Below are 57,671 nucleotides of genomic sequence, written 5' to 3'. Positions count from 1 at the left end.
GGAATTGAGCGGCCAAATGCTTTAGATTGAATTTCATTTTTAACGGTTGGGTTACGTTCAAGACGAGAAATCGATACCAAGTTTGAATAGTACATGGTCAGCTCAGCCAATGCGGGTAGTGATGACTGCAAACAAATCGTGGTTAAGTTGGGATCGATACCGACTGCGAGGTAATCGGCTACCACGTTTAAAATATTAGAAGCAACTTTCTGTGGGTTATGCCCATTATCAGTAAGCCCCTGCATATCTGCGACAAGAATGGTTTGTTGGTACTGATGTTGTAGTTGAATACGTTGTTGCAGGGAACCCACATAGTGACCAAGGTGAAGTGGACCTGTTGCGCGATCGCCAGTAAGAATAACGTTAGTGCTTTGTGCTGATGTTGTCATAGTATTCTCCAGAAAATAATTGTTGCTACCGGAGAGGACTAAACAAGATCGTAACTGTTCATGGCAAACCTTCCGGCAGCGTATGAACATAAAAAATAAGGTGTGTTAGTTCAGCGCCGCTCTAGTAAGAGCGCCACCAACAAAATGAGGAGTGAGGTGTACTTAATCGTAATTTCATAGAGGAACAATATTCCCTTAATATTTTTATATCAAGCATTTTATGCTTTGTTTTGTTTACTAAAATTGAAAACTAACCACTGATTTTTTGAACATACGATAATTACTAAAAGGTATAAAATGCAGCATATTAAGATTGCGAAGAGGTCTAAATTATGTCATTTAAGTCTACTTATTTCTTTTTTTTAATTTTTGCATCCGTACTTTGGATCGGTATTCCGCTACTTGCTGTTTCAGTTTAATAAGTTGATTTTTGTTTTATTTTAGGCTGATCATTCTATTTTTAAAGGAGATTAGCCGTTAATATGAAGAATATTATTTCATGGTAAAAACTCGCTCCAGCAAGGCTATCTAGGTTATTTTATTGTTTTTCTATTCGCTAATATTGATTTTTTATTCTTTATTTTATGCTGTTACTCTTTTCTTTATCCGATATTCATCTCATTTATACAGATAAAAATACTAATCTGTGTAAGATATTCCCCATAATTCGCGCTTTTTTTTGTAAGAGATATGCGATTTATATAATTCTTATTCTCATCTGCTTGTTGAATTCCCATTCTTAAAATAGCGTCATTGCCTGCCTTTTTGTTTTTATCCTATTGTTTTTAATTGGTTTCTATATTTACAGTCCTTTGTTGATAAGTAAGTTGATTGTTGTTTTTGTGATATGAAACGCTTGTTTCATACTTTTATGATAGGGGCTTTATTCAAATTTAGGATGTTGCTATGTTAAAAGTGTAAACACAATGTAAAAACTATAAATATGAATGTTGAACATTCAAACAAGGATGTTGTATGAATAAAATTTTAATGACAGCTGCCATGCTTGGCGCATCAGGTAGCACCTTTGCTAGCTCTCTCGATGAGAAGATTAATGAAGTTGTTGCCCCTATTGTTAACCCTTTTGTTGGAATGATTTTCTCCTCTATTCCTCTTCCTTTTACTGATGTTCAAGCGCCGTGGATTGTACTTTGGCTTGTAATAGCTGCTGTATTTTTTACCGCTTACATGGGTTTTATTAATATTCGTGGTTTTAAACATGCCGTTAAAATTGTTAAAGGGGACTATGCCGATCCTAAAGACAGTGGTGATGTCACGCCATTTCAGGCTTTATCGACAGCGCTTTCTGGTACTGTTGGTCTAGGTAATATCGCAGGTGTTGCTGTTGCTGTGACAATTGGTGGCGCAGGTGCAACGTTTTGGATGATCCTTGCTGGCTTACTGGGCATGTCGACTAAATTTGTTGAGTGTTCACTTGCAGTTAAATACCGTACTTATAATCCAGATGGCACTGTCTCTGGTGGTCCTATGTACTACCTAAGCCAAGGTTTAGAAAAACGTGGTAATGCAGCATTAGGTCGTACGCTTGCGGTTCTCTTTTCAATCTTTGCGATTGGTGGCGCGTTAGGCGGCGGTAACATGTTCCAAGCCAACCAAGCGTATAAGCAAGTTGTTGGTGTAACGGGTGGCGACTTATCTTTCTTTGCTGATAAAGGTTGGTTGTTTGGTTTGCTCCTAGCGCTATTGGTGGCTTTCGTTATCATTGGTGGTATTAAGTCGATTGCAAAAGTAACAGCGAAAGTTGTTCCATTCATGGCGATTACTTATGTTGGTGCAGCGTTAGTTATCCTCGTGATGAACTACAATCTGATTGATGATGCATTTGCTCAAATTATTAATGGTGCATTTACTGGTGAAGGTATTACTGGTGGTGTGATTGGTGTGCTAATCCAAGGCTTTAAACGTGCGGCGTTCTCGAATGAAGCGGGTGTGGGTTCGGCGGCGATTGCTCACTCAGCAGTAAAAACCCAAGAGCCAATTTCAGAAGGTTATGTATCACTGTTAGAACCGTTTATCGATACGGTTGTGATTTGTACCATGACTGCACTGGTTATCATTATTACGGGTCAATTAGGTTCAGGCCTTGCAGGTGTAGAACTAACTTCAGCAGCATTTGGTAGCTCAATCTCTTGGTTCCCATTGGTACTTGCTGTCGCGGTTGTTCTATTTGCCTTCTCTACCATGATTTCTTGGTCTTACTACGGTCTAAAAGCGTGGACTTACCTATTCGGTGAGAGCAAAAAAGCAGAGATGGCGTTTAAACTGATGTTCTGTACTTTCGTTGTTATCGGTGCATCAATGAACTTGGGTCCTGTTATCGACTTCTCTGATGCAATGATCTTCTCAATGGCACTGGTCAACATTGTTGGTCTATACATCATGGCACCAGAAGTAAAACGTGATTTGAAAGATTACCTACTACGTTTGAAAAACGGTGAAATTAAAGAACAAGGTAAAGATGCAGCGAAACTTGCTAAGCAATAAGGTATAGCTATTAAATAGAAAAATGCCGAGCAATATGCTCGGCATTTTTATGTTTGGACTATTTGCAAGGAGTAAACGTTAGCTTATAACCTGATGCTGTTGATGATGCAGGAGTATAGGTTAGGTAACAGTTATCACGATTCATTTTATAACCGATGAAGTGACCTTCATCATTCTTTGCTTGTTCAGCAAATTGTTTAAAGGTGATTCTGTTTTCTCCTGCATGATTGGTAATACGCCAGTCAGTATTAAAATTATCAATTAAGTTCTTTAATGTCCCGCTATCATTTAGTGGATAGCCATAAGCAAATACACAGTCATGACCAGGTTTACTCGAACAGCCGGGAATTTTTAGATCTGCTGCATAAACCCCCGCACCGTCATAGCTACCTTTGTTTCGTGTTGCAACATAAGGCTCATTTTCTAGTCCTGCAACGGCTAGTTTAGAATATGTTGTTCCAAATACGGATTTTAATGAGCCTTCAAGCCCTCTTAATGAAGCATCTCTGGCATCATTTTGTAGGTTCATAAACTTAGGAGCAGCTACCACTGCTAAAATACCAAGGATAACAATAACAACGACAAGTTCTATTAAAGTAAAACCATTCTTTTTCATCGGGGATAACTCATACATCATTCAATTGAGTGGTGTTTTTTGTGGATTGTATTCTTAATGAGTATTTTGACAATATATTTATTGATTATAAGGGTTTTATTTTGATTTGTTATTCATTTTAAGCGCTATTTGTTGAATTCTAGCGAATACGTATTGCTTAACGTTTTAAAAGATAACGTTGATATGACGAAAGTTTGATTTTGGTCGGTCAATGAAAAGAGATATTAGCGCGTTGCTAGTTAAACAAATGGGTTGATCCTGTTGAAGTAGATTGTCAGCATGCCCATTAGCTGTTAGTGTCGCACCCCTTACGCATGCTTGCTAAATCAACATGCTGATATTCTAAAAACACGCTATGGTGTGTTAGTTGTATACAGGAAATAATTTTGAGCCAGACTGCTTTTTCTACGTTAAACCTTAATCCTGATTTGCTCAGTAACTTAACGTCATTAGGTTACGACGCAATGACGCCGATCCAAGCGCAAAGCCTACCTTTAATTCTTGAGGGAAAAGATGTTATTGCTCAAGGTAAAACAGGTTCAGGTAAAACAGCAGCATTTGGCTTGGGATTACTACAGAATCTAAAAGTAAAACGCTTTCGTGTGCAGACGCTAGTCTTATGCCCAACGCGTGAGCTTGCTGATCAAGTCGCAAAAGAAATTCGTCGCTTAGCTCGTGCTATTCACAATATTAAAGTTTTAACATTATGTGGCGGCACACCTTTTGGGCCACAGATTGGTTCATTAGAGCATGGTGCACATATTATTGTGGGCACGCCGGGTCGTGTAGAAGAACACGTTCGTAAAGGCTTTCTATGTTTAGATGAACTAAATACGTTAGTGCTTGATGAAGCTGACCGAATGTTAGAGATGGGTTTTCAAGACTCATTAGATGCAATCACTGATGTTGCGCCAAGCGATCGTCAAACATTGCTGTTCAGTGCAACATATCCAACTCAAATTGCTTCTATTGCAAAACGTATTATGCGTAACCCTGTTGAAGTAAAAGTTGAATCTAACCACGATAATAGCAGTATCTCTCAGCACTTTTATAAAGTAGAGAGTAATGATGACCGTTTACGCGCTGTACGTTTGTTACTTAGCCAGCACCGTCCTGAATCATGTGTGATTTTTTGTAATACCAAGCGTGAAGCACAAGAGATTTCTGATGATCTTGAAGATTACGGCTTTAGCTCAATTGCATTACACGGTGATTTAGAGCAGCGTGAACGTGATCGTACTTTAGTTTTGTTTGCTAATAAGAGCCGTTCAATTCTAGTGGCAACCGATGTGGCTGCACGTGGCCTTGATATTGATAATCTTGATGCGGTGATTAACTATCACTTAGCACGTGATACTGAAGTGCATGTTCACCGTATTGGTCGTACAGGCCGTGCAGGTAGTAAAGGTATTGCTTGTTCCTTATTTAGCGATAAAGAGCATTATAAAGTCGCATTACTTGAAGATTACCTTGATCGCCCAATCTCAGGTGAAGCGTTACCGGCCGAGCACCTATTAGATCAACCAACGTTCCGCCCTGAAATGGTAACGTTAATGATTGATGGCGGTAAAAAACAGAAAGTGCGTCCGGGTGATATTTTAGGCGCATTGACGGGTGAAAATGGTATCGCTGGTAGTGATGTGGGTAAAATTAATGTCTTTGACTTCTGTGCTTATGTAGCAGTGAAGCGTGAAGTTGCACGTGCTGCATTGAAGAAGTTAGAAAACGGTCGAATTAAAGGTCGTAACTTCCGCTCTCGTCAATTACGCTAAGTACTCATTCAATCGAATAAAAAGTCAAAAGAAAAGCCGATAGTAATATCGGCTTTTTTGCTATTAAAGAGTTATAAATCACGATATATCAAAGTGGTTTATAAGAAATAGTGTTGGTATTGAGAGTAAATTAACTCACTAAGATAGTAAGTCAGTTGGAATGAGTGTTCATCAATACACAAGGTACAGTCTCGCTCATCCTCATCAATTGAGTTGAGAGCTATCGCAATTGTTTTCCATAATTGTAATTCGCGATTTAGTGGTATATCAGCGATGAGTTTTTCATCACTATTGAGATTTATTGTTAAAATAGCCATAAAGAATAGTTTAATAGTAAAAGTGAAGCGAGAATATGCATATGTATTCTTCTTAACAATAATAAATGATTATTTATGGTATCAGTGTCCCATTTTTAATCCCTTTCTTGTATGTGTTGTGAATTATTATTACTTTTTATTAGCATAATTATTAAGTTGTATGCTGGTTTTCTCTAAATATGAGCAACAAAATTATAAGGTTGAACTCAAAAACTATTTATTAGTCAGATAGTGGTAAGTAATGGCTTTTAATTATATTGGGCAGATAAGAATATAGGGAGCTATATTCGTTATATTTTAAAATCACATAAATAATGTGATGTGTATTAAGCTATAGAGTATGACCTCATGCATGAAGAAATGATTGGCCTAACTATCGCAGGACTGGGTGTTTTAGGCCTTAGCTGTCAATGGTTAGCATGGCGAATGAAATTGCCTGCGATTTTATTATTATTGATGGCTGGATTAATAATAGGCCCTGTGACTGGGGTATTTAATCCCAATATTTTATTTGGAGATTTACTGTTTCCATTAATTTCATTATCAGTTGCTGTGATTCTATTTGAAGGTAGTTTGACCTTAAATTTTGATGAAATTAAAAATGTAAGACGTAATGTAAAATCCATTGTTACTGTTGGGGCGATCATTACCTGGATGATCACCAGTGTCGCTACCTATTACTTATTAGATTTTAGTTGGCCATTAGCGTTGTTATTTGGCTCTATGACAGTCGTAACTGGTCCGACAGTGATTGTGCCGCTATTACGTACCGTTAGGCCACAAGCCAAACTTGCCAATATTTTACGTTGGGAAGGGATTTTAATTGATCCCATTGGTGCAATTTTCGTTGTTATTGTTTATGAATTTATTGTTTCTAGTAGCACTATCCATAGCGTTGAAGTCTTTGGTCTTATGGTGCTGGTGGGCTTGGTGCTCGGTGGGGTAGCAGGTTGGCTATTAGCACATGTGTTACGCCGTCATTTATTACCAGAATATCTCCAACCTTTTGCTGTTTTAGCATTAGTACTTGGGGTCTTTGCAGGCGCTAATGCATTAGAGCCAGAAGCAGGATTGTTGGCTGTTACAGTGATGGGTATGTGGTTGGCGAATGCGAAAGACGTCAATATTCAGCATATTTTGCATTTTAAGGAAAACTTAACAATCTTACTGATTTCTGGTTTGTTCTTGATCCTAGCATCGCGTATTCAAATGTCTGACTTCCATGCATTAGGTTGGGGAGCCATCTCTGTATTTGTGGTGATTCAACTCGTGTCACGCCCAGTATCGATTTTCGTTTCAACTATGTTTAGTCAGTTAGCTTTTAAAGAAAAACTGTTTTTAGCGTGGGTAGCGCCGAGAGGTATTGTTGCGGCAGCTATTTCAGCATTGTTTGCATTAAAGCTTTCAAACGACGGGGTGGCAGGTGCTGAACTATTAGTGCCATTAACCTTTATGGTGATTATCGGCACTGTGGTCTTGCAAAGTTTAACTGCGCGACCAATGGCTAAATTACTGGGAGTTGCGGAGCCCTCACCTAAAGGCTTTATTATTGTTGGTGCGAATGATGTTGCACGTACGATTGCGTTAGCATTAAAAAAATATGATTGCCGTGTCGTGGTGACAGATTCTAACTGGGACTATATTCGTACTGCACGTATGGCAGGGCTTGAAACCTATTACGGTAATGCCGTATCGAGCCATGCGGATGAGTATTTAGATGTGATTGGTATTGGGCACTTATTAGCGTTAACACCTGATAAGCATTTTAATGCGGTAGCAGCAATGCACTTTGAAAGTGATTTTGGTAGCCGTAATGTGTTCCGTTTGAATGGGCGTCGCCATAATAGCGGTTTAGAGAAGCACTCAGCATCTCAAGCGCATAACGGTGCAACTTTATTTGGTGAAGATATTAGCTATAAGAAATTAGCGAGTTTGATTAACCAAGGTGGTGAGATTAAACATACTAAGTTGAGTGATAACTTTACGTTAGAAGATTATTACGCGAAGTATAAAGCAAGCCAACTTATTCCAATGTTTGCGATTGATCCTAAAGGCTACATTTACACATATACAATTAACGATGAATTTGTTGTGAAGGCGGGTTGGACGATAGTTTCTTTAATTAAAGAATTAAAAGTCTCGGAAGAAGTAAAAGATATAAAAACAGAGGCTTAGCTCTTCTAGCTATCATCATAATAACCAAGGCACGTTAAACGTGCCTTTTTCTTTTTTTTATATGTTAATATCTGCCACTTCGTTTTTAGAATATCGTGGCTTACCGTGAAACAAAAAATAAGAATGCTTATAAAAAATAAGCATTTTCTCTTTGATCTTATAATATCATTTTTTCTTGTTGTATTATCGACCACTGCAATGGGATCAAACCACCATAATTATTTGTTAACATTATTGGTTTATTGTGTTGGCGTTATGATCCTTGCTGGATATAAGCGAGTTAAATACTACTTGTTATTGCCACTATTTATTATCAGTTGGCTTTATTTACCAGTAGGTATGATTTATGGTTCACCTAATATTGGCTCTGTTGCATCATTATTAGATACGAATAAGCAAGAAGCATTAGAATTTATTTCTAACATTCCATCGGATATTATTCCGTGGTCTGTCAGTTTATTTATTTTAATTCTTGTTTTTGCATTTAAGAAAACATCTTATCAACTTAAACATGATATTCCGTTAATTATTGGTCTAGTATTTCTCTATTTTTCACCTTATAACCATCTTTTTGTACGCGGCTATCAATCTGTTACTGATTACTTTGTACAAGAAAAGGCACTTGAGGATGCTTTCTCGCATAAAGTGAATTTGGATATTCAGCAGGTAGCGCCGAAATATAAAAACTATATTGTTGTTATCGGTGAAAGTATGCGTCGTGACTATATGTCATTATATGGCTATCAAACGAAGACAACACCGTACTTAGATACTGCCAGTGGTTTGTTTTTAAATGGTTATATTTCAACAGCACCAAATACTACTACTTCATTACCTCGTACGCTTTCCTTGAGCCAAGGACTAACGTTTAAACCTAATATTAACTTTATTAATCTTGCCAATAGCGCAGGGTTCAAAACATATTGGTTATCTAATCAAGGGAAAATTGGACGCTATGATACGCCCATTTCAAAATTTGCAATTTTAAGTAATGAAATGCATTTTTTAAAAAATGGCAGTTTTAATGGCTCAATAAATTATCAAGATTCCGACTTGTTACCTTTATTTAAACAGGCTTTATTGGAACCAACAAAACAGCATAAGCTGATTGTTGTTCACTTAATGGGATCGCACGCAAAATTCTGTCGCCGAATAAAGCATGATGACTATCATTTAAAAGATAAACAACTATCTTGTTATTTATCAACATATCGTGAATTTGATGAGCTAATGAAAAGTATGGTAGGAATATTAAAAAGTAGCCAACAATCATATTCATTAATGTATTTTTCTGATCATGGTTTAAGTGATAAAAATAGTAAAGGAAAAGATGTATATTTAGTACACGGAGCTGATCATAAATCAAATTATGAAGTGCCATTCTTTATTCTATCAAGTGATAGTAAGCAACATGAGATGTTGAAAAAGCAAGTTAGTGCGTATCACTTTTTATCATTGTTTTCTGATTGGACCGGGATCACTTCGAAAAAGGTGGCACCTCTATCCATCGATCAAATTAACGATAAAAATATTAAAGTATTTAACTATACCAAGATGGTTGATTATAGCGATTTAGCGCCTGATCCTGCGGTGAAAATATCACAATAGTCTAGTGCGATAAATGATAAAAATAGCAGAGTAAAATTAATCTTTCGAGTTGAAAGAATATAAGTAAATATAAATTGGGTGAGTTACTTTATTTATCAAAAGTTTAGTGATTCACTCTTTTATATATAAAAAACCATAAAGGAAAAATATTCTAAAGCTTAATCAATCGTTCAGTAACTTCGTAGTTAGACAAACAACTCATAAGATTATGATGCGTAGTATAGAGCAAGCCCACATTATTCTAATGTTTATTATTGATTCTAAAAGCAAAATTTATGCATATACGATTAATGATGAATTTTAATGAAGGCGGATTGGCGACAGTTTATTCAATCCAATAAATAAAACAACCAGAATAGACATATGGCTCTATAGTAATTGCATATTATCGTGTCTTTTTTTTAATTATTGATATGTTAGCATCGTCGGCCTAATTTTAGAAAATCATGTTATATGTTGAAGAAGAAATTAAAAATTACATTTAAAAATAAGCGCTTAACTATTGATCTTGTGATTTATTTTTTACTTGTTATAGTGTCTACCGCAGCAATGGGACGTCATCACAATAACTATATATTAAGTGTTGCCGTATACTTTTTTGCTGTTTATACCATTTCTGGTTACAGATATTTTAAGAGTTTTGTGTTATTGCCATTATTCATAATTACCTGGATTTATTTACCTATCGGTATGGTTTATGGTTCACCTAACATTGGAATGATTGCTTCATTATTTGATACTACTAAGGAAGAAACTCTGGAGTTTCTTTCAAATATACCGTCGGATATTTATCCTTTTTCAGTAGCTTTATTTTTTCTGATTGGTATTTTTGCATGTAGAAAGACATCATATCAATTTAAAAGTCATGTTCCATTAGTTATAGGATTGATATGTTTATGCCTTTCACCTTATAAAAATCTACTTTACGGCGGTTATGATTCAGTTACTGATTACTTTGTGCAAGAAAAAGCACTTGAAGATGCTTTCTCGCATAAAGTGAATTTGGAAGTTCAGCATGTTAAGCCTAAATATCAAAATTATATTGTTGTAATAGGTGAGAGTATGCGTCGTGATTACATGTCGTTATATGGTTATCCGACGAAGACTACACCATATTTAGATACCGCCAATGGATTGTTTTTAAACGGTTATATTTCAACTGCGCCGAATACGATAACATCATTATCACGAACACTTTCATTAAGCAAAGGCTTAACGTATGAGCCAAGTATAAATTTTATCAATTTGGCTAATAGTGCAGGGTTTAAATCATACTGGATTTCGAATCAAGGCAAAATGGGAGTGTGGGATACGCCAATTACAAAATTTGCAATTTTAAGTGATGAAGAGCATTTTTTAAAAAATGGTGCATATGATGGCTCTATTAATTACCAAGATTCAAAGTTGTTACCTTTATTCAATCAGGCTTTAGCGGAATCTACACAGCAACATAAATTGATTGTTGTACACCTAATGGGATCGCACCCTGAATTTTGCCAACGAATAAAACATGATGTCTATGGTTTGGAAGATAAACAGCTTTCATGTTATTTATCGTCGTATCGTGAATTCGATCAATTGATGAAAAAGATGGTTGAATCATTAAAGATGACTAAACAATCATATTCATTAATGTACTTTTCCGATCATGGTTTAAGTAACGAACATCAAAAAGACCAATTTGTTTATATGACACATGGTTCATATCATAAATCTAACTATGAGGTGCCATTCTTTATGCTTTCGAGTGATAGTCATCAACATCAGTTAGTAAAGAAGCCTGTTAGTGCTTATCACTTCTTATCGCTATTTTCAGATTGGACAGGAATCACTTCTGAAAAGGTAGCGCCTTTGTCTATCGAGCAAATTAACGATAAAAATATCAAAGTATTTAACTTTACCAATATGGTTAACTTTAGTGATTTAGCTCCTGATCCTGCGGTAAAAATATCACGCTAGTCTAGTGAGATAAGTGATAACAAAAAAGGCAGAGTATTTATTGTGCTCTGCCTTTTTTATTGAATTTATGTCATTGAAATACTGAGTAGAACGCTTATAGCGAGACAAAAAACAAGATCAGCACAGGGACTAATAAACTTAAAATAAAGCCACTAACAATGGCGACAGGTACACAACGAATGCCCCCTGAGCTTTGAATAACGGGTAGGGTGAAGTCCATTGCTGTCGCGCCAGCATAACCTATTGCAGTGTTAGGGTAGCGTTTCCACTTTACGGTTTAACAACTAAAGTGAGGAATTATAATGAAAAATAAATCTAATAAATCAAGATCTTACTCTGTATCCTACACCACAAGTAAGCGCTGTGGTTGCCATTATTTACGTGCTTTATAGCGGAGATTCTTATGTCTGACTCCAAACGTAATACCATAGGTAAATTCGGCTTATTGTCGATGACCTTTGCTGCGGTCTATAGCTTTAATAACGTCATCAATAACAATATTGAAATCGGTTCATCTTCATCACCCATGTTCTTTATTGCGACTTTGCTCTATTTTGTGCCTTTCTGTTTGATCATCGCCGAATTTGTCTCTCTTAATAAAAACTCTGAAGCTGGAGTTTATGCGTGGGTGAAAAGTTCACTGGGGGGACGCTGGGCATTTATGGCTGCGTACACATACTGGTTTGTAAATTTATTCTTTTTTACCTCTTTATTACCACGTGTTATTGCCTAGGCTTCTTATGCTTTCTTAGGTTATGAGTATATATTCACCCCCACAACAACGACGATTTTAAGTATTGGCCTGTTTGCATTTGCCACTTACGTTTTGACGAACGGCGCGAAGATGTTAGGTCCAATTACATCGGTTACATCATCGTTCATGTTGTTCTTAACCTTATCTTACATGTGTCTTACATGTGTCTTGCTGGTGCTGCTGTAATGGGCGGTATTCAACCTGCCGATCCAATCACGGTAGAAGCATTAACACCACAAATTAACTGGGCATTCTTTGGTGAACAGCTTGGATCTTTATGGCTGCAGGCGGTGCAGAATCAGTGTCGGTGTATGTTAATGACGTCAAAGGCGGTCATAAGTCGTTCGTGAAAGTGATTATCTTCGCAGGTCTCTTTATTGGTGTGCTTTACTCAGTATCATCAATTTTGATCAACGTGTTCGTTGAGCGAGAAGCATTGAAGTTTACTGGTGGTTCAGTACAAGTATTTGAAGGCATGGCAACCTACTTTGGCTTACCTGAAATGTGGGTTAACCGTTTTGTTGGTGCCGTATCATTTACTGCCATGTTCGGTTCATTACTGATGTGGACAGCAACACCCGTGAAAATCTTTTTCTCTGAAATTCCAAAAGGTATTTTCGGTGAGAAAACCGTCGAGCTGAATGAAAACGTGCTGCATGGGCGCAGTTCTTCATCGTCATTCCACTCCTTATCGTGCCTATGCTGGGTTCTGATACCGTACAAGATCTGATGAGTACCGTGATCAACATGACTGCAGCTGCTTCAATGTTACCACCACTGTTTATCATGCTAGCTTACCTAAACCTACGTTTGAAATTAGATCACCTTGAGCGTGACTTTAAGTTTGGCTCACGTATGACAGGCATTGCGATGGTGTCAGTGCTCATTGCTATTTTCACTGTGGGCTTCTTAGCGTCAACTTTCCCAACCGGTGCAGATACTATGACGATTATCTTCTACAACGTGGGGGGGATTGTAATTTTCCTTGGCTACGCATGGTGGAAATACAGTAAGTATGAAAAATCATTAACGTCGGATGAGCGTCAATTAGAAGCGAAAGCGGCAGTACAACAAGCGTAAAATAACCAACAATAATAAGCTTTAAATACAGCCACTGATGTTTGTCAGTGGCTGTTTTTTTAGAATAATCACAGTCTTTTAAATGTCACAAAGGCAACAAATAAAGTGTGATCAAACAGTGTAATAGCAGCATAATTGATTGTTTGTGTAAGCGTTTTCATTGCACTATTTCTATTAATTTATAATCTGTTATATAAGAGAAAAATGAATGGAAACAGTTTCATACGGTGACTTCGCAAAATTAGATATTCGTGTCGGTAAGATTATTGAAGTGGCGCGTCATAGCAATGCTGATAAGCTATACATCGTGCAAATTGATGTCGGTGAGAAAACGCTTCAGACTGTGACTAGCCTAGTGTCTTACTACACAGAAGAGGAGCTAATGGAGAAACAAGTGGTGGTGCTATGTAATTTAGCAAAAGCGAAAATGCGTGGTGAAACTTCAGAATGTATGCTGCTATGTGCTGAAACAGACGATGAATCGGAAAGCGTACTGTTAACGCCTGAACGTTTAATGCCTGCTGGTGTGAAGATTGTTTAGCGCTTGATTGGCTACAAAGAATGTAAATGACTATCTGTAACCACTTTATGTATCAACACATAGAAATATCGCTAATGCTTGTAAATTTATTGCGTAGTAACGGTTCACACGGTTAAATAAGCACAGTTTAAAAAAGAGAGCAATTATGGCAACCATCAAGGATGTCGCTCGTGAAGCTGGGGTGTCGATTGCCACTGTCTCGCGGGTGATCAACAAGTCCCCAAAAGCAAGTAAACAGTCTATTGAATCGGTGACTAACGCGATGAAACAGTTAGGTTATCGTCCCAATGCGGCTGCCAAAGCGTTAGTGCGAAAAAATACCGATACCATTGGTGTATTAGTGGGGGATGTCTCTGACCCTTTCTTTGGCACTTTAGTTAAAGCTGTCGATGTTGTAGCTCATCAACATGGTAAGCATATTCTGATTGGTAATGGTTATCACAATGCAGACGATGAACGACGTGCGATTGAACATTTGATCAATAGTCGTTGTGATGCGTTAGTGATTTACGCAAAAGCACTGACTGACGAGGAGCTGATTAACTATGCCAACGAAGTGAAAGGCTTAGTGATCATTAACCGCCATATCTCTACTATTGCTGAGCGTTGTATTTCACTTGATAACCATAAAGGTGCGTATTTAGCGACCGAATATTTGATCCGTCATGGTCATAGCCATATTGCGTGTATCGCCTCTAACCATGATATTGAAGATGCCAGTGAACGTGTACAAGGCTATTTGGATGCGTTAGCGGATAATAATATTAGTTTATCAGCAAGCTATATTGAAAAAGCGACTCCAGATAGTGAGGGTGGCGAAACAGCGATGATAAATCTGATCACCAAATCCTTGCCGATGACAGCGTTGGTGGCTTATAACGATTATATGGCAGCGGGCGCATTAGCGGTGCTACAAGAAAATGGCATTCAATCTCCGCAGAAGATGTCGCTGGTGGGGTTTGATGATGGCTTAATTGCCCGTTATACCACTCCAGGGCTAACAACGGTTCGTTATCCGATTCAGATGATGGCAGAAAAGGCTGCTAATCTCGCATTAACTTTGGCTGATGAGCAACATGTTGATAGTGAGGCTATGCGTTTCTCTCCAACCTTAGTGCGTCGAGGTTCGGTTGAACGATTAAGTGACAAATAATGACTAGATAAAATACTAAGTTGGCAATCATATGTGTGCCAGCTTTAACTTTGAATATAAACAGAAAAGCCAATCATAATTGGCTTTTCTGTCATTGCTTTGAAGGCTCAGTATTTCTTCTATTTTTAACAATGCTCAGATTTATTGCTTCACTGTATATTAAGCATCAAGTACTAAATTACTGATAGGGATAGCTTGGCAGGTTAAAGATATGTTGTTTTCTTCAGGTTCCTTTCCATTTAAATGGATAACATTTCCTGAAATAATATTAATTGCACAGCTTTCACATTGTCCAACGCGACATCCACTAGGCATCTTAATATTATTTTTTTCTGCAAATTCCAATAATGTTCCAGAGTTTGATGTCCAAATTAAATGTTCTTTTGAGCGTATAAATTCAACATTGAATTCTTGGTTGTCTTTAATTTTTACCATTGTTTTGGGCTTAAATATTTCACTAAAAATATTAAAATGCGGTACAGCTCTCGTGATTAACTGCTGCGTAATATTTTCCATCATGCTTGTTGGGCCACATAGGTAAAATCTAGCTTGCTGTTTTATCAATGTATCTGGAATAACCTTTGCAGAGAGCAGCTCTGTTGTATCATAGTCTTTCCCCTTTATATCAGACGCGAGTGGTTCGTTATAAGAGTTAAATATATGTAGTTTTGGTAACTTTTTAGCTAGATCGTTTAGTCGTTTCTTAAATGCATGAGTATGACTATTCTTATTTCCATAAAACAACCAAATATTAGGCATTAAATCAAGATCATTAATTGACTCTATTAAACTTATAAAAGGAGTTATGCCTATACCTGCGGCAAATATGACAATAGGAGTTGATATTGCCGTTGGGATAGTGAATTTACCATTGGGAGCTGAAACATGAATGATCTCACCAACTGATAATTGGTTATGGATATAGCTTGAAGCTGCACCTTCATAAAGGTTGCCTTTTTGATCATAACTTCGCTGATAACGAACGACTATTTTATAACTATTTCGATCTTCTTTATAACTTGCGTCTGTTAATGAGTATGCTCGAGTCAACTCGTTATCGCGATCTTGATTTAGACAAACTGTTATATGTTGACCTGGCAAATAATCTGGCAGTAAACGTGGAATTTGTGGGGTAAGTTCAAGCTCCATTGCGTCTGAGGCGATCAGTGTTTTTTGTTTTACGACAAAAGCGATGGCATCTTTCCAAGCACGTTTTTCGATATTTTGTTTTTCAGAGACATTAATTTTGCAACTGCAGCCTCTCATTGGTACTGAGCCACTGATTTCATCTGCCTCTTGTGCTGAAATAAGCTGGTTATAATTACTATTTAGTGGACCAGTTATGGGGTAGCTATCTAAACCTAGTGCTTCACATCCTTGCCACCAACCAAACTCAGCGACAACGACCTTTGATGCTAAGGTGGGTAATATTGAACAGTAAAAATTTGCCTTTCCATGAGGGGTTTGAATGGTGACCCAGTCGCCTTCAGCAATATTGTTACTTTTTGCGAGTTCTTCGTTTACATAAGCCATTGGTAATGGAGAACGTTTACGTAATGAAGTGATGGAACGGTGTTGACTATGACAAAAATAGCCGCTTTTTACTGAGGTCAGGATATAAGGGTAATTGTTATCGTGATTATGTGTAATCGCTTGAGGCAAAGGAGAGTATCCAGCTTTTAACAACGTCTCAGAATAAATTTCAACACGCTTAGTTGGGGTTGCAAATCCTTTAACTTTCCCTTGTTTGAGTTGACGGTATGTTTGCGTTTGTTGAGGTAAAGAATAAGCAATCCCTTCGGGATATTTACGTAATTTTTTAATGTTAAGCTGTAGCGGTTTAAGCATCTTATTCCATGCAGTTTCAAGATCGCTGCTAAAGACTTCATTTTTTAACTTTAATGCTTTTGCAAGTAGGAAAACGATCTCAGTATCGGATTTAGACTCACCGAGTGACGGGATCATTTGTTGGCGTAATTGAACGTGACTAACAGCTTGCTCGTTGATTTCAAACCCAGCTTTAAGTGCTTCTCGCTCCCAAGGAGTATTTATAGGTAACAAAATATCGGCATAGCGAGATGATGGTGTCTCAAATAGGTCGCAATGTACATGAAATTCAACTTGTTTTAAGGCTTCAATACCAAGCTCTACATCTCCCTGACTTAGTAAAGGATTAGATCCAAATGCAAATAACCCTCTAATTTTATAAGGTTTCGCTTCGGTAATAGCTTTATAGACATGACGAGAGCTAACCCAACCTTGGCTTGCGGGACCAAGCGGTCTTTCTTTTAAACCTAAGGCTTTATTTTTTTGGTCTAAAGAGAGTAATGTTTTACTGTCTATTTTATTTAATGGAAGTTGAATATACTGGCGATTACCTCCTTGTTTATCAAAGCTACCTAATAACGCATAAAGAATAGCAATTGCACGTTCAGTTTGGGTTGCGTTTTTTTGTTGAGCAATGCCTGTCCATGCGTGATAGGCAATTGCTTTACTATTTGAGAGTAGTAGAGCAGCTTGTTGTAACTCTTTAGCTTTAATCCCTGAGATTTTTTCCACTGTTTCGGGTCGATACTCTTTGCAAGCTTGCTTCAAAATTTCAAATACAGGAGAGCATGTAATATAGCGGCCATCTTTTAATTGGATTGTATATTGTCCTGATAGTGCGAAACTTGCGCCTTGTGTTTTAGATATTGTTGCTTTGTGATTATAAGTGGCAAGTTGGTTTTCATCTTGATCCCAAATAACAAAGTATTCTGAATCCTTAACATCTAATGCTACGCAGTCTCGAGCTCTTAATAATTCCTTCGTATCATTTCGAATCAAAAATGGTGAGTTTGTCCAACAGCGAATGAAGTCGCTATCAAAGAACTTGTGCTCTAATATTTGGTTGATAAGTCCCATGGCGACAACATCATCAGTTCCTGGTGTTACTTGAAGCCAGACATCGGCATTGGCTGCTAATGGGGTTTTTCTTGGATCGATAATAAGAGTTTTAGCACCTTTCTTTTGCCCTAAACCAATTGCATTTGCTTGACTTAACCAAGTGTTTGTTGGGTTATGCCCCCATAACATGATTAGGTCTGCATTCTCATAATCAGCCATTGGCATACCACAACCGAAAGTGAATGAGTGGGCAAAATCTTTATGCCAATTACAGACTTCAGTGCCATAACAAATATTTGGACTACCATAGCTATGAATAAAATGTTCAATCCAATCAATACTATCTGAAATAGGCGTACCACTCGGTGTTGTAACACCAAAGGCGACAGCTTCTGCACCACTTTCATTCTTTATTTTGGCTAATTTAGAGGAAATAGTTTGTATTGCTTCTTGCCATGAAATTCGTTCCCATTTTGGATCAGATGCTGTTTTAGCCGATGTTCTGCGTTGTGGGTATAAAATACGGTTAGGATTGTAAATTAATTCAGGCGCAGCTCGTCCCTTCATACAGATGGCTGCCCCCGTTGGATGATCGGGATCTGGTGTTATTTTTATTAAGCGATTATCTTCAACATGATTAATTGTTCCACAACGAGAACGACATAATGTGCAATAACCTTTTTTGTAATCAATGGGCATAAATCAAAAAGTCCTATGAGAATACTGATTTGACTACGCTATAAATTTAACCTTGGTATTGCTAATATATATTTTAAATAGTTCATTATTGAGAAAAACAATATGTCTGTTGGTCTTTCACTTCGTCAGATGGAATATTTAGTTGCGGTTGCTGAGACTGGGCAAATATCAAGGGCAGCATTACGTTGCAGTGTGTCTCAGTCTTCCATGACAATTGCTTTGAAAAAGCTAGAAGATATATTAGGAGCAAAATTACTCATACGTCATGCGAAAGGAGTTGCGCTTACTGACGTTGCGGAAGGTTTTGTAATGAAATCACGGCATATTCTTTATGATGTTGAAAATGCCATAGAGGAGATACAGTCGCCTGTTGTGGAAAATAAAGGAGTGATAAGCATTGGCGTAACAGAGACTATTTCTGCTTATATGCTGCCCTGTTTGTTACCTAAATTAAAAAAACAATTCCCTAATATTACATTTAAAATCAATGAGTTTAATCGAGGAGAGTTAGAAAGAAACTTGCTTGAAAACAGGTTGGATATAGGCATTATTCTGGTTTCAAATATGCAAGAAAAAATCAACCTTAATTACGAAACGATACTTCGCTCTGAGCGAAAGTTGTGGCTTTCTGCCGATCATCCGCTGTTGTATCAAGAAAATATCTGTCTAACCGATTTAAGTAACGAATCGCTGATTGTATTAGATATGGATGAGCATACTGAAACGGCAAATAGCTTTTGGCAACAATCTTCAGCGCATCCAAATATATGCTTTGTCACACACTCAATAGAAGCTGTTCGAAGTCTTGTCGCTATGGGACAGGGCATCACAATTCTTTCAGATCTAGTCTTTAGACAATATTCATTAGAAGGTCGACGTTTAGTTAGAAGATCTATTAATGAAATAATACCCACGATGGATATAGGTTGTGCATGGAGTCAGCAAGCAAAGTTAGATCCTAAGTTAACGACTGTTATTGATTATTTACGAAAACAAATTTCGACAATTATTTAGTCGTATTACATTTAAGCTATTAACGAAAGAAGGCACCGAATGAGTACACCCAGTGCTTTAATTTGCTGAATAATATTTAGAACTGAAAACTATACGTGGTCGAATAATCGTATCTTTTGTTAGGAGAAAGAAAGCAACTGGTTTGCTCCCATTCTGGATGGTTTGGAGAGTCAGGTAAGAACTGGGTTTCTAACGCCAATCCTGCGTAATCTTGATACTGTTTACCCTTTCGGGCAGGGGTACCTGCTAACCAATTTCCACCATATAGTTGCACTGCTGGTTTATTGGTTTTTACCGTCATGGTGACTTTGCTATCAGGGGAAATTACTTTAGCAATAATCTCATCAGGCTTTCTTGTTGGGTTTAGCACAAAGCTATGATCGTAACCTTTAGCTTGCTGCTGTTGTTTATCTGCTAGTAAGTCTTTACTAAGTGTTTTACTTGTTCGGAAATCAAAGCTGGTATTTTCAACTGGTTGTGGCTTATCGAGCGGTATACCAAGGCTATTAGTCGGTAAATAGTAGTCAGCATTAATACGTACTGTGTGTGAGCGACTATCACCGTCCCATGTTGCTCCTTGCAGATTAAAGTAACCGTGATTGGTTAAATTAACGGGAGTGATTTTATCGGTATCAGCAAGGTAGTGAATGGTCACTTCGTTGCTATCGGTTAAGGTATACGCACAGTAACATTCAGTGTGCCGGGAAAGCCCTGATCGCTGAAATTCCTAAAGGTGTATACGGTGAAAAAACCACAGAGCTAAACGAGCATGGCGTACCAGTGCGTGCAGCATGGTGGCAGTTTGCGTTTGTATTTGCGATGTTAGTGGTTAACGGTTTTGGCTCTGAGTCAGTACAGCAGATGATGAACACTGCTATTAACTTAACTGCTGGTACGGCAATGTTACCGCCAATCCTTATCATGATCGCTTACTTCGTTTTCCGCTGGAAACATGATGATACCCCACGTGATTTCCGTATGGGCTCGCAAAAAGTGGGTATGACAGTTATCTCTATTCTTATCGTGATTTTCGTGGTGAGTATGACGGCATCTGCGTTCCCTCCGGGTGTTGACTTAGTGCGTGCGTTCTTCATTAACGTCTTTATGACGGCGGTATTCTCTGGTCTTGCGTGGTGGTGGATTTCTCGCTTTGAGAAGAAACAACAAGTCATTATTCAAGCTGAAGAAAAGAAACCGACAGTAGCAACACAGCACTAAGCAAGATCGCGAAATAACTATAATATAGATAAGCTGCTCACTTTTGTGAGTGGCTTTTTTATTTTTAATTTAAGTCGATTTTTTACTTTTTAATTGTTTTTTTACTGAAAGTTTCAGGTTTATTTAAGGATGAAACAACAAATAACACAAAAATAAAGATAAATACTGAAATACCGCATTTTAATGACTGTGATCTTGCTCATGAAGTTCCATAAAAGTAAGCGGGGGGACTTGTTACGAATGTTACATAAGTCATTTATTTTTATTTGGTATTTGGGGTGAATATCACTGTGAGTGATATGGCTTGGGGGGAAGATCTACTTTTACATTTAATGATTTAAGAAAGATAAATAGATAAGCAATGACTGTGATTTCATAGTGTGAAATTACTTCAAAAATAAAAGAAACGTTACTTTTAATCTTTGTATCTAATTGTTACGCGGTATTCCTAAGCTGAATTTTAGTAAAATGGCTTATGTGACCTACTTCAATTTTACTCTTGGTTTTAGCCCTTAATATTCCTTCCGCGTACAGAGTAATACCCAAGCTACGCTAAAACTAAAAATACCATAACAGTCCAAATTTTAACGTTGAATGTCTCTTTATATTAAAGGTGTAACAATGACGAATAATCCAATGGTAACCAAGAAAACATTGCTTGCTGCAGTGATCGGCTCTTTATTATTGACTGCTGGCTGTAATAGTGATGATTCGTCTAGTTCATCGTCTGAAGAGAAAAAGAAACCAGAATTAGCCCTGCAGTTTAAAGACATTATTGATCGCACAGGTACACCAAAACACCTTGCAGAAGTTGGATCTGGTGATCACATGGCTTATACGCCATTACATGATGACGGCGCGTGGCATGGCCACTTATTACCAGATTTAAAAGCAAATCCAGAAAATAAAGGTGGTTTTGGTGTGACTGCTATTGCTGAAGAATATAATACTTCGGTAGCAGAGTATTTCGATAAATTATCTATTTTAAAAGATGGCCAGCCTGTTAATTTTACAGCCAAAGCTTACAGTATTCCGGGCGCGTTAATTCAAACATTAACCGCCGATGATATTCGTGTTGAGATGACACTGCAGTTTGTTTCTTCTCGTTCCTCATTGGTTGAGACGGCCGTTACTAATAATAGTGGTCAAGATCTTACGTTATTGTGGGACGGCAAATTAGTTGAAGGTTTCTACGCCCTAGATGGTGTTGAAAAGCCAGTATGCAGTGAATTAGATAAAGATGATAAGCAAGAATGTTATGAAGCAACAGTCGCTGAACAATTACCAGATTTAACGCGTACTTTAACAACGGATAATCATGGTGATATTACTCTGCAGTTTGGTAAAGAACGTGATTCATGGTGGGTGAGAACCCGAGGTGATTCAACTTTTTATATTGATCGCAGTATTGCCGCTAAAACAACAGTAAAAGGCTTGGAATATCAATCAACGTCAGATATTGGTGATGAGCAAGAAACCAAGATCTATACCGTATTTAGCCACACTTTAACGGCTGATGAGTGGAAAAAAGAGCAGCCAGTTGTGGCTGATATTTTGAAAAATCCTATTAAATACATGAATGCGACCACCACTCGTTGGGAAAGTTACTTAAGTCATGGTTTAGTAAATGACAATGCAACTGCAGAGCAAGAGCGGGTTGCGGTGAAAGCGATTGAAACCTTAACCGGTAACTGGCGTAGCCCCGCTGGTATGGTAAGCCATGATACGGTAACGCCATCAGTAACCGCACGTTGGTTCTCAGGCAACTTAACTTGGCCGTGGGATACGTGGAAACAAGCGTATGCGATGGCGCACTTTAACCCTGATTTAGCGATGGAGAACATTCGTACTGTGTTTGAACATCAAGTACAGGCAGATGATGTGCTACGCCCATACGATAAAGGTTACTTGCTTGATGTGGTGGGTATGAACATGTCTAAGCAACGTGGTGATGCATTAGGCTTAACTGAATTTAATGATGCACAAACATGGAATGAGCGTAATACCAAACCATCACTAGCGTCATGGGCGGTATGGGAAGTCTACACAGCGCTGAAAGATAAATATAACCGTCCAAGTGATGCCAAAGCATGGCTTGAAGAGATGTACCCACAGTTAGTGGCTTATCATGATTGGTGGTTAACTGCACGTGATACCAACAGTAATGGTATTCCTGAGTATGGTGCTGCGGTCGATCCTGAACATACAACCGCCGATGGTCAGATGATTTATCACTATAAATTAGAAGGAGACTCAAAGTGGAGAATGGACTCTGGTATTGAAAAATACAACGCCTTATTAGAATCCGGTGATTATGTTGCAATTAGCAGCCCGGCACAAACGGCAGCGTCTTGGGAATCAGGTCGTGATGATGCCGCGGTATTTGGTTTTATCGACACCATTGCTGATGCACAAGGGCTGAGTAATTCTGACGAAATTGCTACCATCGATCAGCTAGGTCGTTATGCGAAAGACAAGTACGAGTTTGATAATAGCTATAACATCAATGCTAAGACTGTGACTTACAGTAATACTGATGCGGTTAATACTGCAAAACTGAATCTGGCGAAAAAAGATTGGCAAGTGAAATTCAGTGAGAACAAAGATGCATCGGGTGAAGTGATTGGTTACTCACTACTGCAAGAGTCAGTTGATCAAGCCTCATACTGGTACAGCGATAACAAATATCTTGCACAAATTGCCGAGGTATTAGGCTATAGCGATGCCGCTGAAACCTTTACGCAAAAAGCCAAAGATACGAAGGACTACATTAATAAATGTATGTTTGATACTGCCACAGGTTTTTACTACGACATTAGTATTGATAGCGCTGAAGCGAAAGTATTAAACAACGGTTGTGCGGGTAAACCGATTGTTGAGCGTGGTATGGGGGCTGAAGGTTGGTCGCCACTGTTTAATGGAGCTGCAACTGATGCAACCGCTAAAGCCGTTGTACAAAATATGATGGATACAAGCAAGTTTAATACGACGGTTCCACTTGGAACAGCATCGGCAGATAATCCTGCTTATGGTGCAGACATCTATTGGCGTGGTCGAGTATGGGTTGATCAGTTTTATTTCGGTGTGAAGGGGATGGCGAATTATGGCTACACCAAAGAAGCGAACGAGATGGTCAATAAGCTCTTTACTAATGCAGAGGGTTTAACTAAGCAGCTTCCAATTCAAGAAAACTACAATCCAGAAACGGGCGCAGTGCAGGGAGCAAATAACTTCTCATGGAGTTCAGCTCACCTGTATATGTTGTACAACGATTTTCTGAAATAACCCGTTTCGTAGCATTGTGATTTGATCTGCATTTACTCCTCAAGTGCTGACAAAATAAACGCCGATACCTATGTGTATCGGCGGTTTTTATCTATTTATATATAAAGTGGGCTTATAGCGATATCTAAGTATCTTTTGTCAGGATACAAACAGCTTGGTTGTTCATAATACGGCGGCGTTGATTTACCTCTTTAAGTTTTTATTTATCGGTAGAAGTGCTAAGAGCATATTTCTTCTATCTTTATTAAAGGTGCAAGGAACCTAAATGAGAACACCGCCCTTCATTAATTGAATCTTTGTTTTCATTTTAAATACCACTCAATATATATAGATATTAGTTATTTATATGTTTTTGGCTATATAATTCGCCGCCAAAATAGGATCTGTTCGCCAAGGCTGGCATAACCTATATCGTGAACATCTTCTATCATAGTTATGTTGACGTTATATAACTATGATAATCATTCTTGGGAATAGATATAATGAAACTCCGCTTAACCAGCGTATTATATACACTGCTTGTCGCACTCTTTTTTACGGCAATACAAAATATTGCGCTATGGCAACATATCACAGAGCTATTTGAGAGCCAGCCACCAAAGAGCATTATTTTTGCTATTTCTATTCCTATCTTTATTTGTGCAGCACTGAATATTATTTTTACAGTGCTTATCTGGCCTCGCATATATCGCATACTTATTCCATTACTGATTATTTTGTCATCATTGGCAACATATGGCATGTATAGCTATGGTGTGTTCTTTGATTACGGCATGATCGTTAATATTTTTGAGACGAATACCGGTGAAGCAGCCAGCTATTTATCTTTAGGTGGTGGGCTGTGGTTACTTGCAATTGGTATTGTACCCGCGATTATCTTTACTTCGATGAAGGTACAATTTAAGCCATTTATCAAAGAGCTTGCTTCTAAATTGCTATCGATTGTGATTTCGTTGGTTGTGATCGGAATTATAGCGGCTTGCTATTATAAAGATTACGCTTCGTTAGTACGTAATCATTCAGAAATCAAAGCTCTAATTAATCCGACCAATTACTTATCAGCGACCTATCGTTATGCGCATTACCAGTTAATTGAAGCGAATATGCCATTTACCCATATTGGCACTGATGCTGTAAATGAACATGCGGCAATCACAGCAAAAACTAATAAACCCAATGTAATGGTAATGGTACTCGGTGAAGCATCACGTTCTATGAACTATTCATTAAATGGCTATACGCGTGATACCAACCCACAATTAGCAACCCGTAATGTGATCAGTTTTCTCAATGTGAAATCTTGTGGTACAGCAACAGCTGCTTCAGTGCCATGTATGTTTTCTGACATGACCAAAGTGAATTATGATCCTGTTAAAGCACGCCATCAAGATGGTGTATTAGATGTATTGCATCATGCAGGTATTGATGTGTTATGGAAAGATAATGATGGTGGCTGTAAAGGGGCTTGTGATCGTGTTAAGCATATTGAAATGAGTGCTGAGATTGATCCTAGCTTATGCCATAACGGCTCTTGTTATGATCAGATTTTACTTAAAGGCTTACAGCAATATATTGATGATGCTAAGCAAGATACGATGATTGTTTTACATATCATTGGTAGTCATGGACCAACGTATGACGATCGCTATCCTGAAAAATTTAAATTGTTTACTCCCACGTGTGATACCAGTGATTTACAAAACTGTACTGAGCAACAAGTGAAGAATACGTACGATAATACGATTTTATATACCGATCATATTTTGAGCCAAGTAATTGATATGTTGAAGCAAGATGATCAACATGCCAATACAGCGATGTTCTATATGGCCGATCACGGTGAATCTTTGGGTGAAGATGGCGTGTACTTGCATGGTTTACCTTATGCTATTGCACCGAAAGAGCAAACAACGGTACCACTGATATTATGGCTATCGCCTGAATACCAAAAAAGTCAGCATATTAATCGTGGTTGTTTAGAGAAAGAAGCCGCCGCTGGGGGATATTCGCAGGATTATTTATTCCATTCATTACTTGGCATGATGGATGTTAAAACGAATGTTTATGATCCTAAGCTAGATATATTTTCACAATGTCGTAATATTAGCGCCCACTAAGGCAGTACTAGCTAATGATTAATAATAAGAGAGATAAACAACAATGAAACCGGGCGCAACAGGGATTACTCGTATAATTAATGCTGCAGGCTACTCGGCAAAAGGGCTCAAAGCTGCATGGATAAATGAAGCAGCCTTTCGTCAAGAATCAGTGTTATTAGTGGTGATGACTGCGATTAGCTTTTTCTTACCTGTAACAGGGTTAGAGCGAGTGATCATGATTGCTTCATTGTTATTAGTGATGATTGTTGAGCTAGTTAACTCGGCAATTGAGGCGGTGGTTGATCGTATTGGTCCTGAACATCATGAATTGAGCGGCCGAGCGAAAGATATTGGTTCTGCTGCGGTATTTGTTGCGATGGCTGTGGTTGTATTGGTGTGGGGCGGTATCTTAATTAGTTAATTAAGAAGCAAAACTTATAGCGATATAAAGAAAATACCGAAAAAAAGCCAGAGCTTAGCTCTGGCTTTTTTGTTGTTAACTTGTCGTGCTTAATCAAGTTATAGTTTACTTGATGTCTGCTTTTTTATGCGTCAGTGCCCATAGGTGAAGCATATCGGTTGCGATCGTTGCTGCAGCCAGTGATGTCATATCAGCATGATCGTAGGAAGGGGCGACTTCTACCACATCCATACCCACAAGGTTAATTCCTGCTAAAGCACGAATCACTTTTAACGCTTTATCTGATGTCATACCGCCACAAACAGGTGTTCCTGTTCCTGGCGCAAAAGCAGGATCTAAACAATCAATATCAAAGGTTAAGTAAACAGGCATATCACCCACTTTCTCTTTGATCATGGAAACGATTTGTTCTACAGACCAATCATTGGCTTGACCTGCATCGATCACATTAAAGCCAAGGTTATGGCTGTGTTCAGTACGAATACCAATTTGCACTGAATGATGAGGATCAATTAGTCCTTCTTTTGGTGCATGGTAGAACATGGTGCCGTGATCAAATTTGCTACCTTGATCATAAGTATCGGTATGTGCGTCAAAGTGAATCAATGCCATTTTGCCGAACTGTTTAGCATGTGCACGTAGTAGAGGAAGTGTCACAAAGTGATCGCCACCAAAACTTAGCATTGCTTTGCCTTGCTCTAATAAGCCTGTCGCGTGAGCTTCTAGACGTTCACACATTTGTGCGGCATCGCCACAATCAAACACTAGATCACCACAGTCAGCAACCTTGATAGTTTTAAATAAATTAAATGTCCACGGCCAGCGTTTACCTTCCCAAGCGAGATTAGTGGAAATTTGACGAATTGCGCCTGGGCCCATGCGACTACCCGAACGACCCGTTGTAGCCATATCAAATGGTACACCAGTGATCACCACATCAGCATCTGACTCCATTGGAGAGAAGTTAAGTGGTTGACGTAAAAAACCAAACGCATTGGCGAATAGTGAGTAATCTGGGTAGTTAGCTAGTGTTGCCATGGTTTTCTCCTAACAACAATCTTGGGCAAAGCCCCGTTAAGACGTCCTACTACACATGACTAGCGTAGTAGGAACCTTTTATTTAATATTTTAGTTAAATAGCACGGACATCTTCGAGGTAAGTATAACCTTCTAGACCTTCCGCTAATTCTTGTAAAATTGCATCACGTTCGTGATCAGCTAAGTGTTGCTCAGCCATTGTTTGGTATTGGCGTAAAAACTCTTTAGAGTCTAAATGCACGTAGCGCAATACATCACCAACACTATCACCACGATCAAGTTTTTCTATTTCATAACCACCGTCAGCACGGGTACGGACAACGGCAGTGTCAGTATCACCAAAGAGGTTATGCATATCACCTAAGATTTCTTGATAAGCACCAACCATAAAGAAACCAATACGGTAAGGCTCTTCAGCTGACCATGTCGGAACCGGTAGCGTTGTTTCAATACCTTGGCTTTCTACATATTGATCAATAGCACCATCTGAATCACAAGTAATGTCTAAAATAATGGCACGACGCTCAGGGGCTTTATCCAAGTTACTTAATGGCAAGATAGGGAAGATTTGATCAATTCCCCATGCATCAGGCAATGATTGGAATAAAGAAAAGTTCACGAAGAACTTATCAGCTAAGCGCTCGTGTAGTTCATCTAAAATCGGGCGGTGTGCACGATTTTTATCTGATAGTTTTCTTTCTAATTCATAACATAAGCGCAAACTGACTTGCTCTGCCCATGCTCGATCGATAAAGCTAATCATCCCAACCCCAAATAGGGCGTGAACTTCGGCTAAATCATTTTGGTTGTCATGATAAATCTCAACCAACGAACGTTGCTCTGCATGTTGTGAGAGCTCGTTCCACGACATCCACATGTTATGTAGCACTTGTGGTGCGTCAAATGCTGGCGCTGAAATACTCTCAGGTTTGTAACTTTCAATCCCCACAACATCGGTAATTAATACTGCGTGATGCGCCGTTAAATTACGCCCAGACTCTGAAATAATGCGTGGCATAGCGATATCGTATTCAGTGCAAATGTCACCTAATACATAAACAATGTTGTTGGCATATTCGTTAATACTGTAGTTCATTGAGCAACTGTTCTGACAACGCGTACCTTCGTAGTCCACGGCCAAACCACCACCAACATCGACAGTTGTAATACCGACACCGATTTTTTTCAATTCTGCGTAAACACGGCCAGCTTCACCCACACCATTTCTTACATCACGAATGTTGGCAATTTGCGATCCTAAGTGGAAATGCAGTAATTGCAAACAATCTAGCATATCGCGCTGGCGCAGTTCATCTACCACAGTTAAAACCTGAGATGCCGATAATCCAAACTTAGACTTCTCGCCACCACTGGCTTGCCACTTGCCTTTACCTTGCGAGGCTAAACGTGCACGTAAACCAAGACGTGGAGTAACGCCAAGCTCTTTCGCTTGCTCTAGGATAATGCGTAGTTCTGATAGTTTTTCTAGGACGATATACACTTCGTGTCCTAGCTTTTCACCAATGAGTGCAAGACGAATGTATTCTTTATCTTTATAGCCATTACAGACAATGACTGAACTCGCTTCTTGCGCCATAGCCAGCACAGCCATAAGCTCGGGTTTACTGCCTGCTTCTAAACCTAACTGACGTTGTTGCTTAGCGTATTGGCTTTTAAGAATCTCGCTAACGACTTCTTGTTGTTGGTTGACTTTGATTGGATAAACCGCAAGGTAGTCATCTGTATAACCATAATTTTCAATAGCTTGGTTAAATACACTACATAAACTATCGACACGATGGTGCATTACTTCAGGAAAACGCACCAATACTGGTAATGAGGCACCTGCAGCAATCAGTTCATCAGCAAGTTGTGATAAACCAATGGTATTGTTGGGAGCCTGTAAGTTAGGACGCGCAACCACTGAACCATCTTGTGCAATATCAAAATAGTTTTGGCTCCAGTAAGGCGTATTATAAACGTCACGTGCGTTATTAATTGTCCACTCACTCATAGTCTTAATCCTTGTAAAGTACGCGGTCAGTTTTTTAAGGCGAACAGAAGCCCTACATAACTGCAGAAAATTTCAATTAAAATAGAAGGTTATGGTTGCTGACGTAATAAAAGTCAGGATCTAAAGGTTACGCTAATAAAAAGCAATCCGCATTTGACTGCAGTGTATTGCATTTAATTACGCGTAACTGGGACTATCAGAGTTCGTTTCATTATTACTATTAATGAATATACGTGTCGATCGTCTAAATTGGGTTGGTCTGATGCTGTTGGCTGCGTTGTCGCATACTTTATTCAGACAAGAAAATGTCTGTAGGTATAGTGCTGCGAATAATTTCATTGTCATTTCCGAACAGGTCGTGCTGCTACTAGCACGGTATGACATAACGTAAAGAGAGGAATTCCAATCTCAGTCTACACCTCAAACCGAAAAGAGGGTGCTTGGCGATTAGACAATTGAATGAGGCTAACTGCAATCAAAAAAGATTTATCGTTATGATAAGAAAGATTAGCCATTCGGCTTTAGACCGACTTTAATTGAAATGGGCGTAAAAACGCGATAAAAAACGCTGATTTTTATTTTTATGGTATAGGCAGTATAATGCTTAACTGTATGTTGGATGAAGTTAGCATTAACGGTTTAGTATTAACATCATATTGTTAGTTTATGTGTTTAAGAGCAACGGCTCTTAATGGAAGGAGTAGTAACCTGTGGCTGGTGCAAGTTTATTAACTTTGTTAGATGATATCGCGACCGTATTAGACGATGTTGCTGTGATGACAAAAGTAGCAGCACGAAAAACAGCGGGTGTGTTAGGCGATGATTTAGCATTGAATGCCCAACAGGTAACGGGGGTACGTGCTGAACGCGAAATTCCTGTTGTATGGGGCGTCGCAAAAGGCTCATTTAAAAATAAGCTGATATTAGTACCTGCAGCGTTATTGATCAGTGTAATAGCCCCATGGCTGATTCAGCCAATGCTGTTATTAGGCGGTTTATTCTTATGCTTTGAAGGTGTTGAGAAGATCGTTGAGAAATTATTTCACTCTGAGGCAAGCACTGAAGATAAAGTCGATGTGTTAGCGCAAAGTGATGTTGATATCGCAGAGTATGAAAAAGAGAAAATAAAAGGGGCTATTCGCACTGATTTTGTTCTTTCTGCTGAAATTATTGTGATTTCTTTAGGAGTTGTACAAGAGCATCCATTTTTAACTCAAGCCATTGTTGTTAGCGTAATTGCTGCTGTGATGACAGCAGGGGTTTATGGCTTGGTTGCTGGTATTGTAAAGCTAGATGATGCAGGTTTATATCTTGTAAATCATAGTGAACAAGCGAGTTTGAAAAACCGTTTTGGCTCGTTATTGGTGAACATAGCACCTTATCTTATGAAGGCTCTGGCGTTTGTAGGCACAATTGCGATGTTTCTTGTCGGTGGCGGTATCGTTGTACATACATTGCCGCATTCCCATGAAATCGTAGAGAACATTGTACAAGCAGTAAATTTCCCTGGTGCAGCGTCTATTCTACCACCATTAATGAACGGTATTGTGGGTGTTATTGCGGGGGCCGCGGTGGTTGCTGTGGTGACGTTGATTAATAAAATTCGCGGTAAAAAAACACACTAGATTGAGTGCTTTTTACCTTTTAAAAGAGAAACTAATTGTAAAGCTTTGCTTCTTCTTACGCGAATATTTTGTAACATATTGTTTTTATTAGTCCATTCAGTGTGAATACAGGATTTGTGAGCAAAATGTTAATTTAACGTCCAAACTTATATCGTTGTAATAGCAGATTGCTTTATTGACGGAGGTTATATTGAAAAAGTATACAGTAGCATCTTTATGTCTAGTCGCAGCACTTGGTGTAACAGGTTGTGCGCAGAATCCATATGGTAATGCTTATGATGTCGGTGAGGCACGCACAGTACAAAATGTATTAACCGGTACGATCACCAAATTAGATGCCGTAACCATGAGCGGTGGTGGTGAAAATATGATTGGTACTATTGCAGGTGGTGCTATTGGTGCCATTCTTGGTTCGAAAGTTGGTGGCGGTAGTGGTTCTGATATTGCGGCTATTGGTGGTGGTTTAGCTGGCGCAGCTTTAGGTAATAAAGCGGGTGATGCAGTTAGTAAGCGCAATGGTGTTAATATCGTAATTAAACTTGATAGCGGTAGAACCATTGCTGTTGTGCAGGAAGTCGATCCAAATATGATTTTCCGTGTGGGCCAACGTGTTGATATTTATCAGCAGGGTAGTACAACACGCGTTGTTCCTGGCAACTAATCGCTAAAATTAAACATTTATACATTTGAAAGGCAGTCCATCAGGCTGCCTTTTTTATATATTGTGAAATCATAATTGAATATATATTTAATAAGAAAAAATCATTATTCTATTTTTATATTTGTAACTAATTATTGCTTTTAGTTTTGATTAATTGTGATTAGTTATAGATTGCCATAAAAATGTAAATACTTTTAACAATAAAACATATATAAAAATTTAATGAGAATGTTAGTATATATTTATTCCTAAAATATCACTACCTGTTGAATTAACAAAAAAATCGTTTTTGGTTAAAAATCCCTTATTCTGATAATATCAAAGTTATGATATTAGTATTTTTCTTTTATTATATTTGTGGTGTTTTGTTCTGAGGTGTAGTCATTTATCGTTATTTACATCTGGTCTTATCAGTTGTTCTACCAGTAATCATAATATTTGTTTTAATGGTTAAAAAGGCAACAAATAATTAAATTGTAACCAAATGCTTCAAAGAGTAGGCTTTCGAACACTTTAAAAAATTCAGTTCGTAAGTATTTAACCTATGAGTAACAATAAATTAGACGAAACGTATAAACGTTTACGCTGGCAAATTATAATAACGACTTTTTTGACGTATACCGTGATGTATATTTCTCGCAAAGCATTTGCAGCGGCAGCCCCATTGTTAATGACCGATTTGGGAATGACCACGGTTCAATTTGGTCTAGCATCTTCTATTTATTATATTTTATACGGTATTTCTAAGTTTAGTTCAGGTCTTCTCGCCGATAAAATTAATCCACGCTTATTCCTTGCTCCTGTGCTTGTCGTGATCGCCATTATCAACGTTGGTATTGGTATGACAGACAGTGTCACCATGCTGTTGTCTCTATATTGCTTAACTGCTGTTGTACAAGGTTGTGGTTTTCCACCGATTGCAAAAGCGATCAGCCAGTGGTATTCAAAATCTGAGCGTGGTGGTTGGTATTCATTATGGAATACTTCACACAATGTTGGTGGTGCCTTAGCGCCATTAATTGCATCCGCTGTTATCGCTTACACTGGGAATTGGCGTTACGCATTTTACGTTCCTGCTGTAATTACCGCAGTACAAGCCATTATCGCGGCTGTGCTGATGCGTGGTAAGCCTGAAAACTACGGATTACCTAATGTTGGTGTATGGCGTAACGATACCAAGCAACTTGAGATAAACAAACGTTCTGAAGCTGGCTTAACAATGTGGGTCATGTTTAAACGTTATATTCTAACTAATCCTATTATTTGGTTAGCGATTGGTGGTGATCTTTGTATCTATGTGATCCGCACTGTTTCAAGTGACTGGGTCAGTGTTTACTTTGTTGATGTATTGCACTGGGATTTAGTTAAAGCGAACTCTCTGGTGGCATGGTTTGAAGCAGGTGGTATTTTAGGTGGCCTAACATCCGGCATTATTTCTGATAAATTCTTTGGTGCTGATCGCTGGAAAACCATTTTAATTTATTGCTTTGTCTTAATTGGTGGCATGATAGGTGTAGCATTTACATTGCACATTGACTACATGCTGGTGGCACTGTGTTTCTTTATCATTGGTGCGGGTATTTATGCTCCTCAAATGTTGTTTGCGTTAGGTATTATTGAAGCCTCTCACGCGGATGGTGCAGGTGCAGCAACAGGTTTGAAGGGTGGGGTAACCTATATCGGTGCAGCGCTCGCAGGTGCGCCTATTGCGATGATACAAACAAGCTACTCATGGAATGGTGTATTTGTGCTATTGGCTGCAATCGCAGTGGTACTGGTATTATTGACTTGTACTATTATACGGGTCGATCGTAAACGCTTACCAATGTAAGTTAGCACGTTAATAATGCATAAAAAAAGCGACCGATTGGTCGCTTTTTGTTTATGGTTTATTTGCTAGTCGATTAACGAATCGAGTTAAGCATAAACTCCATCACTGGATCGATATCCGCATCTATCTCTAGTGCTTTAGGTAAGTAATCGGGCTGTTTTAAGATACCGCGCTCGATGAGTTCATCAAGCAGGGGCTTAAATTCAAAGCCAGTCTTACCAATAAATAATGATGTTAAATCTTCATTCTTATACGCTTGAATCGCATCTTTTAAGCCACGAAGATATAAGAAGTCTTTAGTGAAACCACCACCACGATATACACGTGCCGTTACGGTAAATGCTTCATCATTACTGATACCGTATTCATGCTTCAAGCTGTTGAAACAGGCATTGAAGGTGTCACCATTTACCATCATCTCTACAGCTACAACACGTAATGCCAATGTTTTTAGGCGGTGTAGTGGGAAGCTACCTGATAAGTGCTCACAAAGAATCGCAAGGCCTTCTTGTGTATGCGTATTACCGGGTAAACCCAGTTGTAGGATCTTCAATGGTTGACGTTCAGCATTTACTGACGTAACTAAGTGCACACCCAGTTCGTGATGAATTAACGCATCCAAATCACCTTGTGTAAAACGGCTGTTTGGGTTCACCTTGATCGTTTTACCACTGACCATTGCACGTGCGATTAGCTGCTTAGAGGATACGACTTTACAAGGAATATCGTACTCTTTAGCCGCTTCTTTAAACGCTTCTATTGCTTCATTGGCTGTGATTGTTGCAGGCTGCTGCTCTTTGTATTCACAAGCATGAAGAATAAATTTTGCATTGGCAATATCACGCTCATCAGGCTGACCGTAGTAACGTAATGAATTATATAAGAACTCATCAGTACCAATACTACAAAGTAGATCAATACGTACCGCTAATTGGTCGATAACTTTGCGATACATTTTTTGTACGTCAGCATCACGGATACCTTCTACTGGTAGACGGTAAAGTTGCTCACGGAACTTGTATGGATCTAAATCAAGTTGACGATAAGTAAACTGTGGCTGATAGCTATGTGGCTTACTTAAAAAGCGTCGTTTTTCTTGCTTAAGGTTCGTTGGGTTGATGTAGCTAAGTGTATTGATACCACGAGCAATACGATATAGCTGGCGATCCAGTTTGAGTACTTCTTTCGATAAATTCGAAGCAAGCAGATCATTACCTGTTAAACCTTTGGCTTTTGTGCGTTTAGTGATAGTAAAAGCAGCATGTTCCGTAATCACGGTTTTCATGGATTCTTTTAGTTTTTCAATCACTAATGGATACGCTTCGCCGCCTTCTTCATTCATGAATACTTTTTTTACTTCAATCGGTAAGATTAATGTGTTTTTAAAGTTTTCTTTAATGAAAGTAGCTTGGTAACCCATGCCTTTAAAGACATCGTTTTCTAATGCTGTTACTTCAAGGTTGGGTAGCTCTATGCTATTTAAACCTTCAAGCATGACATCAATTTCTTTACGCCAACGACGACAGTTAACTTGTTTAGTTCCGACATTGAATGTCGGTGTTTTCTCGTCAATACGTTGGTAGTTATATGAATGGATGTCATATAACAAACATAAACCGAACTCTTTTTCTAATGTTTCAATTAAACATTTAAGAATACGATAGTAGCGGTTATGTTTTTCATGCGTTACTGCACGTTCCTCTACCGTTAATGGCTCAAGCCATACATTCTTGCCCCAAGCATCGTCATAGATACAGTTGCTTGGATCACGGTTAAGATCGTATTCGTATCGTGAATCTTCACCTTGAAGAATGATTGGCAGAGATGAAATAAAATCGCCAGTAAATGGATCTTCTTCAAAGTAGCGCTCTTCTTCTGTTAGCGCACATTTTTCTTTTAACTCGCCACGAAGGTTGTGTCCATGATGAATAGCAGTCGCAATATAAGGCTGATATTCGCTAACACGAATCGTCAAGCTGCCATCATCAAGTTTTGCTTCAAAGGGAGTTAGGCTGCGGATTTTCTCCAGAACCTCTAACTCAGTATGCAGCATCTGCAATCACCTTTCGAAAATCATTTTTACGTGCAATGCCGACTTCTTTCGCCATTACTACACTCTCAGCAAAATCCAGTACATTACGTTGAAGTTTTACACGGTTAAGGCGATTGATACGGGTAATGCCGCCTGGGCTTAATACGTTTACTTCAACCAGTTTACCGTTAATAACGTCAAGTCCAACAAAGAACAAACCGTCGCGCACAAGCTTAGGACCAATGTGTTTACATAGGTTAAGCTCTTGCTTCGTTAGTACGTGTTTTACTTCACGACCACCGGCATGGATGTTGGAACGTACATCGCCTTCTGCTGGTACACGGCGCATTGCACCAATAGGCTCACCATTCAGCAGGAGAATACGTACATCACCTTGTTCCGCACCTTCGATGTAATCTTGTAAGATCACATAGTTTTCATCGTCACCAATGTAGAAATCAAGTAATGATTTAACACTTGATTTTGCACTCTTTTCAACCAAGATTACGCCTTTACCACCGTAACCATTTAGTGGCTTTAAGATCATACGATCATGGGTTGATTCGTCTAATACACGCTCTAAGTATTCACGGTTCTTTGATACGTGTGTTGCTGGAATATATTCATGGTTTGGATCGGGTAACGAGGCTGTATATAGCTTGTTATTAGCGACACGTAGACCATCAATATCATTAATAATGAAAGTATGTTCACGCACAGAATCTAAGAAATTAAGAGCCATGGTATCTAGTGGTGGGTTAGCACGCATAAAGATAACGTCAAAGCCCGCGAGTGGTAGCTCAGCTTTGTTAAATTCAGCTTTACGGTAAAAGCTTGGAATATTGTTTGATACATCACCTTTTTTTAATACGTTACAGAATGCAATAGCCATGCTGTCACGCATAGTTAAGTTACTTGGTGTTGTAATTGCAACCGTGTGACCGCGGCTTGCGGCTTCATGGATCAGACGTAGTGTGGAGTCGTTTTCGGCTTCAACTTTGTCCCACGGATACATAACAAAACAAATTTTCATAGCTCTACCAAGAAAGTGCCTGTTTTACAGGCTATTAAAAAGAAATAAGCCATCGCACGAGAGTGGGATGGCTTCATTGTTACTCGATAAACAGAGGTTAGCCCTCTGATAGTAATTAATAGTCTAAATCGCTATCACTACCACTATCGGTATCATCATCGTCGCCGTATACGCCATTATTGGCACGTTGCGACACGCATAAGGTATAACTGCGTGCTTTATGAGTGGTGTGGTTCAGGTATTTTAACCAACACTTACCAAATTCAGACACTGCTGCTTGCTGACCTAACACTTCAGCAAGGAACTGAGTTTCAGACTCATCGATTGGTTGGGTAGTCCCTTCATGTAAGGCACGCATAATACGGCCGTAATTTTCTAAGACGCTGGCTTCACTAATTGTGAAAACCCCCGAGCGATTAAAGCCACGTGGGAAATTTTTATCGTCGTAAAATTTACCTTCACTTCTCATTCATAAAGTCCTTGATGTGATTTGCGGTGATATTTATCCAGACTTGGCGAGTTGTAAATCAAACAATTTTTATCGTACCAATGAATATTTTTGATGATTCAATGCCATAAATCATCATAACGTTTAAGATCTAGATTAAGCTCTTGCTAATTAGATATATAATGCTTAAATAGCACGATAATCACGCAATCTATCCTTCTTATTCTTGAGAATTTCGCTGTGGATACAGAATTACTAAAAACATTTTTAGAAGTAACTAAGACTCGTCACTTTGGCCGTGCAGCTGATAATTTATATTTAACGCAGTCTGCCGTAAGCTTTCGTATTCGACAGCTTGAGTCTCAGCTAGGTAACCCGTTGTTTTCTCGTCAACGTGGTAATGTCCATTTAACTGCAGCTGGCGAGCGTTTACAGCCTTATGCTGAAGCTATTTTACAAACATGGGGACGTGCGAAGCAGGATGTTGCATTAACAGATAGCCTAAATACCCAATTAGCCATTGGTGCATCTCCCTTATTCTGGGAGTTTGATGGTATTTCCGATTGGATTAATCATATTTATGCCAGTATACCTGGATTAGCATTACGTTTAGAGTCGGTTAAACGTGAAGGGATGGCAAAACGCTTGTTCGATAAGAGTATCGATCTCTTTATTACCAGTGAGCCACCGAAAATTGAAAACCTCCATGTACGTAAAGTCCGAGACTACCAATTACAGTTAGTGACTAACAAAAGTAATTGTTGCTTACATGATACTCGTGATATTCCACTTGTCTTTTTAGATTGGGGAACACGATTTTCTGTTGAGCATAGTCGTATTGCTGAGCTTCAGCGTACACCAATTATGCATACACATTCTGTTAAAATGGCGCTTGATTATATTTTAGCGAATGCTGGAGTTGGTTACCTGCCATCGCCTGTTGTTGAAAGTGCTAAGAAAGAAGGTTTACTTCATGTGGTAGAAGACGCGCCAGTTATGGATCAAAGCTTGTATTTAGTATGGCGAGAAGATAACGAAAAAGAGGACTTGATCAACGCTTTGGTCGAAGTTCCTTTCAAGAATGTGACCGAAAACAATTGATAAGTTTTTTTGCTGATAATCAGTAAAATATCTTGTTGTACAGAGAGCGAGTTCCTGAATTAGTCTTAGAAAAAATACGAATTAAGCAATAAATCAAGTGGAAAACAAACAAGGCAGTTGTCACTGATTTTACAAAAAAGCGACGTATTTTTGTCACAATAGAACATTAATATTGCCTGTGTTCTATTTATTAATTACTTACTCTGGATGTAGTTCAGGAATCGCAAATGGCTAAGTTAGACCAAAAGTTTCACAAGGGCAGCAAATCAAAATTCAACTCAGAATTTAATGATGATTTTCAAGATTTGAATCAATCTCGTAACAAAAAGAAACGTCGTATGACACGTTCACGTTTTGAGAGTCCGGAGTACAGCGATTTCGATTATTAATAGTATTTAGTATCGGCAATAAAAAATAAAAAGAAGGCGTATCCTAAGGGTACGCCTTTTTATTTAACTATTAATGATGCGAGGAATGGTTATTTTTCTTCGCTTAATGCTGCGTAACGATGAAGCAATTCTGTCAGTACACTTATCCAACCAAATGCGTTGTCAGGCGCATTGGCTAAAATCTTTTCAACTTCAGTACAGTGCTGCTCTAATGTGACAGCTTCCTCTAGCTGGAATGAGATAGCGTAAAAATGCCAAAGAATTAAACGTGTCATGCGCTCAACATTTTGTTTAGCGTTATCTGATTCTGAAAATGCTTCTTTGACTTCACCTAAAGCAACTGCTGTCATACGTAACATTGCATCAAATTGTGCAGATTTAAGGCGTTCTTCACTATCCACTTCTTCTTGTTCAAAAGTGAATATTTCCTGCATTACATCTTCCGGCACCATGCGGCTGATTACGCGTAAGCTAAATTCTTCAAGCTCATGGCGAGGCATTGTTAATAGGCAGTTTAAAGTATAATCACGTTGCATAGCTATCTCATGGTACCTGTGCCCGATCGGAATTGATCGCTGGCTTTCTTAAAGACGGTATTGTGGATGATTTGCGAATAAATTGCGACCCAAAGGCGGATTGAATTAACCGCTTATTACGCCACAAAGCATCCGCATTCCACCACCACCATGAGGCATCGGGTGATCGGCATGATTATCTCCGCCTTCATGTAACATAATGGAACGATTTTTTAATTCATCTATGGTAAGACGTGGTGCTAAAACGGGGGTGGTAACATGCCCGTGTGCGTCGGCATAAAGTGATGGTAAATCACCGCGATGGTTATCATCGGTCCAAGGATAGCCATGTTTATTCGTATTATCAGGATCATAATGTTTGCCAGTTGCTCCCCCTAATATAGTTTTTCCGTTCGTTTCAGTACTATCACAACTGCCATTTTCATGGACATGAAAAGCATGTATTCCTGGTGATAAGTGATGGAGATTAGGCGTAAAAACCGTGCTGTATTTGTTTTGGCTGATGGTTATTGTGCCGACACTGTTATTAGATTTTAGATCGATCATGTTAACGGTGAGGCTTTGAGCGTTGAGAGGTGAGGTAAACAGTAGGCTTACTATTGTGCTGAGTAATAATTTTTTCATTTGTCATTCCTAATGATACGAAATCAAACTCTATCTTTTGAGGATAGGTGAATCTCATTACTAAGCGGGTAGATGTTCAACGTAAGCGCCATTTTGACCATAATAAAATAATGTTTTTTGCCAGCCTTGATAAAAAAATCATACAATATAGAACTGACACTAGGATGACATGATCATTGATAATTAGGATTATGTTTAGCCCAACTATATTGATTTTATATAAGGTAGTAATTTAACAGCCGTCTTATTTATCTTATTGTTTGATAATTGTTTTTTAGTAAAGTCGTCGCCGTTAAATTGGAAGAATGAATGACATCAAATAAACATCAGCCTGATAATCAACAGGATAAGCCACAGCCATCGTCTACGCGTAAATTAATTAAGCGTAGTATTCTTACTGTTGCCATTATTGGTGGCTTGGGTATGGCTTATCTTGGGAATAACTTAAACAAAACCATCAGTGAGAAGTTTGCAGGTCAACTGTGGCAATTACCTTCAGTGGTTTACGCACGCGAGCTTGCTCTTCAACCTGGAGCACCAGTTAGCTATAACTCGTTAGTTAATGAGTTAAAAGTATTGGGCTATCAAAAAGTCGCTAAGCCTGATCAAAGCGGTGAATATAAAGCGAATGGCTGGTCTGTTGAATTTGTTCGTCGACCATTTAATTTTAAAGAGGGCGCAGAAGGCGCTCGTCATGTTGTTGTGACATTCAACAGTGAAGGGATCAGCCAAATCAAGGATCTTGATACAAATAAAGAGCTTGGTTTCCTTCATATCGATCCCAAAATGCTGGGGATGTTAGAAGCGAAAAATGACCAGCAGCGAATTTATCTTCCTGAAGATAAAATGCCTAAGCTATTAGTCGAAGGTCTTGTTGATACTGAAGATCGCCATTTCTATGAGCATGATGGTATTTCTTTAGTGGGTATTGCTCGTGCTTTTGTCGCAAATATCAAAGCAGGTCACACTGTTCAAGGTGGTAGTACGCTAACGCAGCAACTTGCTAAAAATATGTTTTTATCGAGTGAGCGCAGTTTATGGCGTAAATTTAAAGAAGCCTATATGGCGATTATCATCGATTATAAATATGGCAAAGAAGAAGTACTTGATGCTTACATGAACCAAGTTTATCTCGCCCAATATGCAGGTCGCGGTATTCATGGTTTTGCTTTGGCATCTCGTTATTACTTTGATCGCCCATTGTCGGAATTGCGTCCTGATCAATTAGCATTGTTAATTGGTTTGGTTAAAGGTCCGTCTTACTACAATCCTTGGCGCAACCCTGAGCGTGCGAAAGATCGTCGTAATGTGGTACTAAAAATCATGTTAGACAATAAACTGTTAACGGATAAAGAATATCAAGCATCAATAAAATTACCGTTGGATATTCAATCAAAAGGACAACTTGCGAAACGCCAACCTGCGTACTTTGATCAAATTAAACGTGAGTTAGAGCAAAAAGTAGGTGATGCTTTTGAAGAAGGTAAAGGCTTACGTCTGTTTACTTCACTGGACCCTCAATCGCAAAAGTTAGCCGAAGAATCGGTGAAGAAAATGATCCCGTTAGTGGAAAAACGTTCGGGTAAAGATTTACAAACTGCGATGGTGATTGCTGATCGTACAACCGGTGAAATCCGCGCCATGATAGGGGGAAGTAACCCTAATTTCCCTGGTTACAATCGTGCGATAAATGCGCAACGTCAAATTGGTTCGGTAGTGAAACCTTCTGTTTACTTATCAGCATTAGAAGACCCAGAGCAATACACGCTCGCAACTTCACTTAAAGATCAGCCTCTTTCTATTAAGATGCAAGATGGTGCGGTATGGAGTCCTCGAAACTATGATCGTAAGTATCGTGGTGAAGTGCCTTTATTTGTAGCGTTAGCTAAATCGTACAATGTTCCGACGGTTAATTTAGGTATGGCTTTGGGAGTTGAAAAAGTCTCAACGACATTAACAAAATTAGGGGTACCACTTGAAGAGATCCCTCAAGTACCATCGCTATTTTTAGGTTCAATAGCCTTGTCGCCATTTGAAGTTACTCAGATGTACCAAGCAATTGGTAATAATGGGTATTTAGCACCATTAACGGCATTAAATGCCGTGGTTGATGAAGATGGGAAAGTGCTATACCAAAATTGGCCAAAAGCTTCATCGGTAGTACCAAGTCAGGCTGCATGGCTGACGATGTATGCGCTGCAAGATACGGTAAAATTTGGTACCGCACATTCATTGAATAAATTGTTCCCAAATAGCCATTTAGCAGGCAAAACGGGCACAACAAATGATGGTAAAGATAGCTGGTATGTAGGTATTGATGGGCGTGAAGTGGTAACAGTATGGATGGGGCGTGATGATAATAAGACTGCACACTTAACGGGTGCGACAGGCGCATTGCGTTTATATACTGATTACATTCAGCATCGCAAACCTGAGCCTTTAGTCTTAACTCAACCTTCAGAGCTTGAAGGAGAGAAATATACGGTAGCAGCGAACGGCACCTATGTTGAAGATTGTTCAGGTACAACACGAATGCCAATTTGGGATCCTAATGGTGATCTTAAACAAAACTGTCAGGTACAAGCGGTGAAGCAACAAGCAAAAGAAGTACAGAAAAAAGTTGAAGGCTTCTTTGATAAACTGTTTGATTGGTAATGATATTTTTTGTTTCGCCATTATTGGCTTAATATAAAAATAAAGGCTAAGTGTTCGCACTTAGCCTTTTTTATATTTGTCTGTTTTACAATGAAGCTCTAACAGCTAAATCAGTTTGTCATACCCCATTTTAGCTCATCATCTAATTCTTCGATGGCCTCATCAAGGTAACTTTCCACCTGCTCTTCAACTAAGCCATCAGGCTGTTCGAAGAAAGCAACGTGGAAAATAGCATCACCTTCGTTAACTAAAGGCAATGTTTGCTGACCAATGACGATCCCACCTTGTGGAGCAATAACAGGTGCTTCACTGCTGCCAGCAGGATCGCTAATAGTGGCGATGACTTGATCTTTCGATACCTTCTCACCCAAGGCCACATGGGATCGAAGCAAGCCATCATAGTCGGCACGAATCCAACGGGTTGCTTTTGGCACCATTGGTTCAATAACTTTTTTGCTACGGCTAGTGCGTAGCATATTTAGATGACGCATTACCTTCAATACGCCCTGAACGCCAGATCCTACTGCATGTGGATCAAGACGTAACGCCTCACCTGCCTCAAATGTGATCACGGGTATGTTAAACTCTTCAGCAGCTGCTCGTAATGAGCCCTCGCGCAGACTTGCGTCAACAACAACAGGTGAGCCAAATGCCATTGCCATCTCTTTAGCTAATGGATTTTCAAGGTTAGCTCTGATTTGAGGTAAGTTTGTACGGTAAATTGCAGCGGTGTGTAGATCGATAACATGCGATGCACGACGAACCACTTGATTAAAATATTGGTAAGCCATGCGTCCTGCAATTGAACCCCGTTCAGAGCCAGGGAAACAACGGTTTAAATCTCGACGATCGGGTAAGTAGCGAGATTTATGAATAAAGCCAAAAACGTTAACCACAGGTACCGCAATAATCGTTCCGTGAAGTTTGTTTAAATCTATTTTTTCAATAACTTGACGTACAACCTCAATACCATTTAATTCATCACCATGAATAGCCGCATTGATTAATAATACGGGACCTGGGTGTTTACCATGAAGAATATCAACAGAAACCGAAAGAGGTGAATGAGTATAAAGACGAGCAATTTCTAATTCACAATTAATGTGTTTACCCGCGTCAATAGATAAGCCGGCAAATTCAAAAGGTGGCGTTTTCTTAGCCATAGATACTTCCTGTATTCGGTAGTGTATATAAGAATAGAAAATTGTTGGATGCCGATAACACAAGGAGGTCAATCATGGCGCATACAATGGCAAAAGAATAAGCGTAAATTCATTTTATAAATAGATAACATTGTCACAAAAATAGTGATATTCACCGAGTAAAATGTTTCTAAATGTATATTTGTTGTTATATAAAATTGTTGAAATTGAATTGCTCAATGTATGAAAAATGATTTTTGTAACGGATGCTTGTTGGGAAGTTGTTATGTTTGATATGAAATAAAAAGCACTTCTTATTTTAAGAAGTGCTTTTCGTTTGTTTTATGATGATTGAACTAAAGCTTGGTGTATTATTTATTCACACTTGCGATTTGGTTTTTATCTTGTTCGACCGATTGTTTAATCAAGCTATTATATTTAGCGACTTCGCTTTCAAACTCTTTCTTTTCTTTACTAGGAACAGACGCAGCCAATGGAATCTTTGCTGTCATTGGGTTTACTGCTTTTCCTCGAATTAAGAATTCATAGTGAATGTGTGGGCCTGTCACACGGCCAGTGCTTCCTGATATCGCAATTTCCTGACCACGTTTAACATGTTGACCTTTTTTAACCAAAATACGGCTGTTGTGTAAGTAACGAGTGCTGTAGTTAGCACTGTGTTTAATGACTATATAACGTCCCGCATAAGGGTGGTTAGTCACTAATGTTACAACACCATCACCTGTTGCGAGTACTGGCGTGCCTGATGGTGCCGCAAAATCAACACCATTATGTGGTTGGCGACGGCCTGTTACTGGGTGAACACGATTTGGATTAAATGGCGAACTGATACGGAAATGCTTCGATGCCGGATAAGGGTAACGAAGGAATGCACGTTGTAAGCTATCACCATTTTGGTCATAAAAATTTCCATCAGAGTGTAAATAAGCTGAAATTAAACGCTTTCCTGAATAAATGCGGATCGCTTGTAATTCACTATCATTGGTGGCTTGGTTTTTAATATATTTGCGTTTAGTGACAACTTCAAAGGTATCACCTGCTTTTAAGTCTTTATTAAAATTCATTTTATCTTTTAATAAAGACATGATCTCATGAGTCTCACTGCGTGATAACCCAGCTTTACGTGTTGATGCGCTAAAGCTGCCGTGAATTGTTCCAGTCGCAACTGTTTCACGCCATACCCCAGGTAATGTGATCTCTTTTACATCGAAATCGCCATCTTTAGTACGAATGTAATCAATTCGCTGCGCTAAACTGAACTCAAGCTCTAATTTATTTAGCTGGTGATCACTTTCATTAATCCAAAAACGTAATATATTGCCGGGTTTTAACTTATCAATTTGAAGCGTGTTTAAATCGGCTTCCATAATCGATTGGACATCAGAATAGGGGATCGAAAGCCGTGAAAAAATTTCACTTAACGTATCACCTTTTTTGATCTTATATTCATAACTTGGTGGTATGTCGACCGTCTTTTTCATTGCTTTTGGTGACAATGCAGGTAGTACAACTTCAGGTGTGATTGAAATAGGTAGCTGTACTTCCGTCTGTTTATGGGGAGTTGATGTTGTATTTATGGATAAAACTGCAGCTACAGTAATAAGAGAAATACCTGCAAGGCTAATATAGCGAAAATTAATAAATTTGCTCAAGATTGTCGTTTTTAACGTAGACATAAATCTGGAATGCTCGTCAGTTTTTTTATTTTTAGTGAGTGCAATCTGCACTAGCTTATTTTTGCGATGGAGTATAAAAACATAGCTTTTCTGAACCGTAAATGAACTAATGTTGTGATTAGTAATTCTACGGTGTATTTTTATTAAAAGTAGATAATATCTTGTATAAGTAAGTTATTTTACAATGTTTTATATATTTACTGTATAAATGGTAGACATTGTTCCGATTATTTATTGACAGGCGTTATGGACTGAAAACCTTTATTGGGTTGTTGATAATATAACGTTCGTTACGATCTTAACTAAAAGCCCAAGGTTGAATAATTCAAAACTTGGGCTGATGAATGAGATTATTTATTTTTATGTTCTTCTCGGTAGCGACTGTTGCTTCGGCTTATACGGGTTTCTTCCCACCGATTTCTTTCTAAATGTCCTTCCTTATGGCCTGTGGTTGATAAGTAATTATTGTTATTTATTGTCGTCAACACATGGCTTTGTTGTTGCTGATTAGTATTTAATTGTTGAGTATGGTCCAGATACTTAATCGTATTATCTGTGATCTGCTGGGTATATTGTGGTGAACTGGCGGTAATGGCAAAAGCTGATAACGAATGCAGTGTTAATGATAAGAGTAGAGTCGTGATAACGCGTTGCATGGTATTTCTCTCAATATTAAGAAGGGCACAGTAAACGATATTTCCGCTGAATTAGGGATGATTGACGTATTCATATTTCATTCATAAATAAATGACATTTTATTAAAAATAAATACGTTATTTTTCACAAATGCTTTTTTTTATGTTTCAGCATACACTAGGTGTTTTATTCGAAGGTGTATTGAAACCATGGACTACGATTATCAAGAACAAGCATTTATGATGCGTGCACTCTTATTATCTCATCAATCATTACCTGCCTGTCGTCCGAACCCTCCAGTAGGTTGTGTATTAGTTAAAGATGGTGAGATTGTGAGTGAAGGATTTACTCAGCCGCCAGGGCAATACCATGCTGAAGCGATGGCGCTAGCGAATTATAATGGTTCTTTTGCGGACGTAACTGCTTATGTGACATTAGAGCCGTGCTCATTCGTCGGACGTACTCCTTCTTGTGCACATACATTAGTTGAATTAGGTATTAAGAAAGTTGTGGTTGCAACACTGGATCCAGACAGCCGTAATAGTGGTAAAGGTATCGCGGTTTTAAAAGAGGCAGGTATTGAGGTTGAAGTTGGGCTTTGTGAAAATGAAGTACTAGATTTTATTGAACCTTACTTAATTAAAAATTAATAACATAAATAGAAAAACCCAATTAATAAAAATATACTCTCATTAATTGGGCTCTTAATCTTTTTATATTATTCTTATTTAAATAAGAACTTTATTTCAACTAAATAGTATTATTTAGTTGATGTTTTGTGGTGTAAACGAGATGACTCTTTATGGTCATGCTCTTTAGTTTTATGATGACGATGCTCATCATGTTCATGACGATCGCCATGAGTTTGTTCTGGGTGCTTATGACCTACAGGATCACCGCCATGTTGTGTATGTGGGTGACTTTTCTCATGATCACGCATTTCATGATGATCACGGTTATGTTTATGCTCTGCACCGTCATCGTAACGACGTTCCATTTTTTCATGCTCAAATTCAGCGCCATGTTGATGACCGCCTTGTGAACCTTTGTGCTCTTGACTATTAAAATGTGCCATAACTAAATCCTTTGATAAACAGCGTTAAAAATAAGTTGGTGTCTGTCTATGGATTTAAATTTACGCTTATTTTAAATTTGAACAATACACGTTTTTATAATCAAAAGTTTTATTTTTGGTAATTGCTGATATAACGAAATGGGTATATTAAATTAGCTTTATTCATTTTAAGTGCTAAATGCTCAACGTAATAAATTAATTAATCGTTACATTTATAAACAAAATAAAAATGTCAAAATATGCAACTTTGACATAGGGTGCTTAAAGGTTTAATCAGAGCTTAAATTATGTTTTTTAACACCTATAAAACCACATCACAATCAGTGTTATCTACTGAAGATAAAATCAATTTAATCAATGATATACATGAATTAATAAGCCGGCGATTTGCAGGAAAAGAGATTAAATTAATTAAAGATTTATCAAATGAAGGGCACTTAAAGTTGCGTTTTGAAGTGAATGGAGAAGAGTTACTACAGGTTAATGATCTCTAATCAATAGCTTTGAATATGTAACATTTAGTACATATTATGATTTGATGAAAGAAAAAAGCCGAGCTTTAAAGCTCGGCTTTTTATGATTATTAAGCGGTTATGCTAATAATTCTTTTGCTGTTTCAACAATATTATCTGTTGTAAAACCAAACATTTTGAATAGTTCATCAGCAGGTGCTGATTCACCAAATGTTGTCATACCGATGATACGACCATCGAAACCAACATACTTGTACCAGAAATCAGCAATACCTGCTTCAATAGCAATACGTGCTGTTACATCTGAAGGTAATACGCTTTCACGGTATGCTGCATCTTGCTTGTCAAATAGCTCTGTTGCAGGCATAGAAACAAGACGTACCTTGCGACCTTCAGCAGTTAGTTGTGCGTAAGCTTCTGCTGCAATACCTACTTCTGAACCTGTTGCAATTAAGATTAGCTCAGGTTTGCCTTCACAGTCTTTAAGGATGTAACCACCCTTAGCGATGTTAGCTACTTGTGCAGCGTCACGATCTTGTTGTGTTAAGTTTTGACGAGAGAAGATTAGCGATGTTGGGCCGTCTTTACGCTCGATTGCGTATTTCCAAGCTACAGCTGATTCCACTTGGTCACATGGACGCCATGTGCTCATGTTTGGTGTTAGGCGTAGAGATGCAATCTGCTCTACAGGTTGGTGTGTAGGACCATCTTCACCTAAACCGATTGAATCGTGCGTGTAAACTTGAATGTTCTGAATTTTCATCAGTGCAGCCATACGCATTGCATTACGTGCATATTCCATAAACATTAGGAATGTTGCACCGTAAGGAACGAAACCACCGTGTAGTGCGATACCATTGATCATCGCAGTCATACCAAATTCACGTACACCGTAGTGAATGTAGTTGCCAGATGCATCTGTTGGTGTTACTGACTTAGAGCCAGACCACATAGTTAGGTTTGATGGTGCAAGGTCTGCAGAACCGCCCATGAACTCAGGTAGAATTTTACCGAATGCTTCAAGTGCGTTTTGTGATGCTTTACGAGAAGCAATATTTGCAGGGTTTGCTTGAAGATCTGCAATAACTTCAGATGTCACTTGTTCCCAGTTTGCTGGTAGCTCGCCGTTCATACGACGTTTGAATTCAGCAGCTAGTTCAGGGTAAGCAGCAGCGTATGCGGCAAACTTCTCATCCCATGCAGCTTCTTTCACTTTACCTGCTTCTTTCGCATCCCACTCAGCATAGATTTCTGCTGGGATTTCAAATGCGCCGTAAGTCCAACCTAGGAATTCACGTGCAGCTTTAATTTCATCTGCGCCTAGTGGAGCACCGTGACAGTCGTGAGAGCCAGATTTATTTGGAGAACCAAAACCGATGATAGTTTTGCAACAAATCAGTGTTGGCTTACCTGTTTCAGCTTTAGCTGCTTCAATTGCTGCATTAATTGCTGCTGCATCGTGACCATCAACAGCAGGAATGACATGCCAGCCGTAAGATTCAAAACGCTCAGGCGTATTATCAGTGAACCAACCTTCAACGTGACCATCGATAGAAATACCGTTGTCATCCCAGAATGCGATCAGTTTACCAAGACCTAATGTACCTGCTAGTGAACATGCTTCGTGAGAAACACCTTCCATTAGACAGCCATCACCAAGGAAAGAGTATGTGTAGTGATCAACAACGTCATGACCTTCACGGTTAAATTGTGCAGCCATTGCTTTTTCAGCAAGTGCCATACCAACCGCATTAGTAATACCTTGGCCTAAAGGACCTGTTGTTGTTTCAACACCTGGTGCGTAACCATATTCTGGGTGACCCGGTGTTTTAGAGTGAAGTTGACGGAAATTCTTCAGATCATCGATAGAAAGATCGTAACCTGTAAGGTGAAGTAGCGAATAGATAAGCATTGAACCGTGGCCGTTTGATAATACAAAACGGTCGCGATCAGCCCACTGTGGGTTTTGTGGGTTGTGATTCATGTGACCACGCCAAAGTACTTCAGCGATATCTGCCATACCCATAGGTGCGCCAGGGTGACCAGAATTTGCTTGTTGTACACCATCCATGCTTAGAGCACGAATCGCATTCGCTAACATTTTATGTTCCATAGTGTTTCCACCAAATATATGAGATTTAAACTTAAGAAAGCGGCAAAGGCCGCTTTCTGGAATACTTAATTAAGCGATTAAAGACGCTCTGCAATCATAGCTTCAAGTTTACCTTGGTCAATTGCGAAGTTACGGATACCTTCCGCTAGTTTCTCAACTGCCATTGGATCTTGATTATGTTCCCATAGGAACTCAGCATGTGTCATTGCTGCTGGACGATCTTTCAGATCAGTTGTTGCTTTTAATTTCTCAACAACGTCACCTTGTGCTTCTTCTAGTTCTTGAAGAAGTTGTGGACTAATCGTTAAACGGTCACAACCTGCTAGTTCAAGAATTTCACCAGTATTACGGAAGCTTGCGCCCATAACTACGGTATTGTAACCGTGTTCTTTGTAGTAGTTATAGATATTCGTTACAGAAATCACACCTGGATCTTCTTGTGGTGCAAAATCACGACCTTCTTTCGCTTTGTACCAGTCCATAATACGACCAACGAATGGCGAAATAAGGAATACGCCAGCTTCAGCACAAGCACGAGCCTGCGCAAAAGAGAATAGAAGCGTTAGGTTACAGTTGATACCTTCTTTTTCTAGGATTTCCGCTGCACGGATACCTTCCCAAGTAGAAGCTAGTTTGATTAGGATACGATCGTTGCTGATACCAGCATCGTTGTACATTTTGATAAGTTGACGTGCTTTAGTAACACTGCCTTCTGTATCGTAAGAAAGGCGTGCATCAACTTCAGTTGAAATACGGCCTGGTACAACGTTAAGAATTTCTTTACCAATGCTTACTGCAAGCATGTCGCAAGTATCTTGTACATGTTGTGCTTTATCATCACCTTGTGATTTTGCATAAGCGATAGAAGCATCGATAAGTGGTGCGTATTCAGCGATTTGTGCCGCTTTTAAGATCAAAGATGGGTTAGTTGTTGCGTCTTCTGGTTGGTATTTTTTAATATCTTTAATATCGCCAGTATCTGCTACAACAGTAGTTAGTGCGCGTAGTTGTTCTAATTTTGTGCTCATATCTATTGACCTTATCTATAGGGCTCATGCCATGCCAGCCACTATTTATAACGTGAAATGCTGTCATGCTCAAAAGAATTTATTACTTATTCTTAACCTGTTCATACAAAGCCATTTACACACATTGTGAGCGAATGGTTTATGTAAGAGCATTTGATGAATTGATAATTGACTTTTTCAGTGTTTTTGTCAATTCAAAATGCGAATAAATCCTGTTTGGATCCCAATAAAAGTGGGTTAAATTGAAGTTAACCGCGAGATGTTGCTCCTAACTAGAATAACTTTGGTTTTAAATGCTGAGCGGATGATCTTAAGGTTGATCATATGCTCATTTTTAGAGAGGTAAACGAATAAAAATTCCACAAAAATGAGATTGGGTAAAAATATCTAACGTGTTTTACTGCAATAATGAAAAAAGCCATTAACGTCTGTTAATGGCTTTTTTTCAATTAGAGATGATCACACTACATTAGAAATTGTAGTTAACACCTACGTAGTACATCGTTGTTTCTGAGTCGATGTTTAAATCTTTGTCGTTATCCGCTTTTTCAAGATCTGTTGATAGATAATCAATGCCAGCACGAAGATCGATGTGTTCAGCAACAGCAAAGTTAACACCCGCACCTGCAGTCCAGCCAAAACCATCAACATCAATATCGTGACGGTTCATATTGCCGATGCCATCGTAATCGCCATCAACAGCAACGTAAGCGACACCTGCTTTTGCAAATAGGGATAACTGATCATTAAGTGGCATCATTACGCGAGGAGTCAGAGTCGCGTAACCTTTTTTAATGTTATCTTGTTCGCCAGTTTGGCCTAATGTTGCTTCAAGACCAAGATTTTCAGTGAAGTTGTAACCACCGTATAAGCCGTATGCAACTACATTTTCGTCGTAGTTATGTTCCCAATGGTCAGCTTTAAGATCCGTTGTTGCATTACCAAGGCTTGCACCTACGTATGGACCTGTCTGATCGGCAAGTGCTACGCCAGATGCTGTTGTAAGAACAAGTGCTAATGGTAATAGAATCTTTTTCATCATAATTTCCTTTATATTTTTATTGGTTTTTCAAGAGCTAATACTCTAACTCTTGAATGTCACTAACTGCTGATGGGGAGAATATGATGCATTCACAAGCTAAATGTCATGGAATTGAAAGGTGTTTTATTGCGCGGGTTGATTTGACGTTGAGTTAACAATATACGGACATGACTCAAACAAAACGCACAACAATTACATTGGTAGTGAATGAATGACATTAAAATACATATGTATAAGCAAGTTTCATTGTTTTTAGTGAATGAGCATTCAATGCGCGTTATCTAGAAAAACTGAAAGTCAAAAAATAGTTTATATAATTACTATGAATTCAATCGCAAATTGGCATATGTTTCGTGCTACAAGCCTGACGCGTATTTTTTATCCGGTATGGTACCTATTACTCAAAAAAGCGTAGTTACGTTTTTGACTGTTGTAATGGGGGAAACAATGGGATTGATGATCAGATATTTTCGGTATTGGCTTTTTTTGTTGGCTGTATTGATTTCAACGTTTGCTGCAGCAAAACCCCAATATATAAATCCAATACCACTTGCCCAACTTATTAATACGCCAGTTTCAAAAGTTAATGAACAGACTTTTGAACTGCCAGTGATTACTTGGGGCGCAGATATTAATACGATTTATGCGAATGGTAGCCAATCGATCACCTCAAGTAATTCTCTTTTTTCTAGTTATGGACTGAAATTTAGATTAAATCGAAATGATAAATTTTCAGATCAGCTCACGAATTACCTATCAGGAAAAACGCCATACCTTCGCGGAACATTAGGGATGGTTAATGCTGCTTCTGATTTACTCGTCAGCAATCCTTCTGTTACCCCTATTATTATTCATCAATTATCTTGGTCATCAGGTGGTGATGCTTTAGTTGTTAAACCAACTATTCGTACCGTGGCAGATTTAAAAGGTAAGACGATTGCGCTTCAAGCGTATGGTCCGCATGTGGATTATATGGGAGCTGTATTAAAAGATGCAGGATTAACACCTGATGATGTCACCATTAAATGGTTGCCCGATCTTACTGGAACGAATAATAGCCCAGCCAGTGCGCTATATGAAAATGATGTCGATGCTGTATTTGTAATTCTACCTGATGCGTTAGCACTGACATCGGGGGGAGCTGTAGGTACTGGATCTGAAGATTCGGTTAAAGGCGCGAAGATATTAATGTCAACTAAAACGGCTAACCGAGTGATAGCGGATGTTTATGCGGTGCGAGCGGATTATTTTAATAGCCATCGCAGTGACGTAATGAATTTTGTAAAAGCGTTAAATAGCGCAACAGATGAAGTGAAGGTTTTGTTTAATAATGCGAACGCTCAAAACGCAAAATTGACACCGTTATTGTCTTATTCTGCTGATCTGTTGCTTGATTCTCCCGATGCAATAGAAGATATAAAAGGGCTTTATGCTGACGCAGAGCATTTAGATATTAACGCTAATAAGCAATTGTTTAGTGACATGGCGTACCCAAGAAATATTACGAAAGTCAGTAAAGAAATCCAAACGACGTTAAAGCGACTCGGTTTAACGTCAGCTTCCTCACTTCCTCAATTAGCAAATTGGGATTTTACCCAATTAGGTGCTGATATTGAGTTTAATAATAAATCACGTTTTAACAGTGAGCGTGTCGCTTCAGTGGTTGCAAAGAAACAGCAACAGAATTCATTGGCAGATGGCGAACTGTTTTCTTTTGAAGTCGCTTTTCAGCCTAATCAAAACAACTTTAATTCGTCGCTATATCAAACAGAGTTTAAGCGTGTAATTGAATTGGCCTCTACTTATGGTGGTGCGGTGATCACTGTTGAAGGTCACAGTGATCCTTTGAAATATTTACGCTCTAAGAAAAAAGGCGAAACCGGTGTGGTGTTAAACCGTATTAAACAATCCAACCGCAATATCAGCTTATCGCGTGCGCAAAGCGTTAAACAAAGCGTATTAACATACGCTACCGATCAAGGCATTGCTTTAGATGCGAGTCAGTTTGCTTTAGTTGGTCATGGTTTTGGTAATCCAAAAACAGGGATGTGTGGTAATGAACCTTGTGCTCCTGCAACTGAATCTGAGTGGCGATCAAATATGCGTGTCGTCTTTCGTATTATTCAGTTAGAAGCTGAATCTGATGTATTCCAACCTTTATAAGTAGGCATGATATGAGATTTATAATTTATTCTTGCTGCCTTATTGCTTTTGCTGTGGTGTTTTTTAAACCGAGCTCTGGGGTTAACTCGACAGGATCAAAAGACAGTAGTGCACAGATAAACAAAACAGATGCATCAAGTGGATATGGATTTGACGCATTAAAAAATGATTGGCCAGCATTAAATAATGATAATGCACTCGTTTCCGATAATTGGCTGGCGACTAACTACCTACTAATTTTTGATGGTAGCGGTTCGATGGATAATACTAATTGTGGTAATGGGCAAAAGAAAATTGTCGCGGCAAAGCAAGCAATACAAACATTTATTAACGATATTCCTAATTCAGCCAATGTCGGGTTATATGTTTTTGATAATAAAGATGCGTCATTGCGTGTACCACTTGGCAATAATAATCGAGCGACATTAAAACAAGCGATTTATGATGTAACAGCTGGTGGTGCAACACCATTAAAAAGCTCTCTAGATTCGAGCTACGCAGCATTAGAGCGTCAAGCCAGTAAACAATTGGGTTATGGGGAATATAACGTTGTGATTGTTACCGATGGTGATGCAAGCCAAGGAGAAAATCCACAACCTGCGATTAATCGTATCTACCGTGACTCACCCGTTACCATTCATACCATAGGCTTTTGCATTGGTGAGCAACATGCGCTTAATGCAAAAGGGATCACCTATTACCAATCGGCTAATAACCCAGAAAAACTGTTAGCAGGGCTAAAAAATGTATTAGCAGAATCTGCAGAGTTTGATGTCGCTAGTTTTAATTAAGAAAAAGGTCATATATGCAAAAGCATAGTAAGTTTGCTCTTTTTATTTTAGTGCTAGGGGTAATGGGGTTAATTAGCTATAAGTTTTTACAGCCCCATATTGATGATCATGTTTATGCTGATACATCGGATGCGCGTAATACCAAAGGTGTAATAAAAATAGGGATGGATAACTGGGTTGGCTATTACCCACTATGCTCTAAAGAAATGCGACGATTATTACGCAATGAAGGTTATCGTTTATCTTGTATTGATGATGGCGCTGATTACTCCCAACGTATGGAAGGTATAGCAAACGGTGAATTAGATTTTGCCGTTGCAAGTGTGGATGCTTATATTACATCTGGTAAAGTATACCGTTACCCAGCCAGTATCGTAGCTGTCATTGATGAGTCACATGGTGGCGATGCTATTGTCGCGAATACCGATGTTGTTACGTCGATCAATGATTTGAAAACGAATAAATCCTTATCGATTGGTTACACTCATGATTCACCCAGTGAACACTTACTGAGCGCGATATCTTCTCACTTCGATCTTAATCTTTTTAAATCTAACAACGTTAAACGAGTTGCGACTGCTGGCTCAAGCGATGCGTTATCACAATTAATCGAAGGCAAATTAGATGTTGCTGTATTGTGGGAGCCTGACGTGTCAACCGCGCTTGCCGAAGGTAATTTTGAAACCATTATTAGTACTGATGATACGAAAAACTTAATTGTTGATGTACTTCTTGCCAATAAAGCCGTGATTAAAAATAAGCCTGAAATACTTGATCGCGTATTAGCAACCTATTTTAAGGTACTTAAATATTATCGTGATAATCCTAATGTATTAGTTCAAGAGCTCGAAAGTATTACAGACTTACCGAATACTCAAGTTAAGCAGTTGCTTAACGGTGTACGATGGATAGGGCTCAACGACAACGTCTCTGCTTGGTTTAGTCAATCCCAGTTACTATTCGATACCATCGATAGCACTATTACAATTATCAATGATACATCAGCAACGCCACAACAATGGTTACCCAATAATGATCCTTATAGGATAATACATTCCCCTCCCATTCAAACTGTACAACAAACACTTAATGATATTGCTTTAAATGAACCATCACACAGGCCAGTTAGCGAAGTATTTGCTGCATTAAGTGCAAAGCAATGGGCACATATGAGTGAAATAGGCACGTTGAAAACCCGTCCAGTTATTTTCTCTAGTGGTAGCGAGCGACTGACACCAAACGGTCAGCAGCAACTTAATCTTACTGCTGAAAGTTTATCGCATTACCCGAATTTTCGAATTCTAGTTGAAGGTCATACGGGACTACGTGGTGATAAAGCTTTAAATATCGAGTTATCAGCCAAACGCGCAAAGGCAGTAAAAAGCTATTTAGTTAATCAACTCGGCTTTGAAGCCAGTCGTATTCATGCTGTTGGTAAAGGAAGTGATGAACCATTAATTCAATTAAGTGGGGAAAGTCAGCGCCGTTATGCCAATAGATTAATGCGCGTTGAAATTGCGTTGATGAGTGAAACTTATTAAAAGGAAGTAGATTGGATATTCTGTCGCCTCAAGCTATTAAAAATCAGGTAATTTCAAACAGTATTCAACACCCGATTGTTATATATAGTGGTGTGGTGGGCGCGATTGGAGCCGTATATAGCTTATTGTTCTCTGGTGAGTTATTGAGCTGGGGAGTCACGATTGCAGCTACTGCATTATGCTTTAGTAAATTACTGTGGGGATATAAGGTTAATTATAATTCTCATGCTAAGGCTATTGTTGAGAAGTATCATCGCAGTTTATTACAACAACGAGAGCAAACGCTGGTTGATTTAAAGCAAGAGCTAAGCCAAATAAAACAGCAAGATGCGCTAAAGCAAGTTGATCAATTAGGTTTAAAATTCAATGCGTTCCAGCAGGTATTAGATAGGGTCTTAAATAAGGACGAATTAGCGTATTCACGCTATATCACAATGGCTGAAGCGGTCTTTGTTGGAGCGTTAGATAATTTGCAGACAGTGATTGTAAATACTAAAGCCGTCTCAGGTATTGATATTGACTATATTCAACAGCAACTCAGTGATCTTAATTGCCAATTAACACAAATCACATCGCCTCAAATCTTATTAGAACAAAAAATAGATGCTTTGCAGCATCGAATTGTTATCTATAAAGATGCTCATCAGCATATCACAACCGTATTAATCGAAAACGAACAAGCAATGACAGAGCTTGATCGTGTCACAACGCAACTTTCTCAAATATCGCTTCTTTCATCGCAGCAAGGAATGGAATTAGAAACGGCAATGGAAGAGTTACGTCTACTTGCACAGCGCGCACAAAAATACAGTACTCGTTAAGGATGAACAATGGCACAGGAAAATACGACTCTTATAGTAGCGACGCCTGATACGGTAAAACAAGCCTTAGATATTCCAGTATCAGTTCCTGAAACTCACGATAAAATCAGTACGAAAGTAGAAGAAACCGTTTCAATGTTATTAGCTATCGGCGAACGTGATTTAACGCAGCAACGAGACATGACAAACTTGATGACCTCTTTAGGTGAAGATAGTTGTCGTCAGTTAGCTCAATGTAGCCAGTTATTGAAAACCCCATTGCATACGTTAGTTGATGATGCTCAAGATGGTGGTGGAACAGCAAAAAGCTTATTAGACTTGCAACAACAAGTGAATGCGGTTAACCCCAATCGTACTGACTTTACCATGGGCACGATACGACGTTTACTCAGCTTTCTTCCTTTTGTTGGAACCCCTATAGCGAAATGGTTTTCACGTTATCAAACGGCAGAAGGGGTGATTAAGGATATTGTGCAATCGCTTAGAGGCGGTCAAGCACAATTACAACGTGACAATATCACGCTTGAAGCCGATCAAATTCGTTATCGTGAGTTAACATTTCTGCTTGAAGATTATGTTCGTTTTGGTCAATTGCTTGATGAGAAAGTAAATCAAACAATCGAGACAGCCCAAAATACAGAAACCAAAGTTAAGTTTTTACAAGAGCAGGT

The 57,671-nt window shown here is 38.7% G+C and carries 43 protein-coding genes and 3 pseudogenes (2 of these 46 cut by a window edge); 26 read left to right on the top strand and 20 right to left on the bottom strand.

Annotated elements, in window-relative coordinates:
* A protein-coding gene (trpS, locus tag BTO08_RS15440; RefSeq protein ID WP_105061580.1) for a tryptophan--tRNA ligase crosses the window boundary here: on the bottom strand, nt 1-389 show its beginning. The gene continues 628 nt to the left of window position 1, outside the view; the window shows 389 of its 1,017 coding nt (coding positions 1-389); its start codon is at nt 387-389; its stop codon lies beyond the left edge, outside the window.
* A 975-nt stretch (nt 390-1,364) separates the two neighbouring features.
* Here trpS and BTO08_RS15435 point away from each other — a divergent pair.
* The gene (locus BTO08_RS15435; protein ID WP_105061579.1) at nt 1,365-2,894 is read left to right on the top strand and encodes an alanine/glycine:cation symporter family protein; all 1,530 of its coding nucleotides are present in this window, start codon (nt 1,365-1,367) and stop codon (nt 2,892-2,894) included.
* 58 nt (nt 2,895-2,952) lie between these two features.
* On the opposite strand, the gene BTO08_RS15430 is transcribed toward BTO08_RS15435, so the two are convergent.
* Nucleotides 2,953-3,510, bottom strand: a complete 558-nt coding sequence (locus BTO08_RS15430) for a type II secretion system protein (RefSeq protein WP_045083127.1) — start codon at nt 3,508-3,510, stop codon at nt 2,953-2,955.
* Nucleotides 3,511-3,896: 386 nt separating this feature from the next.
* Here BTO08_RS15430 and dbpA point away from each other — a divergent pair, with 386 nt between their 5' ends.
* Complete coding sequence (gene dbpA, locus BTO08_RS15425; protein WP_045083126.1) at nt 3,897-5,282, top strand: ATP-dependent RNA helicase DbpA; 1,386 nt, start codon at nt 3,897-3,899, stop codon at nt 5,280-5,282.
* 98 nt (nt 5,283-5,380) lie between these two features.
* Here the strand turns inward: dbpA and BTO08_RS15420 are convergent, their stop codons facing one another.
* On the bottom strand, nt 5,381-5,599 hold the full coding sequence (locus tag BTO08_RS15420) for a hypothetical protein (RefSeq protein ID WP_005366500.1): 219 nt from the start codon (nt 5,597-5,599) through the stop codon (nt 5,381-5,383).
* A gap of 348 nt (nt 5,600-5,947) precedes the next feature.
* On the opposite strand from BTO08_RS15420, the gene BTO08_RS15415 reads away from it, so the two are divergent.
* The 3 genes from BTO08_RS15415 to BTO08_RS15405 all read left to right on the top strand — a co-directional run bounded on the left by BTO08_RS15415 (nt 5,948) and on the right by BTO08_RS15405 (nt 11,341).
* The gene (locus BTO08_RS15415; protein WP_105061578.1) at nt 5,948-7,774 is read left to right on the top strand and encodes a cation:proton antiporter; all 1,827 of its coding nucleotides are present in this window, start codon (nt 5,948-5,950) and stop codon (nt 7,772-7,774) included.
* Nucleotides 7,775-7,972: 198 nt separating this feature from the next.
* Nucleotides 7,973-9,382: a phosphoethanolamine transferase gene (locus BTO08_RS15410; RefSeq protein WP_105061577.1), complete on the top strand. Its 1,410-nt coding sequence runs from the start codon at nt 7,973-7,975 to the stop codon at nt 9,380-9,382.
* A 453-nt stretch (nt 9,383-9,835) separates the two neighbouring features.
* Nucleotides 9,836-11,341, top strand: coding sequence for a phosphoethanolamine transferase (locus BTO08_RS15405; protein ID WP_242446279.1), 1,506 nt, complete (start codon nt 9,836-9,838; stop codon nt 11,339-11,341).
* A 94-nt stretch (nt 11,342-11,435) separates the two neighbouring features.
* Here BTO08_RS15405 and BTO08_RS15400 read toward each other — a convergent pair.
* Nucleotides 11,436-11,606: pseudogene (locus tag BTO08_RS15400) on the bottom strand (LysO family transporter); the annotation flags it as partial.
* Nucleotides 11,607-11,744: 138 nt separating this feature from the next.
* Between BTO08_RS15400 and BTO08_RS15395 the strand changes: the two are divergent.
* The 3 genes and pseudogenes from BTO08_RS15395 (at nt 11,745) to BTO08_RS15385 (ending at nt 14,869) form a co-directional block, all read left to right on the top strand.
* A pseudogene (locus BTO08_RS15395) lies at nt 11,745-13,175 on the top strand (amino acid permease).
* Between the two features lie 208 nt (nt 13,176-13,383).
* Nucleotides 13,384-13,716, top strand: a complete 333-nt coding sequence (locus BTO08_RS15390) for a tRNA-binding protein (protein ID WP_105061576.1) — start codon at nt 13,384-13,386, stop codon at nt 13,714-13,716.
* Nucleotides 13,717-13,861: 145 nt separating this feature from the next.
* Nucleotides 13,862-14,869: a substrate-binding domain-containing protein gene (locus BTO08_RS15385; protein WP_105061575.1), complete on the top strand. Its 1,008-nt coding sequence runs from the start codon at nt 13,862-13,864 to the stop codon at nt 14,867-14,869.
* A gap of 159 nt (nt 14,870-15,028) precedes the next feature.
* On the opposite strand, the gene BTO08_RS15380 is transcribed toward BTO08_RS15385, so the two are convergent.
* Entirely contained in the window at nt 15,029-18,454 is a 3,426-nt protein-coding gene (locus tag BTO08_RS15380; RefSeq protein ID WP_105061574.1) for a molybdopterin-dependent oxidoreductase, read from the bottom strand.
* Nucleotides 18,455-18,556: 102 nt separating this feature from the next.
* On the opposite strand from BTO08_RS15380, the gene BTO08_RS15375 reads away from it, so the two are divergent.
* The gene (locus BTO08_RS15375) at nt 18,557-19,468 is read left to right on the top strand and encodes a LysR family transcriptional regulator (protein WP_105061573.1); all 912 of its coding nucleotides are present in this window, start codon (nt 18,557-18,559) and stop codon (nt 19,466-19,468) included.
* 76 nt (nt 19,469-19,544) lie between these two features.
* Here BTO08_RS15375 and BTO08_RS15370 read toward each other — a convergent pair whose 3' ends face one another.
* On the bottom strand, nt 19,545-20,123 hold the full coding sequence (locus BTO08_RS15370; protein WP_242446278.1) for a galactose-1-epimerase: 579 nt from the start codon (nt 20,121-20,123) through the stop codon (nt 19,545-19,547).
* A gap of 50 nt (nt 20,124-20,173) precedes the next feature.
* Here BTO08_RS15370 and BTO08_RS15365 point away from each other — a divergent pair.
* The 4 genes and pseudogenes from BTO08_RS15365 to BTO08_RS15350 form a co-directional block, all read left to right on the top strand.
* Nucleotides 20,174-20,686: pseudogene (locus tag BTO08_RS15365) on the top strand (amino acid permease); the annotation flags it as partial.
* A gap of 636 nt (nt 20,687-21,322) precedes the next feature.
* A complete protein-coding gene (ygjK, locus tag BTO08_RS15360) occupies nt 21,323-23,971 on the top strand; it encodes an alpha-glucosidase (protein ID WP_198038524.1) in 2,649 nt (882 codons plus the stop codon).
* Nucleotides 23,972-24,453: 482 nt separating this feature from the next.
* Nucleotides 24,454-26,088 (top strand): phosphoethanolamine transferase EptA, encoded by a 1,635-nt coding sequence (gene eptA, locus BTO08_RS15355; protein ID WP_105061571.1) that lies wholly within the window; start codon nt 24,454-24,456, stop codon nt 26,086-26,088.
* A 43-nt stretch (nt 26,089-26,131) separates the two neighbouring features.
* Nucleotides 26,132-26,491: a diacylglycerol kinase gene (locus BTO08_RS15350; protein ID WP_005366468.1), complete on the top strand. Its 360-nt coding sequence runs from the start codon at nt 26,132-26,134 to the stop codon at nt 26,489-26,491.
* A 105-nt stretch (nt 26,492-26,596) separates the two neighbouring features.
* On the opposite strand, the gene speB is transcribed toward BTO08_RS15350, so the two are convergent.
* Both speB and speA read right to left on the bottom strand, forming a co-directional pair.
* Nucleotides 26,597-27,529, bottom strand: a complete 933-nt coding sequence (gene speB, locus BTO08_RS15345; protein WP_105061570.1) for an agmatinase — start codon at nt 27,527-27,529, stop codon at nt 26,597-26,599.
* A gap of 94 nt (nt 27,530-27,623) precedes the next feature.
* Complete coding sequence (gene speA / locus BTO08_RS15340) at nt 27,624-29,543, bottom strand: biosynthetic arginine decarboxylase (protein WP_105061569.1); 1,920 nt, start codon at nt 29,541-29,543, stop codon at nt 27,624-27,626.
* 710 nt (nt 29,544-30,253) lie between these two features.
* Between speA and BTO08_RS15335 the strand changes: the two genes are divergently transcribed.
* The 3 genes from BTO08_RS15335 (at nt 30,254) to BTO08_RS15325 (ending at nt 33,660) form a co-directional block, all read left to right on the top strand.
* On the top strand, nt 30,254-31,168 hold the full coding sequence (locus BTO08_RS15335) for a DUF808 domain-containing protein (protein ID WP_105061568.1): 915 nt from the start codon (nt 30,254-30,256) through the stop codon (nt 31,166-31,168).
* Nucleotides 31,169-31,358: 190 nt separating this feature from the next.
* Nucleotides 31,359-31,829 (top strand): glycine zipper 2TM domain-containing protein, encoded by a 471-nt coding sequence (locus BTO08_RS15330; protein ID WP_005366456.1) that lies wholly within the window; start codon nt 31,359-31,361, stop codon nt 31,827-31,829.
* Nucleotides 31,830-32,373: 544 nt separating this feature from the next.
* The gene (locus tag BTO08_RS15325) at nt 32,374-33,660 is read left to right on the top strand and encodes an MFS transporter (RefSeq protein ID WP_105061567.1); all 1,287 of its coding nucleotides are present in this window, start codon (nt 32,374-32,376) and stop codon (nt 33,658-33,660) included.
* A 73-nt stretch (nt 33,661-33,733) separates the two neighbouring features.
* On the opposite strand, the gene BTO08_RS15320 is transcribed toward BTO08_RS15325, so the two are convergent.
* From BTO08_RS15320 to maoP, 3 genes are all read right to left on the bottom strand, one after another.
* Nucleotides 33,734-35,713 (bottom strand): flavohemoglobin expression-modulating QEGLA motif protein, encoded by a 1,980-nt coding sequence (locus BTO08_RS15320; RefSeq protein WP_105061566.1) that lies wholly within the window; start codon nt 35,711-35,713, stop codon nt 33,734-33,736.
* Nucleotides 35,700-36,725, bottom strand: coding sequence for a glutathione synthase (gene gshB / locus BTO08_RS15315; protein ID WP_045083105.1), 1,026 nt, complete (start codon nt 36,723-36,725; stop codon nt 35,700-35,702). Before gshB ends, BTO08_RS15320 begins: the two co-directional genes overlap by 14 nt.
* A 115-nt stretch (nt 36,726-36,840) precedes the next feature.
* Nucleotides 36,841-37,194, bottom strand: a complete 354-nt coding sequence (maoP, locus tag BTO08_RS15310) for a DUF413 domain-containing protein (protein ID WP_005366451.1) — start codon at nt 37,192-37,194, stop codon at nt 36,841-36,843.
* Between the two features lie 219 nt (nt 37,195-37,413).
* On the opposite strand from maoP, the gene hdfR reads away from it, so the two are divergent.
* A complete protein-coding gene (gene hdfR, locus BTO08_RS15305; RefSeq protein WP_105061565.1) occupies nt 37,414-38,274 on the top strand; it encodes an HTH-type transcriptional regulator HdfR in 861 nt (286 codons plus the stop codon).
* Nucleotides 38,275-38,501: 227 nt separating this feature from the next.
* Nucleotides 38,502-38,663 (top strand): hypothetical protein, encoded by a 162-nt coding sequence (locus tag BTO08_RS22360; RefSeq protein WP_198038485.1) that lies wholly within the window; start codon nt 38,502-38,504, stop codon nt 38,661-38,663.
* An 89-nt stretch (nt 38,664-38,752) separates the two neighbouring features.
* Here the strand turns inward: BTO08_RS22360 and BTO08_RS15300 are convergent, their stop codons facing one another.
* The gene (locus BTO08_RS15300) at nt 38,753-39,199 is read right to left on the bottom strand and encodes an exoribonuclease R (protein ID WP_105061564.1); all 447 of its coding nucleotides are present in this window, start codon (nt 39,197-39,199) and stop codon (nt 38,753-38,755) included.
* A 105-nt stretch (nt 39,200-39,304) separates the two neighbouring features.
* Complete coding sequence (locus tag BTO08_RS15295; protein WP_105061563.1) at nt 39,305-39,823, bottom strand: superoxide dismutase family protein; 519 nt, start codon at nt 39,821-39,823, stop codon at nt 39,305-39,307.
* 309 nt (nt 39,824-40,132) lie between these two features.
* On the opposite strand from BTO08_RS15295, the gene mrcB reads away from it, so the two are divergent.
* Nucleotides 40,133-42,478, top strand: coding sequence for a penicillin-binding protein 1B (mrcB, locus tag BTO08_RS15290; protein WP_105061562.1), 2,346 nt, complete (start codon nt 40,133-40,135; stop codon nt 42,476-42,478).
* Between the two features lie 110 nt (nt 42,479-42,588).
* Here mrcB and BTO08_RS15285 read toward each other — a convergent pair whose 3' ends face one another.
* The 3 genes from BTO08_RS15285 to BTO08_RS15275 form a co-directional block, all read right to left on the bottom strand.
* On the bottom strand, nt 42,589-43,641 hold the full coding sequence (locus BTO08_RS15285) for a succinylglutamate desuccinylase/aspartoacylase family protein (RefSeq protein ID WP_105061561.1): 1,053 nt from the start codon (nt 43,639-43,641) through the stop codon (nt 42,589-42,591).
* A gap of 350 nt (nt 43,642-43,991) precedes the next feature.
* Nucleotides 43,992-45,317 carry a peptidoglycan DD-metalloendopeptidase family protein gene (locus tag BTO08_RS15280; protein ID WP_105061560.1) on the bottom strand — a complete coding sequence of 442 codons (1,326 nt, stop codon included), beginning with the start codon at nt 45,315-45,317 and terminating at the stop codon, nt 43,992-43,994.
* 350 nt (nt 45,318-45,667) lie between these two features.
* Entirely contained in the window at nt 45,668-45,973 is a 306-nt protein-coding gene (locus BTO08_RS15275) for a hypothetical protein (protein ID WP_105061559.1), read from the bottom strand.
* Nucleotides 45,974-46,162: 189 nt separating this feature from the next.
* Here BTO08_RS15275 and BTO08_RS15270 point away from each other — a divergent pair, with 189 nt between their 5' ends.
* Nucleotides 46,163-46,603 (top strand): bifunctional diaminohydroxyphosphoribosylaminopyrimidine deaminase/5-amino-6-(5-phosphoribosylamino)uracil reductase RibD, encoded by a 441-nt coding sequence (locus BTO08_RS15270; protein ID WP_105061558.1) that lies wholly within the window; start codon nt 46,163-46,165, stop codon nt 46,601-46,603.
* A gap of 110 nt (nt 46,604-46,713) precedes the next feature.
* On the opposite strand, the gene BTO08_RS15265 is transcribed toward BTO08_RS15270, so the two are convergent.
* Nucleotides 46,714-47,028: a hypothetical protein gene (locus BTO08_RS15265; RefSeq protein ID WP_045083097.1), complete on the bottom strand. Its 315-nt coding sequence runs from the start codon at nt 47,026-47,028 to the stop codon at nt 46,714-46,716.
* 287 nt (nt 47,029-47,315) lie between these two features.
* On the opposite strand from BTO08_RS15265, the gene BTO08_RS15260 reads away from it, so the two are divergent.
* Nucleotides 47,316-47,522 carry a hypothetical protein gene (locus BTO08_RS15260; protein ID WP_105061557.1) on the top strand — a complete coding sequence of 69 codons (207 nt, stop codon included), beginning with the start codon at nt 47,316-47,318 and terminating at the stop codon, nt 47,520-47,522.
* Between the two features lie 97 nt (nt 47,523-47,619).
* Here the strand turns inward: BTO08_RS15260 and tkt are convergent, their stop codons facing one another.
* The 3 genes from tkt to BTO08_RS15245 form a co-directional block, all read right to left on the bottom strand.
* The gene (gene tkt, locus BTO08_RS15255) at nt 47,620-49,614 is read right to left on the bottom strand and encodes a transketolase (protein ID WP_105061556.1); all 1,995 of its coding nucleotides are present in this window, start codon (nt 49,612-49,614) and stop codon (nt 47,620-47,622) included.
* A 77-nt stretch (nt 49,615-49,691) separates the two neighbouring features.
* Nucleotides 49,692-50,642: a transaldolase gene (tal, locus tag BTO08_RS15250; protein ID WP_105061555.1), complete on the bottom strand. Its 951-nt coding sequence runs from the start codon at nt 50,640-50,642 to the stop codon at nt 49,692-49,694.
* Nucleotides 50,643-51,111: 469 nt separating this feature from the next.
* Nucleotides 51,112-51,681 carry an outer membrane protein gene (locus BTO08_RS15245; RefSeq protein WP_105061554.1) on the bottom strand — a complete coding sequence of 190 codons (570 nt, stop codon included), beginning with the start codon at nt 51,679-51,681 and terminating at the stop codon, nt 51,112-51,114.
* 492 nt (nt 51,682-52,173) lie between these two features.
* Here BTO08_RS15245 and BTO08_RS15240 point away from each other — a divergent pair, with 492 nt between their 5' ends.
* The 5 genes in view from BTO08_RS15240 to BTO08_RS15220 are tightly spaced (at most 14 nt apart) and all read left to right on the top strand, a layout consistent with a single transcriptional unit that may run on beyond the window.
* Nucleotides 52,174-53,847, top strand: a complete 1,674-nt coding sequence (locus BTO08_RS15240; RefSeq protein ID WP_242446277.1) for an ABC transporter substrate-binding protein — start codon at nt 52,174-52,176, stop codon at nt 53,845-53,847.
* A gap of 11 nt (nt 53,848-53,858) precedes the next feature.
* A complete protein-coding gene (locus tag BTO08_RS15235) occupies nt 53,859-54,638 on the top strand; it encodes a vWA domain-containing protein (RefSeq protein ID WP_105061552.1) in 780 nt (259 codons plus the stop codon).
* Nucleotides 54,639-54,652: 14 nt separating this feature from the next.
* Nucleotides 54,653-56,179, top strand: a complete 1,527-nt coding sequence (locus tag BTO08_RS15230; RefSeq protein WP_105061551.1) for a phosphate ABC transporter substrate-binding/OmpA family protein — start codon at nt 54,653-54,655, stop codon at nt 56,177-56,179.
* Nucleotides 56,180-56,190: 11 nt separating this feature from the next.
* On the top strand, nt 56,191-57,000 hold the full coding sequence (locus BTO08_RS15225; RefSeq protein ID WP_005366422.1) for a hypothetical protein: 810 nt from the start codon (nt 56,191-56,193) through the stop codon (nt 56,998-57,000).
* A gap of 9 nt (nt 57,001-57,009) precedes the next feature.
* Nucleotides 57,010-57,671 carry the 5' portion of a toxic anion resistance protein gene (locus tag BTO08_RS15220; RefSeq protein WP_105061550.1) on the top strand. It continues 517 nt past the right edge of the window, so the window shows 662 of its 1,179 coding nt (coding positions 1-662); it begins with the start codon at nt 57,010-57,012; its stop codon lies off the right edge, out of view.

It is taken from the genome of Photobacterium angustum, assembly GCF_002954615.1.
In the GTDB taxonomy this organism is placed as follows: domain Bacteria; phylum Pseudomonadota; class Gammaproteobacteria; order Enterobacterales; family Vibrionaceae; genus Photobacterium; species Photobacterium angustum_A.
Note: the sequence above shows the minus strand (reverse complement) of the source record. Positions and strands in the feature narration are given on the sequence as shown.

What these genes read in the sequence shown, in the direction of transcription:
- BTO08_RS15435 (WP_105061579.1), top strand. Translation starts at nt 1,365, where the DNA reads ATGAATAAAATTTTAATGACAGCTGCCATGCTTGGCGCATCAGGTAGC.
- BTO08_RS15430 (WP_045083127.1), bottom strand. Translation starts at nt 3,510, where the DNA reads ATGAAAAAGAATGGTTTTACTTTAATAGAACTTGTCGTTGTTATTGTT.
- BTO08_RS15420 (WP_005366500.1), bottom strand. Translation starts at nt 5,599, where the DNA reads ATGGCTATTTTAACAATAAATCTCAATAGTGATGAAAAACTCATCGCT.
- BTO08_RS15415 (WP_105061578.1), top strand. Translation starts at nt 5,948, where the DNA reads ATGCATGAAGAAATGATTGGCCTAACTATCGCAGGACTGGGTGTTTTA.
- BTO08_RS15410 (WP_105061577.1), top strand. Translation starts at nt 7,973, where the DNA reads ATGGGATCAAACCACCATAATTATTTGTTAACATTATTGGTTTATTGT.
- BTO08_RS15405 (WP_242446279.1), top strand. Translation starts at nt 9,836, where the DNA reads ATGTTGAAGAAGAAATTAAAAATTACATTTAAAAATAAGCGCTTAACT.
- BTO08_RS15390 (WP_105061576.1), top strand. Translation starts at nt 13,384, where the DNA reads ATGGAAACAGTTTCATACGGTGACTTCGCAAAATTAGATATTCGTGTC.
- BTO08_RS15385 (WP_105061575.1), top strand. Translation starts at nt 13,862, where the DNA reads ATGGCAACCATCAAGGATGTCGCTCGTGAAGCTGGGGTGTCGATTGCC.
- BTO08_RS15380 (WP_105061574.1), bottom strand. Translation starts at nt 18,454, where the DNA reads ATGCCCATTGATTACAAAAAAGGTTATTGCACATTATGTCGTTCTCGT.
- BTO08_RS15375 (WP_105061573.1), top strand. Translation starts at nt 18,557, where the DNA reads ATGTCTGTTGGTCTTTCACTTCGTCAGATGGAATATTTAGTTGCGGTT.
- ygjK (WP_198038524.1), top strand. Translation starts at nt 21,323, where the DNA reads ATGGTAACCAAGAAAACATTGCTTGCTGCAGTGATCGGCTCTTTATTA.
- eptA (WP_105061571.1), top strand. Translation starts at nt 24,454, where the DNA reads ATGAAACTCCGCTTAACCAGCGTATTATATACACTGCTTGTCGCACTC.
- BTO08_RS15350 (WP_005366468.1), top strand. Translation starts at nt 26,132, where the DNA reads ATGAAACCGGGCGCAACAGGGATTACTCGTATAATTAATGCTGCAGGC.
- speB (WP_105061570.1), bottom strand. Translation starts at nt 27,529, where the DNA reads ATGGCAACACTAGCTAACTACCCAGATTACTCACTATTCGCCAATGCG.
- speA (WP_105061569.1), bottom strand. Translation starts at nt 29,543, where the DNA reads ATGAGTGAGTGGACAATTAATAACGCACGTGACGTTTATAATACGCCT.
- BTO08_RS15325 (WP_105061567.1), top strand. Translation starts at nt 32,374, where the DNA reads ATGAGTAACAATAAATTAGACGAAACGTATAAACGTTTACGCTGGCAA.
- BTO08_RS15320 (WP_105061566.1), bottom strand. Translation starts at nt 35,713, where the DNA reads ATGCTGCATACTGAGTTAGAGGTTCTGGAGAAAATCCGCAGCCTAACT.
- gshB (WP_045083105.1), bottom strand. Translation starts at nt 36,725, where the DNA reads ATGAAAATTTGTTTTGTTATGTATCCGTGGGACAAAGTTGAAGCCGAA.
- maoP (WP_005366451.1), bottom strand. Translation starts at nt 37,194, where the DNA reads ATGAGAAGTGAAGGTAAATTTTACGACGATAAAAATTTCCCACGTGGC.
- BTO08_RS22360 (WP_198038485.1), top strand. Translation starts at nt 38,502, where the DNA reads ATGGCTAAGTTAGACCAAAAGTTTCACAAGGGCAGCAAATCAAAATTC.
- BTO08_RS15300 (WP_105061564.1), bottom strand. Translation starts at nt 39,199, where the DNA reads ATGCAACGTGATTATACTTTAAACTGCCTATTAACAATGCCTCGCCAT.
- BTO08_RS15295 (WP_105061563.1), bottom strand. Translation starts at nt 39,823, where the DNA reads ATGAAAAAATTATTACTCAGCACAATAGTAAGCCTACTGTTTACCTCA.
- mrcB (WP_105061562.1), top strand. Translation starts at nt 40,133, where the DNA reads ATGACATCAAATAAACATCAGCCTGATAATCAACAGGATAAGCCACAG.
- BTO08_RS15285 (WP_105061561.1), bottom strand. Translation starts at nt 43,641, where the DNA reads ATGGCTAAGAAAACGCCACCTTTTGAATTTGCCGGCTTATCTATTGAC.
- BTO08_RS15280 (WP_105061560.1), bottom strand. Translation starts at nt 45,317, where the DNA reads ATGTCTACGTTAAAAACGACAATCTTGAGCAAATTTATTAATTTTCGC.
- BTO08_RS15275 (WP_105061559.1), bottom strand. Translation starts at nt 45,973, where the DNA reads ATGCAACGCGTTATCACGACTCTACTCTTATCATTAACACTGCATTCG.
- BTO08_RS15270 (WP_105061558.1), top strand. Translation starts at nt 46,163, where the DNA reads ATGGACTACGATTATCAAGAACAAGCATTTATGATGCGTGCACTCTTA.
- BTO08_RS15265 (WP_045083097.1), bottom strand. Translation starts at nt 47,028, where the DNA reads ATGGCACATTTTAATAGTCAAGAGCACAAAGGTTCACAAGGCGGTCAT.
- BTO08_RS15260 (WP_105061557.1), top strand. Translation starts at nt 47,316, where the DNA reads ATGTTTTTTAACACCTATAAAACCACATCACAATCAGTGTTATCTACT.
- tkt (WP_105061556.1), bottom strand. Translation starts at nt 49,614, where the DNA reads ATGGAACATAAAATGTTAGCGAATGCGATTCGTGCTCTAAGCATGGAT.
- tal (WP_105061555.1), bottom strand. Translation starts at nt 50,642, where the DNA reads ATGAGCACAAAATTAGAACAACTACGCGCACTAACTACTGTTGTAGCA.
- BTO08_RS15245 (WP_105061554.1), bottom strand. Translation starts at nt 51,681, where the DNA reads ATGAAAAAGATTCTATTACCATTAGCACTTGTTCTTACAACAGCATCT.
- BTO08_RS15235 (WP_105061552.1), top strand. Translation starts at nt 53,859, where the DNA reads ATGAGATTTATAATTTATTCTTGCTGCCTTATTGCTTTTGCTGTGGTG.
- BTO08_RS15230 (WP_105061551.1), top strand. Translation starts at nt 54,653, where the DNA reads ATGCAAAAGCATAGTAAGTTTGCTCTTTTTATTTTAGTGCTAGGGGTA.